The organism is Amycolatopsis sp. cmx-11-12, assembly GCF_046269425.1.
Classification (GTDB): domain Bacteria; phylum Actinomycetota; class Actinomycetes; order Mycobacteriales; family Pseudonocardiaceae; genus Amycolatopsis.
Genome location: NZ_JADNQM010000048.1, coordinates 1 through 55,228, shown reverse-complemented (window position 1 = coordinate 55,228; position 55,228 = coordinate 1). Strand labels below are relative to the sequence as shown.

General features: G+C 67.9%; 57 protein-coding genes and 2 tRNA genes (1 of these 59 cut by a window edge). 23 read left to right on the top strand and 36 right to left on the bottom strand.

Annotation, left to right across the window (positions count from 1 at the left end; all coding sequences use genetic code 11):
* The 8 genes from ACLARN_RS39695 to ACLARN_RS39660 form a co-directional block, all read right to left on the bottom strand.
* Positions 1-183: the 5' end (the start) of a biotin-dependent carboxyltransferase family protein gene (locus ACLARN_RS39695; protein ID WP_409496632.1), read on the bottom strand. Its footprint begins 693 nt before the window's first position; 183 of the gene's 876 nt are visible here — the first part of the coding sequence; its start codon is at positions 181-183; its stop codon lies off the left edge, out of view.
* On the bottom strand, positions 180-791 hold the full coding sequence (pxpB, locus tag ACLARN_RS39690; protein WP_409496631.1) for a 5-oxoprolinase subunit PxpB: 612 nt from the start codon (positions 789-791) through the stop codon (positions 180-182). The genes ACLARN_RS39695 and pxpB overlap by 4 nt, the downstream gene beginning before the upstream one ends.
* Positions 792-800: 9 nt before the next feature.
* Positions 801-1,424 (bottom strand): FABP family protein, encoded by a 624-nt coding sequence (locus ACLARN_RS39685; protein WP_076156192.1) that lies wholly within the window; start codon positions 1,422-1,424, stop codon positions 801-803.
* Between the two features lie 227 nt (positions 1,425-1,651).
* The gene (locus ACLARN_RS39680; RefSeq protein ID WP_409496630.1) at positions 1,652-1,963 is read right to left on the bottom strand and encodes a DUF1416 domain-containing protein; all 312 of its coding nucleotides are present in this window, start codon (positions 1,961-1,963) and stop codon (positions 1,652-1,654) included.
* Positions 1,963-2,799 carry a sulfurtransferase gene (locus ACLARN_RS39675; protein WP_409496629.1) on the bottom strand — a complete coding sequence of 279 codons (837 nt, stop codon included), beginning with the start codon at positions 2,797-2,799 and terminating at the stop codon, positions 1,963-1,965. Before ACLARN_RS39675 ends, ACLARN_RS39680 begins: the two co-directional genes overlap by 1 nt.
* Before the next feature lie 23 nt (positions 2,800-2,822).
* Positions 2,823-3,257: a DUF4395 domain-containing protein gene (locus ACLARN_RS39670; protein WP_409496628.1), complete on the bottom strand. Its 435-nt coding sequence runs from the start codon at positions 3,255-3,257 to the stop codon at positions 2,823-2,825.
* Positions 3,258-3,478: 221 nt separating this feature from the next.
* A complete protein-coding gene (locus ACLARN_RS39665) occupies positions 3,479-3,898 on the bottom strand; it encodes a TlpA family protein disulfide reductase (protein ID WP_409496627.1) in 420 nt (139 codons plus the stop codon).
* Between the two features lie 22 nt (positions 3,899-3,920).
* The gene (locus ACLARN_RS39660) at positions 3,921-4,814 is read right to left on the bottom strand and encodes a DUF2993 domain-containing protein (protein WP_409496626.1); all 894 of its coding nucleotides are present in this window, start codon (positions 4,812-4,814) and stop codon (positions 3,921-3,923) included.
* A gap of 131 nt (positions 4,815-4,945) precedes the next feature.
* Between ACLARN_RS39660 and ACLARN_RS39655 the strand changes: the two genes are divergently transcribed.
* From ACLARN_RS39655 to pstB, 6 genes are all read left to right on the top strand, one after another.
* On the top strand, positions 4,946-5,704 hold the full coding sequence (locus ACLARN_RS39655; RefSeq protein WP_409496625.1) for a DNA-binding response regulator: 759 nt from the start codon (positions 4,946-4,948) through the stop codon (positions 5,702-5,704).
* A 66-nt stretch (positions 5,705-5,770) separates the two neighbouring features.
* Positions 5,771-6,652, top strand: coding sequence for a mycothiol synthase (gene mshD, locus ACLARN_RS39650; RefSeq protein ID WP_409496624.1), 882 nt, complete (start codon positions 5,771-5,773; stop codon positions 6,650-6,652).
* Between the two features lie 229 nt (positions 6,653-6,881).
* The gene (pstS, locus tag ACLARN_RS39645; RefSeq protein WP_409496623.1) at positions 6,882-8,009 is read left to right on the top strand and encodes a phosphate ABC transporter substrate-binding protein PstS; all 1,128 of its coding nucleotides are present in this window, start codon (positions 6,882-6,884) and stop codon (positions 8,007-8,009) included.
* A gap of 211 nt (positions 8,010-8,220) precedes the next feature.
* Positions 8,221-9,138: a phosphate ABC transporter permease subunit PstC gene (pstC, locus tag ACLARN_RS39640; protein ID WP_409496639.1), complete on the top strand. Its 918-nt coding sequence runs from the start codon at positions 8,221-8,223 to the stop codon at positions 9,136-9,138.
* A 2-nt stretch (positions 9,139-9,140) separates the two neighbouring features.
* Entirely contained in the window at positions 9,141-10,058 is a 918-nt protein-coding gene (pstA, locus tag ACLARN_RS39635; protein ID WP_409496622.1) for a phosphate ABC transporter permease PstA, read from the top strand.
* Between the two features lie 10 nt (positions 10,059-10,068).
* On the top strand, positions 10,069-10,845 hold the full coding sequence (gene pstB / locus ACLARN_RS39630) for a phosphate ABC transporter ATP-binding protein PstB (protein ID WP_409496621.1): 777 nt from the start codon (positions 10,069-10,071) through the stop codon (positions 10,843-10,845).
* A gap of 289 nt (positions 10,846-11,134) precedes the next feature.
* Here pstB and phoU read toward each other — a convergent pair whose 3' ends face one another.
* The 8 genes from phoU to ACLARN_RS39590 form a co-directional block, all read right to left on the bottom strand.
* Positions 11,135-11,800: a phosphate signaling complex protein PhoU gene (gene phoU, locus ACLARN_RS39625; protein ID WP_409496620.1), complete on the bottom strand. Its 666-nt coding sequence runs from the start codon at positions 11,798-11,800 to the stop codon at positions 11,135-11,137.
* Positions 11,801-11,892: 92 nt separating this feature from the next.
* On the bottom strand, positions 11,893-13,302 hold the full coding sequence (locus ACLARN_RS39620; RefSeq protein ID WP_409496638.1) for an LCP family protein: 1,410 nt from the start codon (positions 13,300-13,302) through the stop codon (positions 11,893-11,895).
* A gap of 804 nt (positions 13,303-14,106) precedes the next feature.
* On the bottom strand, positions 14,107-14,835 hold the full coding sequence (locus ACLARN_RS39615; RefSeq protein ID WP_409496619.1) for a GGDEF domain-containing protein: 729 nt from the start codon (positions 14,833-14,835) through the stop codon (positions 14,107-14,109).
* Between the two features lie 80 nt (positions 14,836-14,915).
* The gene (gene idi, locus ACLARN_RS39610) at positions 14,916-15,512 is read right to left on the bottom strand and encodes an isopentenyl-diphosphate Delta-isomerase (protein WP_409496618.1); all 597 of its coding nucleotides are present in this window, start codon (positions 15,510-15,512) and stop codon (positions 14,916-14,918) included.
* A 58-nt stretch (positions 15,513-15,570) separates the two neighbouring features.
* Positions 15,571-16,404, bottom strand: a complete 834-nt coding sequence (locus ACLARN_RS39605; protein WP_409496617.1) for an alpha/beta fold hydrolase — start codon at positions 16,402-16,404, stop codon at positions 15,571-15,573.
* Between the two features lie 31 nt (positions 16,405-16,435).
* Positions 16,436-17,371 (bottom strand): hypothetical protein, encoded by a 936-nt coding sequence (locus tag ACLARN_RS39600; protein ID WP_409496616.1) that lies wholly within the window; start codon positions 17,369-17,371, stop codon positions 16,436-16,438.
* A gap of 43 nt (positions 17,372-17,414) precedes the next feature.
* Positions 17,415-18,560, bottom strand: coding sequence for a tRNA dihydrouridine synthase DusB (dusB, locus tag ACLARN_RS39595; protein WP_409496615.1), 1,146 nt, complete (start codon positions 18,558-18,560; stop codon positions 17,415-17,417).
* Positions 18,561-18,578: 18 nt separating this feature from the next.
* Positions 18,579-18,701 (bottom strand): hypothetical protein, encoded by a 123-nt coding sequence (locus ACLARN_RS39590; RefSeq protein ID WP_409496614.1) that lies wholly within the window; start codon positions 18,699-18,701, stop codon positions 18,579-18,581.
* A 480-nt stretch (positions 18,702-19,181) separates the two neighbouring features.
* Between ACLARN_RS39590 and uppS the strand changes: the two genes are divergently transcribed.
* The 3 genes from uppS (at position 19,182) to ACLARN_RS39575 (ending at position 22,479) form a co-directional block, all read left to right on the top strand.
* Positions 19,182-19,961 (top strand): polyprenyl diphosphate synthase, encoded by a 780-nt coding sequence (gene uppS / locus ACLARN_RS39585; RefSeq protein WP_409496613.1) that lies wholly within the window; start codon positions 19,182-19,184, stop codon positions 19,959-19,961.
* Between the two features lie 90 nt (positions 19,962-20,051).
* Complete coding sequence (locus ACLARN_RS39580) at positions 20,052-22,034, top strand: DUF2339 domain-containing protein (RefSeq protein ID WP_409496612.1); 1,983 nt, start codon at positions 20,052-20,054, stop codon at positions 22,032-22,034.
* A 43-nt stretch (positions 22,035-22,077) separates the two neighbouring features.
* The gene (locus ACLARN_RS39575) at positions 22,078-22,479 is read left to right on the top strand and encodes a TIGR03667 family PPOX class F420-dependent oxidoreductase (protein WP_409496611.1); all 402 of its coding nucleotides are present in this window, start codon (positions 22,078-22,080) and stop codon (positions 22,477-22,479) included.
* On the opposite strand, the gene ACLARN_RS39570 is transcribed toward ACLARN_RS39575, so the two are convergent.
* Positions 22,476-23,027: a superoxide dismutase gene (locus ACLARN_RS39570; RefSeq protein WP_409496610.1), complete on the bottom strand. Its 552-nt coding sequence runs from the start codon at positions 23,025-23,027 to the stop codon at positions 22,476-22,478. The genes ACLARN_RS39575 and ACLARN_RS39570 overlap by 4 nt on opposite strands.
* Positions 23,028-23,165: 138 nt before the next feature.
* Between ACLARN_RS39570 and ACLARN_RS39565 the strand changes: the two genes are divergently transcribed.
* Both ACLARN_RS39565 and ACLARN_RS39560 read left to right on the top strand, forming a co-directional pair.
* Positions 23,166-24,128 (top strand): DMT family transporter, encoded by a 963-nt coding sequence (locus ACLARN_RS39565; RefSeq protein ID WP_409496609.1) that lies wholly within the window; start codon positions 23,166-23,168, stop codon positions 24,126-24,128.
* Positions 24,073-24,540, top strand: coding sequence for a DUF6328 family protein (locus ACLARN_RS39560; protein WP_409496608.1), 468 nt, complete (start codon positions 24,073-24,075; stop codon positions 24,538-24,540). The genes ACLARN_RS39565 and ACLARN_RS39560 overlap by 56 nt, the downstream gene beginning before the upstream one ends.
* On the opposite strand, the gene ACLARN_RS39555 is transcribed toward ACLARN_RS39560, so the two are convergent.
* On the bottom strand, positions 24,537-25,082 hold the full coding sequence (locus tag ACLARN_RS39555) for a hypothetical protein (RefSeq protein ID WP_409496607.1): 546 nt from the start codon (positions 25,080-25,082) through the stop codon (positions 24,537-24,539). The two genes, ACLARN_RS39560 and ACLARN_RS39555, sit on opposite strands and share 4 nt — an antisense overlap.
* 77 nt (positions 25,083-25,159) lie before the next feature.
* Here ACLARN_RS39555 and ACLARN_RS39550 point away from each other — a divergent pair, with 77 nt between their 5' ends.
* The gene (locus ACLARN_RS39550) at positions 25,160-26,974 is read left to right on the top strand and encodes a LamG-like jellyroll fold domain-containing protein (protein WP_409496606.1); all 1,815 of its coding nucleotides are present in this window, start codon (positions 25,160-25,162) and stop codon (positions 26,972-26,974) included.
* Positions 26,975-27,149: 175 nt separating this feature from the next.
* Positions 27,150-29,354, top strand: coding sequence for an RNA polymerase recycling motor ATPase HelR (helR, locus tag ACLARN_RS39545; protein ID WP_409496605.1), 2,205 nt, complete (start codon positions 27,150-27,152; stop codon positions 29,352-29,354).
* A gap of 156 nt (positions 29,355-29,510) precedes the next feature.
* Here the strand turns inward: helR and ACLARN_RS39540 are convergent, their stop codons facing one another.
* The 6 genes from ACLARN_RS39540 to ACLARN_RS39515 form a co-directional block, all read right to left on the bottom strand.
* The gene (locus ACLARN_RS39540) at positions 29,511-30,005 is read right to left on the bottom strand and encodes an Lrp/AsnC family transcriptional regulator (protein ID WP_409496604.1); all 495 of its coding nucleotides are present in this window, start codon (positions 30,003-30,005) and stop codon (positions 29,511-29,513) included.
* A gap of 168 nt (positions 30,006-30,173) precedes the next feature.
* Positions 30,174-31,517, bottom strand: a complete 1,344-nt coding sequence (lysA, locus tag ACLARN_RS39535) for a diaminopimelate decarboxylase (RefSeq protein WP_409496603.1) — start codon at positions 31,515-31,517, stop codon at positions 30,174-30,176.
* Between the two features lie 142 nt (positions 31,518-31,659).
* Positions 31,660-31,818 carry a DUF6307 family protein gene (locus ACLARN_RS39530; protein ID WP_409496602.1) on the bottom strand — a complete coding sequence of 53 codons (159 nt, stop codon included), beginning with the start codon at positions 31,816-31,818 and terminating at the stop codon, positions 31,660-31,662.
* A gap of 9 nt (positions 31,819-31,827) precedes the next feature.
* Positions 31,828-32,007 carry an RGCVC family protein gene (locus tag ACLARN_RS39525; RefSeq protein ID WP_409496601.1) on the bottom strand — a complete coding sequence of 60 codons (180 nt, stop codon included), beginning with the start codon at positions 32,005-32,007 and terminating at the stop codon, positions 31,828-31,830.
* A complete protein-coding gene (locus ACLARN_RS39520) occupies positions 32,004-33,032 on the bottom strand; it encodes a fatty acid desaturase family protein (RefSeq protein ID WP_409496600.1) in 1,029 nt (342 codons plus the stop codon). The genes ACLARN_RS39525 and ACLARN_RS39520 overlap by 4 nt, the downstream gene beginning before the upstream one ends.
* Before the next feature lie 453 nt (positions 33,033-33,485).
* On the bottom strand, positions 33,486-34,409 hold the full coding sequence (locus ACLARN_RS39515; protein WP_409496599.1) for a dihydrodipicolinate synthase family protein: 924 nt from the start codon (positions 34,407-34,409) through the stop codon (positions 33,486-33,488).
* Between the two features lie 309 nt (positions 34,410-34,718).
* On the opposite strand from ACLARN_RS39515, the gene ACLARN_RS39510 reads away from it, so the two are divergent.
* The gene (locus ACLARN_RS39510) at positions 34,719-35,117 is read left to right on the top strand and encodes a hypothetical protein (protein WP_409496598.1); all 399 of its coding nucleotides are present in this window, start codon (positions 34,719-34,721) and stop codon (positions 35,115-35,117) included.
* Here ACLARN_RS39510 and ACLARN_RS39505 read toward each other — a convergent pair.
* Complete coding sequence (locus tag ACLARN_RS39505) at positions 35,114-35,584, bottom strand: heme-degrading domain-containing protein (RefSeq protein WP_409496597.1); 471 nt, start codon at positions 35,582-35,584, stop codon at positions 35,114-35,116. The genes ACLARN_RS39510 and ACLARN_RS39505 overlap by 4 nt on opposite strands.
* A 33-nt stretch (positions 35,585-35,617) precedes the next feature.
* Complete coding sequence (locus tag ACLARN_RS39500) at positions 35,618-36,847, bottom strand: M20 family metallopeptidase (RefSeq protein ID WP_409496596.1); 1,230 nt, start codon at positions 36,845-36,847, stop codon at positions 35,618-35,620.
* Positions 36,848-36,923: 76 nt separating this feature from the next.
* On the opposite strand from ACLARN_RS39500, the gene ACLARN_RS39495 reads away from it, so the two are divergent.
* The 3 genes from ACLARN_RS39495 (at position 36,924) to ACLARN_RS39485 (ending at position 38,174) form a co-directional block, all read left to right on the top strand.
* Positions 36,924-37,406: a tRNA adenosine deaminase-associated protein gene (locus tag ACLARN_RS39495; protein ID WP_207898780.1), complete on the top strand. Its 483-nt coding sequence runs from the start codon at positions 36,924-36,926 to the stop codon at positions 37,404-37,406.
* A gap of 23 nt (positions 37,407-37,429) precedes the next feature.
* The gene (locus ACLARN_RS39490; RefSeq protein ID WP_409496637.1) at positions 37,430-37,882 is read left to right on the top strand and encodes a nucleoside deaminase; all 453 of its coding nucleotides are present in this window, start codon (positions 37,430-37,432) and stop codon (positions 37,880-37,882) included.
* An 85-nt stretch (positions 37,883-37,967) separates the two neighbouring features.
* Complete coding sequence (locus ACLARN_RS39485) at positions 37,968-38,174, top strand: CsbD family protein (protein ID WP_409496595.1); 207 nt, start codon at positions 37,968-37,970, stop codon at positions 38,172-38,174.
* 46 nt (positions 38,175-38,220) lie between these two features.
* Here ACLARN_RS39485 and ACLARN_RS39480 read toward each other — a convergent pair.
* Positions 38,221-38,308, bottom strand: a tRNA-Ser gene (locus tag ACLARN_RS39480).
* Between the two features lie 42 nt (positions 38,309-38,350).
* Positions 38,351-38,905 (bottom strand): DUF305 domain-containing protein, encoded by a 555-nt coding sequence (locus tag ACLARN_RS39475; protein WP_409496594.1) that lies wholly within the window; start codon positions 38,903-38,905, stop codon positions 38,351-38,353.
* Positions 38,906-38,998: 93 nt separating this feature from the next.
* Between ACLARN_RS39475 and ACLARN_RS39470 the strand changes: the two genes are divergently transcribed.
* The gene (locus ACLARN_RS39470; RefSeq protein WP_409496593.1) at positions 38,999-39,445 is read left to right on the top strand and encodes a limonene-1,2-epoxide hydrolase family protein; all 447 of its coding nucleotides are present in this window, start codon (positions 38,999-39,001) and stop codon (positions 39,443-39,445) included.
* 213 nt (positions 39,446-39,658) lie between these two features.
* Here ACLARN_RS39470 and ACLARN_RS39465 read toward each other — a convergent pair whose 3' ends face one another.
* Together ACLARN_RS39465 and ACLARN_RS39460 are read right to left on the bottom strand one after the other, a co-directional pair.
* The gene (locus ACLARN_RS39465; protein ID WP_409496592.1) at positions 39,659-39,829 is read right to left on the bottom strand and encodes a hypothetical protein; all 171 of its coding nucleotides are present in this window, start codon (positions 39,827-39,829) and stop codon (positions 39,659-39,661) included.
* Between the two features lie 125 nt (positions 39,830-39,954).
* Complete coding sequence (locus ACLARN_RS39460) at positions 39,955-41,283, bottom strand: BNR-4 repeat-containing protein (protein WP_409496591.1); 1,329 nt, start codon at positions 41,281-41,283, stop codon at positions 39,955-39,957.
* A 146-nt stretch (positions 41,284-41,429) separates the two neighbouring features.
* Between ACLARN_RS39460 and ACLARN_RS39455 the strand changes: the two genes are divergently transcribed.
* Positions 41,430-43,913, top strand: a complete 2,484-nt coding sequence (locus ACLARN_RS39455) for an endonuclease/exonuclease/phosphatase family protein (RefSeq protein ID WP_409496590.1) — start codon at positions 41,430-41,432, stop codon at positions 43,911-43,913.
* Positions 43,914-43,976: 63 nt separating this feature from the next.
* On the opposite strand, the gene ACLARN_RS39450 is transcribed toward ACLARN_RS39455, so the two are convergent.
* The 6 genes from ACLARN_RS39450 to ACLARN_RS39425 all read right to left on the bottom strand — a co-directional run bounded on the left by ACLARN_RS39450 (position 43,977) and on the right by ACLARN_RS39425 (position 48,660).
* Complete coding sequence (locus ACLARN_RS39450; RefSeq protein ID WP_409496589.1) at positions 43,977-44,348, bottom strand: hypothetical protein; 372 nt, start codon at positions 44,346-44,348, stop codon at positions 43,977-43,979.
* Positions 44,341-47,082: an FtsK/SpoIIIE domain-containing protein gene (locus tag ACLARN_RS39445; protein ID WP_409496588.1), complete on the bottom strand. Its 2,742-nt coding sequence runs from the start codon at positions 47,080-47,082 to the stop codon at positions 44,341-44,343. Before ACLARN_RS39445 ends, ACLARN_RS39450 begins: the two co-directional genes overlap by 8 nt.
* Before the next feature lie 15 nt (positions 47,083-47,097).
* Positions 47,098-47,343, bottom strand: coding sequence for a hypothetical protein (locus ACLARN_RS39440; RefSeq protein WP_409496587.1), 246 nt, complete (start codon positions 47,341-47,343; stop codon positions 47,098-47,100).
* 3 nt (positions 47,344-47,346) lie between these two features.
* A complete protein-coding gene (locus ACLARN_RS39435) occupies positions 47,347-47,607 on the bottom strand; it encodes a hypothetical protein (RefSeq protein ID WP_076156138.1) in 261 nt (86 codons plus the stop codon).
* A 137-nt stretch (positions 47,608-47,744) separates the two neighbouring features.
* Positions 47,745-47,832, bottom strand: a tRNA-Ser gene (locus ACLARN_RS39430).
* A gap of 72 nt (positions 47,833-47,904) precedes the next feature.
* A complete protein-coding gene (locus ACLARN_RS39425) occupies positions 47,905-48,660 on the bottom strand; it encodes a PP2C family protein-serine/threonine phosphatase (RefSeq protein WP_409496586.1) in 756 nt (251 codons plus the stop codon).
* Between the two features lie 77 nt (positions 48,661-48,737).
* On the opposite strand from ACLARN_RS39425, the gene ACLARN_RS39420 reads away from it, so the two are divergent.
* The 4 genes from ACLARN_RS39420 to ACLARN_RS39405 all read left to right on the top strand — a co-directional run bounded on the left by ACLARN_RS39420 (position 48,738) and on the right by ACLARN_RS39405 (position 55,086).
* Complete coding sequence (locus tag ACLARN_RS39420) at positions 48,738-50,399, top strand: N-6 DNA methylase (RefSeq protein WP_409496585.1); 1,662 nt, start codon at positions 48,738-48,740, stop codon at positions 50,397-50,399.
* Positions 50,400-51,284, top strand: a complete 885-nt coding sequence (locus ACLARN_RS39415) for a serine/threonine-protein kinase (RefSeq protein ID WP_409496584.1) — start codon at positions 50,400-50,402, stop codon at positions 51,282-51,284. It abuts the gene before it with no gap.
* A gap of 93 nt (positions 51,285-51,377) precedes the next feature.
* Positions 51,378-52,037 (top strand): L,D-transpeptidase, encoded by a 660-nt coding sequence (locus tag ACLARN_RS39410; RefSeq protein ID WP_409496583.1) that lies wholly within the window; start codon positions 51,378-51,380, stop codon positions 52,035-52,037.
* Positions 52,038-52,263: 226 nt separating this feature from the next.
* Positions 52,264-55,086, top strand: a complete 2,823-nt coding sequence (locus tag ACLARN_RS39405; protein WP_409496582.1) for a PQQ-dependent sugar dehydrogenase — start codon at positions 52,264-52,266, stop codon at positions 55,084-55,086.
* Positions 55,087-55,228 lie beyond the last annotated feature (142 nt).

Here is a 55,228-nt window from a genome sequence, read left to right as displayed (position 1 = left end):
CCCGCCGAACAGGCACTCGACGCCCGCGGCGGCTTCGTCGTTGCCGACGAGCCGGTTGGCCAGCTTCAGCGCGGGGACGTCCAGCGCGCCGGACGGCGGGACGCCGAGATGCGCGTACCCAGGCCTGCCGAGGTCCTGGACCAGTGCGAGCGGGCCGGTCTCGACCACTTCGAGAGTCCTCATCCGGCGCTCCGGAACCGCACCCGGTCGCCGGGCGCCAGCAACGCGGGCGGGTCGGCGCGCGGGTCGAACAGGACGGTCCGGGTGTGGCCGATCAGCCGCCAGCCACCGGGTGAGACGCGCGGGTACACCCCGGTGAACTCGCCCGCGATCCCGACCGAACCCGGCGGCACGCGAGTGCGCGGAGTCGACAACCGCGGCTGCCGGAGTGGCTCGGGAAGTCCTGTCAGATAGCCGAAACCGGGCGCGAACCCGGTGAACGCCACGGTGTAGACGGCATCGGTGTGCAGCCGCACGACGTCCTCTGTGGACACTCCGGCGTCCTGGGCGACGAGTTCGAGATCTTCGCCGTCGTAGGTGACGTCCAGGGTGATCTCGCGGGGTTCACCGTCGGGCGGATGTTCGAGATCGGCGCCGGACAGGAGGTCACGGACAGCGGCGAGGGCACCCGAGCCCGGGGTTTCCACCACGAGCAGGCTCCGGGCGCCGGGGACGAGTTCGGCGATCCCGGACGGCCGCGCGGACGAAACCGTGGCATGCGCCGCGATCGTCTGGGTCAGGGAATCACAGTCGAGCAGGGCGGCGTGCTCGCCGTAGGCACGCCACCGCACGGGAGAAGGTCAGCCCACCACGCGACGCAGCAGCGCCGACGTGTGCGGCTGGAGTTCCTGGCCCATCATGGCGCGCTCCTCGACGTAGCCGAGTTCGCCGTTAACGATGCCGTAAAGCCGCTGAGACGCCGTGACGTCCTTGGCCGTCGAAGAGCGGACGACGGCGTCGGTGCCCAGTTCCCATGCCGGGACCGAGGCCTTGCCGCGCGGCTTGCCGTAGAAGAGCTCGATGATGCCGGTGTTGTGGGCCAGCAGCAGTTCGATCGTGTCGTCGGCCTGCGGGCGCCAGAACCCGGACTCGCGGGCCGCGGGACGGATGACGTTGCCGTCCTCGTCGAGCAGCCAGGCGCGAGCCTCGTGCGTGAGGAAGGGACGGCCGTCGTGCGCGATGGTCAGCTGCATGCCGAACCGGCGCGGGCCCTCGATGGTCGGGTAGTCGACCTCGCCTTCGCCACGCCAGACACCGACCAGCGGCAAGAGTGCCAGGCAGGCGTCATTGAGGTTCGGGCCCTCGCGCAGGTTCGCCGTGTCGCCCGGGACGGGCATGTCGTCGAACTGCGGAAGGTTACGTTCGCGCGTGCTTTCCGCGCGCTTCTCCGCGGCCTGGATGGCCTCGTCGCCACTCGCCGTCATGGGTCAGCGTTCGTCCGCGTAAAGCCGGTAGACGACGTACACGGCGAACCAGGTGATCGCGACGCCGGCGAGCACCAGCAGGGTCGTAAACAGGATCTCCACGACACGCACTTTAGTCGCTACCTGCCCGGACAGGCCTGCTGAGGGTCCGTGGCCATGCCCACATGCGCGTGAAGGCCCCCTTCACGCGGCTGAGCCGAGGGAAGGGGGCCTTCACGCGCGAAACGTCAGGCGACCGAAATGGCGAGCTGGTGCACGCCGGGTCCCTGAGCGGTGACGGAGGCTTCGCCGTTGCCGGAGCGGTGCAGCGCGCGCACCGTCCAGTCGCCGGGAGCCGCGTAGAAGCGGAAGTCGCCGTCGGCCGACGAGACGACCTCGCCGGTGAAGTCGCCGCCGCCGTCCAGCAACCGCACGAAGGCGCCGCCGACGGGCCCTTCCGCGCCGGTCACCTTGCCGGCCAGCACGACCTGGCCGCGGGTGTCGTAATCGGCGGGCGTGGCCTCCTGGACCGGTGCGCCGCAGCTGTCGTCTACCGCCATCACTTGGCTCCCAACTCGACCGGCACGCCGACGAGCGAGCCGTATTCCGTCCATGAACCGTCGTAGTTCTTCACAGCGTCGTAGCCGAGGAGCTCGTGCAGCGCGAACCACGCGATGGACGAGCGCTCACCGATCCGGCAGTACGCGATCGTGGACTTCGACTCGTCGAGGCCCTCATCGGAGTACAGCTCCTTGATCTCGCCCTCGGTCTTGAAGGTGCCGTCCTCGTTGGCGACCTTCGCCCACGGGACGTTCAGCGCGCCGGGGATGTGGCCCGGGACCTGCGACTGCTCCTGCGGAAGGTGCGCCGGGGCGAGCAGCTTGCCGGAGAACTCGTCGGGCGAACGCACGTCGACGAAGTTGCTGCCGCCGATGGCCTGGACGACCTCGTCGCGGAACGCGCGGATCGAGAGGTCCTGCTCCTTGGCCTTGTACGTGGTGGTCTCGCGCTTGACCTCTTCCGAGTTCAGCTCGCGTCCGTCGAGCTCCCACTTCTTGCGGCCGCCGTCGAGCAGCTGCACGTTCTCGTGGCCGTAGAGCTTGAAGTACCAGTACGCGTACGCGGCGAACCAGTTGTTGTTGCCGCCGTAGAGGACGACGCGGTCGTCGTTCGAGACGCCCTTCTCCGACAGGAGCTTCTCGAAGCCCGCCTTGTCGACGAAGTCGCGGCGCACCCCGTCCTGGAGGTCCTTGCGCCAGTCGAACTTCACCGCACCGCGGATGTGTCCGTTGTCGTACGCGGTCGTGTCCTCGTCGACCTCGATGAACACGACACCCGGGGTGTCCAGGTTCTCCTCGGCCCACTGGGTGGTGACCAGGACGTCTTCACGGCTCATGGAGCTGACTCTCTTTCTGGTGGTTAGGACGCGCGCGGGCTGGGGCTGAAACGCTTGATGAGCAGGTACATCTCGCAACCGAGACAGAAGTTGAACGCCGCGTTGAGGAAGGCCGCGAACAGCGCGAACGCCGTCGCGACGAAGCCGAGCGCGGTCAGATCGGCGGCGAAGCCGACGGTGCCGACGACGGCGAACACGAAACCGACGGCCTGCGCGAACCGCAGTGGCGCGGCGTCTTCCCGTTCGGTCGTCGGGCCGAGGCGCGGCGCGACCAGGTAGCGGTAGACCAGGGAGTACGGCGCCGGCTTGAGACCGATGAAGGCGCCGATCGCGAACACCACCGCCTGCGCCGCGAGCAGTGGCCACCACTGGGTGATGAGCACGACCGCGAGCACGATCGTCGTCAGGATGGCGGCGAAACGTGGACCGCGGGGGTCGACGGCCGGTCCTGCGGACATGGATCCTCCTGCGAACGAGAGGGAAGAGGTGCGTGCCGGACGGCTTTGAAAGCGCGCGTTCAGCGAGCCGGACACAGGCTGCTGCGAACGCGGCACAGATCCACTGCGCGGCGCTGAGTCAGCAACGTTCGGGGCAGCCTGTTCACGGGCACGAGGGTACGCAGAGCTCCCTCAGGTTGGGAACCGTGTTCATACCTTGGGACGCTTCCCAAAACTCGGGATCAGGCGTTCGTCAGGTGGGGTTTCAGGGCTTCGAGAAGCTCCTGACCTCGGGGAACGCCGCCGACGCGGAAAACCTCGCGGCCGTCCGGTGTCAAGGCGAGCGTCGTCGGAGTCCGCAAGACGGAAAGTGCTTGCGCGACTTCCGGGGTGTCGGTGACGTCCAGATCGACGTGGGTGAGCCCGTCGGTCTTCTCCGCGAGCGCCGACAGGATGGCGCGCGTGTGGCGGCACGGCGCGCAGAACGTGGTGGAGATCTGGATCAGGGTGACGCCGTCGGGGGCGAGCGCGTCCGAGACGCGACCGGGCAGGGTGGACGCGCTGAACTTCGCCGCGCGCACGCGGCCGTTACGCGCCTGCAAAAGCGCACCCGCCGCTCCGCCGAGCACCAGAACGCCCAGCAGCACCCACACCCCGGTCATCCGAGATCACTCCCGCGTCGAATCAGCCTTGCGGCTTCGCTCCGCTGAAGGCGACGTTCTTGCCTTCGCCCTTGATGGTCACCGAGCCACTGCCCACGCGCACCGACGTCGGGGTCACCGAAAACGGCATGGCACCGGTGTCGATGGTCGCGTTGAAGTTCGGCAGCAGCGCGTCCTGCACAGCTTGGGGAACGATGGTGGTCTCCTTGTCATTCCCGAACTGGAGGCGCTTCGGCTCGATGCTGATCTTCTGGCCGTTCAGTTCGATCATCGCGAAACAGAAGATCTCCACCTTCTGACCGGCGATCTGCACATTGCCGGACAGCCGGATGCCCGCGCTGGAGCTCTCGATCGGTTCACCTTGGGCGTTGGTGGTGGGCGGCGTCGTCTCGCCCTGGCCACTTTCGCCGTTGCGGACGTAGTCCTCGGTGACCGGTTCGATCTTCAGGTTCTCGATCTTGTCGAGCGGGGCCTGCTTCGCGATGTCGGCGGCCTTGATGGTCACCTCGCCCTTGAGCGTCGCGATGGTGATCGCCTTCGTGTTGCCGTTCATCAGGTCCGAAAGCGGCGCCGTGACGTCGCTCATGTCCGCGTTGAAGTCCACGTCGCTCAACCTCGGCGGGACGGCGACGCCCTGGGCGTTGATGGTGATGTGACTGTAGTCACCGGACAGGGCCTGCGTCAGGAACGGGAAACCGTGCACCGTGACCGCCGGATCGTTCTTCAGGCCCAGCTGTTCGCGGGCCTTCTGGGAGATCGTGTGCTCGGCGTACGCCGCCGCCCCGAAATCGGCTCCGACCAGCAGTACCAGCAGTACCGCGAGGGCGATGAGCCAGCCTCGGCCACGCCGCTTCGGTCGCTTGGCGGACCGGCCGGGGGACGGTCGTCCGTCGTGCGCCACGGGCCTGCTCACCATCGCGTCAAATCTCCTTCGTATCCCTCTTTGGCCAGGTGTGATCGATCCAGCACGGGGTAGGTGTCCGGCTGTTCACCCGCTATTCTCACTAAGCACCGGCTGTAGCCACTACGAGTGAAGGCGGTGCGGCGATGAGCCTGGACCTTCTGGTACTGACCGCGGAAGCAGATGCCACCACGGTGTTGCCCGCCCTGGATCTGCTGCCCCACACCGTACGCGTCCGTGCTCCGGAAGTGACCGCGCTGCTCGACGCCGGCCACCGCGACGTCATCGTCCTCGACGCCCGCAGCGATCTCGCCTCCGCGAAGAGCCTCTGCCGCCTGCTCAAGGGCGCCGGTGAGGACGAGGCCTCCACGCCGATCATCGCCGTCGTCGGCGAAGGCGGTCTGGTCGCGGTCAGCGCGGAATGGCGCACCGACGACATCCTGCTCCCGACGGCCGGTCCCGCCGAGGTCGACGCCCGGTTGCGGCTGGTCACCACCCGCGACGGCGCTACCTCGCAGGTGGACGCCGAGCTCCGCGTCGGCGAGCTGGTGATCGACGAAGCGACGTACACCGCGAAGCTCCGCAAGCGCACTCTCGAGCTCACCTACAAGGAGTTCGAACTCCTCAAGTACCTCGCGCAGCACGCCGGCCGGGTGTTCACCCGCGCCCAGCTGTTGCAGGAGGTCTGGGGTTACGACTTCTTCGGTGGCACGCGCACGGTCGACGTCCACGTGCGGCGGCTGCGCGCGAAGCTGGGGCCGGAGCACGAGCAGATGATCGGGACCGTGCGCAACGTCGGCTACAAGTTCGAGCGGCCCGCCAAGGGTGCCGCGGCGAAGCAGCAGCAACAGGCCATCGCCCCGGACGCGAGCGTCTACGAGCCGAGCGAGCTTTCCGCGCACTGAATCCCTTCCTCTTCTGCCTGACAAGACGTCCGGGCGGGAACAGGGTTCCCTAGTACTGTCGGTTTCATGCTCGATCTGCTGTGGACCGGTGAACCGGAAACGGAAGAGATCCGCGACTTCCTCCTCGCCGTGCGCGAGGCCGACGGCCGCCCCGAGGACACCGGCTTCACCGGTGGGCAACACCTCCTGGGTCACGTTGACGGCGAATTGGTGGCGTACGCGCACCTGGACACCGAAGGCGACTCGCACGGCAATCAGGTCGCCGAACTGTTCGTCCACCCCGCGCACCGCCGCTCCGGTCACGGCAGGGCGCTCACCAAGGCGCTCGTCGACCACGTCGCGGGGAAGCCGCTGCGGGTCTGGGCGCACGGCGATCACCCCGCCGCCGTCCACATCGCCGGGACGGAAGGCTTCGAGCGCGCTCGCGAACTGCTGATCCTCCACGCCGATATCGGCACTGCCGAGACGAGCTGGCCGGAACCCGTGACGCGCGAAGGGATCACGCTGCGCACCTTCGTTCCCGGTCAGGACGAGGAAGCGATGGTCCGTGTCAACGCGCGTGCCTTCGACTGGCATCCCGAGCAGGGCGCCCTGACCGCCGATGAGGTCCGCGCCACCGAGAAGGAAGCCTGGTTCGACCCCGAAGGCTTCTTCCTCGCCGAGCGGGATGGCGAGGTCGTCGGCTTCCACTGGACGAAGGTCCACGAGGCGGTTCCCGGCCGGTTCGGCGGCGAGCCGACGGGCGAGGTCTACGTCGTCGGCATCGATCCGGACGCGCAAGGCGGCGGCCTCGGGAAGGCGCTCACGCTCGCCGGACTGCGGTATCTCCGCGACCGCGGGCTCGGCCAGGTGATCTTGTACGTCGAGGGCGACAACGCCCCGGCACTCGCGGTTTATTCGAAGCTCGGCTTCACCCGATACGAGGTCGATGTTCAATACGCTCGGTAATCGGGTTCACACTTCTGGCTCTTGACCGGTCACGGAGAGCAAACGTGCAGGTCACGGGCTGGACACGGTCCACTTTCGGAGTAGTCGCGCTGCTCACATCGGGCGCCTTGTTCACCTTTCGTTCACCCTTTGACGGCCACCTGTCCACTGTCAGTGCCTAGTGTCCGGATCCGGCAGGAACGTTCCCGTTCCACCGATCCGGCGAAAGTCTCCCAGTGGAGGAAATGCAGTGAAGATCATGCGGCCCGCGGGCGCGATCGGCATCGTGGCTAGCGCCGCCCTCGTGCTCGGCGCCTGTGGATCCGACCCGGCGGCGACGAAGACCGAGGGCTCGGGTGCAGCTTCCGCGCCCAGCGGGACGGCCGGCGTCGAATGCGGCGGCAAGAACCCGCTTTCGGCAGAGGGCTCGTCCGCGCAGAAGACCGCGATCGACATCTTCGTGCAGCAGTACGCCGCCAAGTGCGCCGGTCAGAAGGTGAACTACAACCCCAGCGGTTCCGGTGCCGGCATCAAGCAGTTCAACGCGAACCAGGTCGACTTCGCCGGTTCGGACTCGCCCCTCAAGAGCGGCGAGGAGGCCGACAAGGCCAAGGCCCGTTGCGCCTCCGACGCGTGGAACCTGCCGCTCGTCATCGGCCCGGTGGCCGTCGCCTACAAGGTCTCCGGCGTCGACAAGCTGACCCTGACCCCCGAGGTCACCGCCAAGATCTTCAACGGCGGCATCACCAAGTGGAACGACCCGGCCATCAAGGCGGTCAAGGGCAACGAGAGCGTCAACCTGCCGGACAAGCCGATCCAGGTCATCTCCCGTACCGACGAGTCGGGCACCACCGACAACTTCCAGAAGTACCTGAAGATCGCCTCCAAGGGCGCTTGGACCCAGGGCGACGGCAAGAAGTTCAACGGTGGCGTCGGTAACGGTGCCGAGAAGTCCAACGGTGTGGCCAGCGCGGTCAAGGCCACCGATGGCGCCATCACCTACGTCGAGTCCGCGTTCGCGAAGGACGGCCTCAACGCCGCCCTGATCGACAGCGGCTCCGGCGGTGTCGAGCTCACCGCCGCGAACGTCGCCAAGTCCCTCGACTCGGCGAAGTTCAAGAAGGAAGGCACCAACGACCTCGCGCTGGACCTGGACGCGATCTACGGCAGCAACGTCGCGGGCGCCTACCCGGTCATCCTCGCCACCTACGAGATCGTCTGCTCCAAGTACGCCGACGCCGAGGTCGCCAAGGCCGTCAAGGCGTTCCTGAACGTCGCCGCCACCGACGGTCAGAAGCCGCTTTCGGACAAGGGCTACGTGCCGATCCCGCAGAGCCTGCAGGACAAGGTCCTGACCGCTGTCAAGGCCATCGCCTGACCCTGTTGCCAACCCTCAGGTTGATCAGTAAAGACAGGCTGGACAGAAGTAGTCGATGAGCGATTCATCTTCGCCCAGAACGCCCACCGGCGACCCCGGTGGGCGTTCTGGCGTCCGCGAGACCTTCACGGAGGACCCGATTTCGGAGCAACCTGCCGCGTCACCGCCCGAGAAGTCCTCGGTGCAACTCGCGAGCCCCAATTCCAGGACGGTGCGACCCGGTGACCGCATCTTCCAGTTCCTGACCACCGGAGCCGGCGTCTTCGTCGTCTCGCTGATCGGCCTCATCGGGCTGTTCCTGCTGGTGCAGGCCATCCCGGCGCTCCAGGCCGACAACGTGAACTTCCTGACCAGCCAGACCTGGCAGACCGAACCGAACGACATGAAGTTCGGCATCATGGGCCTGCTGCTGGTCACGGTCTACTCCGCGCTGCTGGCGCTGATCATCGCGATGCCGATCTCGCTCGGAATCGCCCTCTTCCTGACGCAGTACGCGCCGAAGCGGCTGGCGCGGTCGTTCGCCTACGTGATCGACCTGCTCGCCGCGGTCCCCTCGATCATCTACGGTCTGTGGGGCCTGATGGTCTTCGCGCCGACGATCGAGCCCTTTTCCCAGTGGGTCAACGACACCTTCTCGTGGATCCCCATCTTCGCGGCGGGCAACGTCTCGCCGGACATGCGCGGCACCATCTTCACCGCGGGCATCGTGCTCGCCGTGATGATCCTGCCGATCATCACCTCGCTGTCGCGTGAGGTGTTCGAGCGGACCCCGACCCCGCATATCGAAGGCGCGCTGGCGCTGGGCGCCACCCGGTGGGAGGTCATCCGCACCACGGTCCTGCCGTTCGGCAAGGCGGGCTACATCGGCGCTTCGATGCTCGGTCTCGGCCGCGCGCTCGGCGAGACGATCGCGCTCGCGATCATCCTGACCGGCGCGGTCGGCCGCGAGTTCACCTTCAGCCTCTTCGACGGCGGCGCCACGTTCGCCTCGAAGATCGCGGCGGACTACGCGGAACTCAACAACGAGATCTCGGCGGGCGCGTACATCGCGGCGGGCCTGGTGCTGTTCCTGCTGACGTTCATCGTCAACTTCGCCGCGCGGTCCATCATCGCCAAGAAGGGGGACTGAGCATGTCCACCACGCTCGAGAAGACCCCCGCCACCACCCCGGCCTTCCAGCAGGTCAGCCTCGCGAGGAAGACCAAGAACGGTCTCGCGACGGTCCTGATCTGGCTGTCGTTCCTGATCGCCGTCGTGCCGCTGGTCTGGCTGCTGGCCACGGTGGTCATCAACGGCGTCAAGCGGATCCCGTACAGCAACTGGTGGACCGAGGACTTCGGCTCGGTGCTGTCGGACGAGGTCGGCGGCGGCGTGGCGCACGCGGTCATCGGCTCGGTGCTGCAAGGCCTGGTCTGCGCGATCATCGCGGTCCCGATCGGCATGCTGGTCGCGATCTACCTGGTCGAGTACGGCCGCGGCAAACTCGCGAAGGTCACGACGTTCATGGTCGACATCCTCTCCGGTGTCCCTTCGATCGTCGCGGCGCTGTTCATCTACGCGCTGTGGATCACGACCTTCGGCCTGCCGCGCAGCGGTTTCGCCGTGTCGCTCGCCCTGGTGTTGCTGATGATCCCGGTGGTCGTGCGCTCCTCTGAGGAGATGCTGCGGATCGTCCCGGACGACCTGCGTGAGGCCTCCTACGCGCTCGGCGTGCCGAAGTGGAAGACGATCATGAAGATCGTCCTGCCGACCGCGCTGTCCGGCATCATCGGCGGCATCATGATGGCGCTCGCCCGGGTCATGGGCGAGACCGCGCCACTGCTGGTCCTCGTCGGTTACTCCGCTTACGTGAACTGGGACATCTTCGGTGGCGAGCAGGCCGCCTTGCCGCTGCTGATGAACAACGAACGGGTCAGCAACCCGTTCGACGAGGGCACCGTCGCGTTCGACCGGATCTGGGGTGCCGCGCTCACCCTGGTGCTGATCATCGCGGTCGTGAACCTCCTCGCCATGCTCTTTGCCCGTCTTGTCGCCCCGAAGAAGAAGTGAGCTGTTTGAGATGGCCAAACGAATCGACGTCAAAGACGTGGACATCTACTACGGCAAATTCCACGCCGTGGACGGCGTCACCCTCTCGGTGCCGCCGCGGAACGTCACCGCGTTCATCGGCCCTTCGGGCTGCGGCAAGTCGACGGTACTGCGCACGCTGAACCGCATGCACGAGGTCATCCCCGGCGCCCGCGTCGAGGGTGAAGTGCTGCTCGACGGCGAGGACATCTACGGCGCCGGTGTCGACCCGGTGCAGGTCCGCCGCACGATCGGCATGGTCTTCCAGCGGCCAAACCCGTTCCCGACGATGTCCATCCGCGACAACGTCGTGGCGGGCCTGCGCCTCGGCGGCACCAAGGGCCGGAAAGAACTCGACGAGGTCGCCGAGCGCGCGCTGCGCGGCGCGAACCTGTGGAACGAGGTCAAGGACCGGCTGAACAAGCCCGGCGGCGGCCTCTCCGGTGGTCAGCAGCAGCGGCTCTGCATCGCGCGGGCGATCGCCGTGCGACCGGACGTGCTGCTGATGGACGAACCGTGCTCCGCGCTCGACCCGATCTCGACCCTCGCCATCGAGGACCTGATCGGTGAGCTCAAGAAGGAGTACACGATCGTCATCGTGACGCACAACATGCAGCAGGCGGCGCGGGTCTCGGACCAGACCGCGTTCTTCAACCTGGCGGGCGTCGGCCAGCCGGGTCGCCTGGTGGAGCTGAACGACACCGAGAAGATCTTCTCGAACCCGGACGAGAAGGCGACCGAGGACTACATCTCGGGCAGGTTTGGCTGAGTCTTTTTGCGCGTGAAGGCCCCCTTCCCTCGGCTGGTCATCTAGAACCAGGGCCGAGGGAAGGGGGCCTTCACGCGCTTGGGGTCTGAGTCCTGACCCAACGGGCGCCGAGACATGTCGCGAAAGCCACTTTCGCGATGTTGGGTGTCCCGAAAGTGGCTTTCGCGACCTGCGCGCAGGCCGGTCGTGAGCGTTTGGGCCGCTGGCATGACGAAGAGGCCCTTCACCGCGTGACATGCGGTGAAGGGCCCCTTCGCTGCGTCTTATGCGGGGAAAGTCCCCTTCAGCTCTAGGAAAGCTCGTCCGGGCCGTAGCCGGGCATCTTGCCGGTCACCACGAAGATCATCCGGCGCGCGACCGAGACGGCGTGGTCGGCGAAGCGCTCGTAGAAGCGGCCCAGCAGGGTGACGTCCACGGCCGCGGCGACGCCGTGGTCCCAGTTCCGGTCCATGATGACCGTGAACAGGTGCTTGTGGATCTCGTCGACCTCGTCGTCGTCCGACTCGATCGTGCGGGCGGCCTCGACGTCCTTGGACTTGATGACCTGCTCGGCCTGCCGGGCCAGCTTGACGGCCACCTCGCCCATCTTGGCGAAGTCGCCGCGCACGGCGTCGGGGAGGACCGGTTCGGGGTGACGGCGCCGCGCGGCCTTCGCCACGTGCAGGGCCAGATCGCCCATCCGTTCCAGACTCTCCGCCGCGTGGATCGCGGCGAGGACGGTCCGAAGGTCGGTCGCGACGGGTGCCTGGAGTGCCAGCAGCGCGTACGCCTGCTCCTCGCATTCGGCGCGCGCGTCGTCGACCTTCGCGTCGTCGCTGATCACCTGCTCGGCGAGTCCGAGATCGACCTCGAGCAACGCCCGGGTCGCCCGCTCCATCGCGTCGGCGACCTGGAGCGACATGCTCGCTAGGTTCTCGGCGAGCTGTTCGAGTTCGACATGGTAAGCCTCACGCATGGCCCAACCCTACGGGCAAGAGGGACCAAAAGCCGCATCCCAGGGTGAACCTGACGTGAACCCGGACTAACGAATGATCCTTCCACGGATCTTCAGCCTGAGCTGCTGCTCTTCTTGGGGCTGCCGGACTTGGCGGAACTCGTCGGAGTAGACCCCTCGCTGTTCGGAGGGGGTACCGGGGCCTTCTCCTCCAGCGGCGTGTTGTTGATCAGCGCGTCGAAGACGGCCTTCGACTTGCTCTGCAACAGCACCTCGTTGCCGCGGTTGTTCGCCTCTTCGGTGGTGGGCACGGTGAGGAACTTGACCTTGCTCGAGTCCATCCCGCGCATCGACTTCGCCAGCGTCATCATCTGCTTGATGCCGAGGTTCTCGCCGAAGGTGGCCTTGGCGAACGCGTCGATGAAGCCGCTCAGCTTGCCGGTGTCCAGGATGACGTCCTTGGACATCACCGTCTTCAGCAGCGCGCCGAGGAAAGCTTGCTGCCGCTTGATCCGGCCGTAGTCCGACGTCGGGTCGCCCTTGACGTGCCGTGCCCGGACGTAGTTCAGCGCCTGGTCGCCGGAGATCCGGACCTCGCCCGCCTGCGGGATGACCATGCCGAGCGTGGTGTCGTCGACGGGTTTCTCGTTGTACACGGTGACGCCCTGCACGGCGTCGACCATGGACTTGAAGCCGTTGAAGTCGATGCCGACGAAGTGGTTCATCTTCATGCCGGTGATCTGCTGGATGACCTTCGTGACGCACTGCGGGCCACCGACCGCGTAGGCGGTGTTCAGCTTCGCGATCTTCTTCGCAGGCGAAGTCTCTTCCGTGTACGACGACGTCGCCGGGTCCCAGCGCTTGCATTCGGGGCGGTTGATCTCGAGGTCGCGCGGGAAGGACACCATCACGACGCGCTGCCGGTCGGCCGGGACGTGCGCGATCATGACCGTGTCCGAGCGGGCGCCCGGAGTGCCCTCTGTGTCACCGACGCCGTCTTCGGCGGCAGCGCCGTCACGGCTGTCGGAACCGACCATCAGGAAGTTCTCGTCGCCGGTCTGGCCCGCGGCGTCCTGGATGTCGGCCGAGTCTTCGTCGAGCGAGGCGACGTTGTTGAACTTCGCGTCGAACCAGGTCTGCGCGCCCCACGCGGAGCCGATGGAGAGGAACACGAGCGCGGCGACCACGGCCGCCGCGATCCGGCCAGCCTTGGCTGTCTGCCGGGTCTTACGTTCCTTCTTCTCCTGTAGCCGGGTCTGCGGCGACGACTGCTCGGCGGCCGCGGCCTCGGCGGGCTCGGCGTCGTTCGTCGTGACCACCCGTTGCAAGGCCGTGCGGGTCTGCTCCAGCAGCGCGGCGGGACGGGAGGCGAGCCGTTCGCGGCGCTCGCGCTTCTTGGCCTCTTCGGCTTCGAGTTCGTCGTGCGCGGCGGAGAACCGGGCGAGCGTGTGGTCGATCTTGCGCTTGATGATCGTCGCGTCGTCGATCGCCTCGAGCTCGTCGGTCATCGTGAGCCGGTCCATCTCGGACCGAGGCGGAACACCTGGTGACAGCTGCGGGGACACCGGTGGCTGCTGGGCCGGTCGCTGCACGGGGCGGCGAGGACGCCGCGGCGGTGCCGGCACCGCGGGCTGCTGCTGCGCGCCCGGGTTCACCACCGGCGGGCGGCGCTGCGTCGGCGCTTCAGGGCTGGGCGCGGCCTGCGCGGCACGGCGCGGCTGGCGCGCACGAGGCGGACGCGGGGGTTCGGTGGGCTGCGGCGGCGCCTGCGGTGTGGCGGGCTTGGCCGCACGGGGCGCAAGCGGCAGGTTTTCGGCCGGGGCAGCAGGGGCGGCCGGACGGGGACGACGGGGTGCGGGCGGTTCCGCCCGTGCCGCGTGCGACCCGGGTCTCGGAGGCTCCGGTGCCGGCTCGTCCTGCCGGAGGCGGCGCGGCGCGGGTGCCTCGCCGGCGGGGTCGAAGATCGGGCGTTCACCCGTGTGACGTGCGACGACGTCGGAAACGCTGATCCCGCCCTGGGTGTCCATCGAACGGCGACGGCTCCTGCGGCCGCGCTCGCCGGCGCTGGTGTCCGCGTGGCTGTGGCGACCGGTCCCCGGGTTGTGGTGCTCGTCGGGCACTCGGTCTCCTTTCACACTGGCGTCGAAGCTCTTTCGTTATCGTACGGACACCTCGGGTTGGTGACGACAACCATCCCGGAATTTTCTTCACCCAAGGTACCGATAAGCGCCGAACGGTCCATGCGATCGGGTGAGCGGTCCTGGTTAAAGCTCCGTTAAAACGGTTGAAACCGTTACGCAGAGTGCGAGCCTTAACCGAGTGAGTGCCTAGGCCTCCGCGGCGTCCGCGGAGTTCATCGAACGAGGAATCGTCCGCGACGATTCCTTATCCCGATAGGCCACTTTGTTCCGGCCTGCCCGTTTCGCCATATACAACAAAGCGTCGGCGCGGCGCAACTGCCGTTCCGGTTCCGCCGCGCGCTCCGGTTCCGCGCGGCTCTCGTGCGCGAGTCCCACGCTGATCGTCACCGAGAGTCCCTGCCTGATCCGCCGCCACGGGTGGCGGGCCACCCGGATGCGGGCGGTGTCGGCGATGCGCACCGCGCGGGCGGCGTCGACGTCCGGGATGACGAGCGCGAACTCCTCGCCGCCGTAGCGGGCGCAGAACGCCTCGGGCGGAAGTCCTTGCTGTAGCAGGTCGGCCACCTCGCGCAGCACCCGATCGCCGACCAGATGCCCGAAGGTGTCGTTGACTTTTTTGAACAGATCGAGGTCGACCAGCGCGATCGCGATCCCCGGCGGGCCGCGGTGTTCGACGGCCGGGCCGTGCAGCCACTGGTCGAGGTAGCGGCGGTTGTAGCTCGACGTCAGGGTGTCCCGCAAGCTGCCGGCGCGGGCGAGGTCGAAGGCGGATTTGAGGTGGTGGTAGGCGCGTCGCCAGTCACCCTGGGTGGCGAGCACCCCGGCGATCGATTCGTGCAGGCTGAGCAGATCGGTACCCGGCACGCCCGGTGGGAGCGCGGCCTCGTCGTCGGCTGCCACGCTCACCTCCGCCACGAATTGGTTTTCGTCGTATAGGAGGCAGGTCTTGAGGTATCGGTACGGTCCGAAGTGAATATCGCTCAAGTGGACGACGACTAGACGTCATTGTCACGCACCGAAGTGCCGTTCTGTAGGGCCGAAAACGGCTCAAGGTCTTTGAGCTGGGAAAACTGATCCTTCGCCCAGTAACTCACGTTGGCCACATCGTCATTCAGCAACAGTGCGTAATCATTCCAGCTCAACCAGCGCCAGTCGCCGACCTCGTCCGGATGCGGATGCGGGTCGTCGTCGACCCAGGCGACGAAGACCGGGCAGAACTCGTTCTCGACCACGCCTTCGAACGGGGGCGTCCGGTAGCGGTACGCCGGGAGGACGCAACGGAGCCCGTCCAGCCGGGGCAGTCCGAGCTCGAAGGCGGCACGGCGCCGGACGGCCTCCTCGATCGGTTCACCCGGTGCGGGGTGCCCGCAGACACTGTTGGTCCAGACCCGGGGCCACACCTTTTTCGTCGCGGCGCGGCTGCTGATCAGCAGGGCCTGATCACTGCGGCGCAACAGGTAACAGGAGAACGCCAGGTGTAGCCGGGTGTTCTCGTGGTGGGCGGCCAGTTTGGGCGCGGTTTCGCCGGTCGGCACGCCGTCCTCGGTCACGTAGACGATGCGTTCGGTGTCCAGTTCGGTCGTGTTGTTCACCGGACCCACTGAACCAGCAGGCTCGCTGTAACCGGTACCGCGACCAGAGTTACCCCTGTTAGTGGGATGAAAGGTGCTCCACTAGCAAAGAAGTGACGGCTTCGGGTGCCTCTTCGACCACCCAGTGGGAGGCGTCCTCGATCATCTCGAAGCGGTACGGGCCGGTGACCCGGTTCGCGGTGTCGAGCGCGGCCGTCGACCCGAAGGCGGCGTCCTCGGTGCTCCAGATGTAGAGCGTCGGCACCTCGATCGGCCCGATCTTCCCGCCGGGACGGCCGGCGCGATACCAGTTGAGCGCCGCGGTCAGCGCACCCGGTTCGGACAGTCGACGGATGTATTCGTCGACCTTGCTCGGCGACACCTTCCAATCGAAGATGCGGCGCAACGCGTCGGCGTTGTTCTCGAGCATCCGCCGTTCGGTGACGCGGGTCTGCCGCCATTCGGTCATGTACCCCGACCGGAGATGCTGGTCCTCGTCGGTCTTCATGGCCTCCGCGAGCGCCGCCGGATGCGGCGTCGAAACCACGGCGAGACTGCGGAGCCTGCCGGGATGCGCGTCGGCCGTCCACCACGCCACCGCGCCGCCCCAGTCATGTCCGACGAGGTCGAATTCGTTCCACCCCAAGCGATCCGCGATCGCGATGACGTCGCCGACGAGATAGTCGATGGTGTACTCGGACGCCTGTTCCGGCCGGACGTCCGGCGAGTAGCCACGCTGATCCGGTGCCACCGCGCGATAGCCGAGCACGCCGAGCGTCGCGACCTGGTGCTCCCATTCCACCGCGGCCTCGGGAAACCCGTGCAGCAGCAGGACGGGGCGGCCGTCTTCGGGGCCCGCGGCGATGGCGTCGAAGGTACCGGCGTCGGTGGGGATGGTCAGCTGCTCGATCACGCCGCCGAGACTACCGACCCCGGCGGCCGCCTCAGCGGCGCAGGCTGATGATCAGAGCCGCTCCGGCGATGGCCAAACTGAGCCAGGACGACAGCGGATAGTAGAAGTCCTTGACGACCGCCCAGCGGTGGTGGTTCCGCATCGGGTCGAGGAAGAGAAGGTCTCGTTCGGGGATCTCGGCATCGTCGTCTTCGGTGCGCATCGGTACACCGCCGTGCGCCGCCGTCAGCCGACGGAGGCGGGGGATCAGATCCTCTCGGCCGAGTGCGACCAGGCAAGCGGTGAGTTTGAGGAACTCGGCGTGCCTCTTGAACGACTGCACCGCTCGTGGTGACAAGGGAGCGCCGTCCAAGACGACGTTGATCAAGGGGTACGTGAACTCCAGCGCGCGGTCCGCCACGGTCGGCGGTGCCGCCCAGGTCCGCCGCCCTCCCTGAATATGCAGAAAGAGTAATCTGGCCGCTCTTCCGGAGTGGTTCATGCAGCGGACAGGGTAAGTGTTGAGCGCGGCGTGAAGAGGGACGTTGGCGGCCTTTTCCGCCTTCGTCACGAAGCGATAGAAGCGGCGCTCCGGCCGCATCTTCATCGCCCAGAGAGCCAGCAGGCCACAAAGGAACATCGAGTATGCGGGTAGTCCGCCGAGCCAGTTCGGACGTGCGGCACCCAGGAGGGCCAGTGCCATCGCGCCGAGCCAGATCACCGTGCCGTACTGGTAACCGTGAGCGCGCCATCGGGAAATCGCGTCCCGATGCGTGCGCAGTCCCCTTTTCTTCTTCCAGGTCGCCGCGAACTCTCCGGAATCGTCCAAGAGCGGGTTCTTCTCGCCGAGGACGAGATGGCTGACGGCCAGCTCCGCCGCGGTGAACCGAGGATATCGATGCCACCATTTCGGTGGCCGGTATGAATACTCGGCAAGGAACAGGTCGTTGATTTCCTTCGCGGCTCCGGTGAACTGCGTGCGCGGCATAGGGCAGCTTATCCGGACGCGGTCGGGAAAGCGCGCCGTCGCCTCAGCCTCCGGAGTGCATGTCCTCGGCTTCGGGGACGCAGTCGTCGTCCGGGTCGTCGAGCCAGCCGTGCGGCAACGTGACCTTGCCCGGCGAACCCTGCCGCCCGCGCGGGCCGGTTGCCGCGCTGGGGAACGGGGCTTCGTGGTCGAGCTGAGCGATGAGGTCGTCCAGCTGATCCATACTGGAGAGCATCGCGAAACCGCGACGCAGCTCGGAGCCGACCGGGAAACCCATGAAATACCAAGCCATATGCTTGCGGATGTCGCGCATGGCCTTGTCGTGACCGTCGTGTTCGACAAGCAGTTCCGTGTGACGGCGCAAGACCTTCGCGACCTCGCCGAGATTCGGCGGAGTGGGCTGGGGACGCCCGGCGAAGGCGGCTTCCAGCTCGCCGAACAGCCACGGCCTGCCCAAGCAGCCTCGTCCGACCACGACGCCGTCGCAGCCGGTCTCGTCGACCATGCGGAGCGCGTCCTCGGCGGAGAAGATGTCGCCGTTGCCGAGCACCGGGATGCTGGTGACGGCCTCTTTGAGCGCCGCGATCTTCGTCCAGTCGGCCTGGCCGGAGTAACGCTGCGCTGCCGTGCGCGCGTGCAGGCTGACCGCCGCCGCGCCCTCCGCCTCGGCGATGCGCCCGGCGTCGAGGTAGGTCAGGTGGTCGTCGTCGATGCCCACGCGGAACTTGACCGTGAACGGCGCCCCCGCCTCGGCCGCCGCCTTCGCCGACTCGCGCACGATGTCGGCAAACAGTTTGCGCTTGAACGGCAACGCCGCGCCGCCACCCTTGCGCGTCACCTTCGCCACCGGGCAGCCGAAGTTGCTGTCGATGTGGTCGGCGAGGCCTTCGCCGGTGATGATGCGGACGGCTTCGGCCATCGTCTTGGGGTCGACCCCATAAAGCTGCATGGACCTGGGCTTTTCGTTCTCGCCGAAGGTCATCATGTGCATGGTGCCGGGGTGGCGCTCGACCACCGCGCGGGCCGTGATCATTTCGCAGACGTAGATGCCCGCGCCGTACTCCTGGCACAGCTGCCGGAAGGCGACGTTGGTGATGCCCGCCATGGGAGCGAGCACGACCGGGGGATCGACCTCGTAGGGGCCGATCTTCAGGCTGGGCTTGCTCAGGGTGGCTGTCACGTCCTCCATTGTCGCCTGTGGTGTCTGTCACTCGCAGGTGGGATCGAAGTCGAGGGTCAGGTTGATCTCCTCGCCCGAAACCCCGTGCATGATCTCGATCAGTTCCACGGCCATGTCCCGGGCTTCGGAGGTGGACCTGCCTTGAGTCACGCCGACTCCCTCGACTTTGACGACCCAGAACCGCCCGTCTTGTACCGCCGTTCCTTGATAGGTCTTCATCCGGTCCAATCGGTGAGGCTCGGCTGTGACTGTGTGGATTTTGGGACATCTGACGTCCCAAAATCCACACAGTCGGCGAGCGCGCTCGCCAATGTCACCCGACAAGGTTTGGGGGAGAGACCTGTTGCGCAGGGGCAAGAACTGGAACGTGCCGACCGACGGCCATGCCGCCGGTGCCCTTGGCATGCGTAAGGCCAGGGTCCCGGTATTCCCCGGGTGCACCTGACCTCGCGACACAGAGTGCGACGCCCACGGCATCGCACTCTGTGTCGCCCGAAACCTGCTCAGGTGACATATCGACGGTAGCTCAAACCGCCTCTCCGTCCCAGCGTCACCACGGATCACAGCGGCAGGTAGTGAAAGAGTCCTTCACGGCCAGGTGCGAACACCGATTTCGGTAGCTTCGGTCCCATGAGCGTCCGCACCAGGATCGACGACCTCTACGCGCGAAGACTCCGCGCCCGGCTCCTCCGCGGCCCGCTGCCCCGGCATGTCGGCGTGATCATCGACGGCAACCGCCGCTGGGCTCGCCAGATGGGCTTCGAGGACGTCCGCGAAGGCCACCGGCACGGCGCCCAGCACATCGCCCGGCTGATGACGTGGTGCGAAGGCCTCGGCATCGGGCACGTGACGGTGTACCTCGCCTCGGTCGACAACCTGACGAAGCGCGCGTCGCCGGAGATGACCTTCCTGATGCAGGTGATCGAGGACGTCGTCCGCGAGCGGCTGACCGCGCCGGGCGCGAACTGGCGGATCGCTCCGGTGGGGCGCCTGGACCTGCTGCCGTCGTCCACGGCCGAAGTGCTGAAGCAGGCCGAAGAGGACACTCGCGGCGCGACGGGGCCCGAACTGACCCTCGCCATCGGGTACGGAAGCCGCGAGGAGATCGTCGACGCCGTCCGGGACCTCGTGCTCGAAGGGGCGGCGGACGGTAAGTCCCTTGTGGAGATCGCGGAGACCGTTTCCGTGGAGTCCCTTTCCGCCCATCTCTACACGGCGGGCAGCCCGGAGCCGGACCTGATCATCCGGACCAGCGGAGAGGTCCGCCTGTCCGGATTCCTCCTCTGGCAGGCGAAGGGGGCACAGCTGTACTTCTGCGACGTCAACTGGCCTGGGTTCCGATACCTGGATCTTCTGCGGGCGCTCCGCGTCTGGGCAGCCAAGGGCGCGGAAACGATCTCTAGGGACTGACGCCATCGCGACCGATGATCTTGCAGGTCGCGACCACATCGTCATCACGATTGAGTAGTGCTACGGATCCACGGACGGCCTCCAGGAGCCATGCTGTTCGCCATGACCACCGATGGGGATGTGCTCCTCAGGCTCGCCGGGGAGATCGACGACCTTGGGGCCCGCCTCGCGCGGGTCGGTACGGAGCTCCGGACCGTCCAGTCCGGAGTGGAGCCGACGCGCGAAGAGGCGCCTGAGCAGGCACCTCAAGAGCAGCCTGCCGCCCCGCAACAGCCGCAGGCCGAGCAGCCACAGCAGCCCCAGGCTCAGCCGCAACAGCAGCAGCCCCAGGCCCAGCAGCCTCAGCCGCAGGTCCCGCAGCAGCCGTACCCCCACCACTTCCCCCACCCTCAGCACGCCCAGTACCAACAGCAGTACCAGCAGGCCCAGTACGCGCAGTGGCAACAGCAGCAGTACCGCCAGCAGGCGGCACAGCAGGCAGCCCAGCACCCCCGCCCGCCGCAGCAGCCGTACCAGCCCTACCGCCCGTACCAGCCCGTCCCGAAGGTGACGCTGGCCGAGAAGCTGAGCAAGGAAGGCGCCGGCAGCAGGCTGCTGGCCTGGGTCGGCGGCGCGGTCACGCTCCTCGGCATCGTGCTGTTCCTCGTGCTCGCCATCCAGCGTGGCTGGTTCGGCCCGTTGCCGCGGGTGATCGGCGGCGCCGTCCTCGGCCTGACGCTGGCCGGGATCGGTCTGCGCCTGCACCGCACTCCGGCGGGCCGCACTGGCGCGTTCGCGCTCGCCGCGACGGGCATCGGGACGCTGTACCTCGACGCCATCGCCGCGACGACGATGTACGAGTACCTCCCGGCCTACGCCGGTCTCGCGATCGGGCTCGTGATCGCGGTCGGCGGGTTGCTGCTGGCCGTGCGGTGGAAGTCGTCGCTGCTCGCGACGGCCGTCGTGCTCGGTTGCGTGGTCTGCGCGCCGCTGATCACGCAGGGCTTCACCCCCGAGCTGGTCGCGTTCCTGCTGATGGTCCAGGTCGCCTCGACGCCGGTGCAGTTGCGCCAGTCGTGGCCGTCGGTCGCGGTCGCCGCGGGGATTCCGCCGCTGGTCGCGTCGGTCTTCAGCACGGCGTTCACCGGTTTCGGCGGCAGCACCGCCAACACCGCCGCCGCGTTGGCCGCGGGCGCTGTCGGACTCACGCTCGCCCTGGTCGTCACCACCAAGCGGCCCGGTGACGCAGCCGCGCTCGCGCTGCTCGCCGTCGCACCGGCGCCGTCGTTGCTCGCCGCGCTGTTCCTGCCGAAGACGCAGGCCGTACTCGTCACCGCGGCGGTCGCGCTGGTGCTGCTCGGTGTGTGGGCGGCCGGTCAGTGGCTCAACGGCTGGACGGGTGACCTCGCGGGTGCCGCCGGTCTCCTCGCGGCCCTTCAGACGACGATGACCCTCTTCGACGGCAGCGCCCGCTCGGCGATCCTGATCGGCGAAGGAGTCCTGCTGGCACTGGTCGCGTTGTGGACGAAGAAGCACGTGGCGCTCTTCGGCGGGCTGGGCTTCGCCGTCATCGGCGGGTTCATCGCGCTGGCCTTCGACGTTCCGCCGACGCTCTTCTTCCTGATCAGGAACCGCCCGGACGCCGACCTCGCCGCCGCTTTGCTGGTGGCCGTCGCGATCCTGGCCGTCTCGATCACGCTTCCGTGGGTCGCGCACCGGCTCGGGCTGTTCAAGGCGGCGTCGGAGAACGTGGTGCCGTGGCTGTTCGCCGGCGTCTGCGCGCTCTACGGCGCGGGTGCGCTGGTGCTGTGCGCGTCGCTGCTGGCCGTCCCCGGCCGCTCGGGCTTCCTGGTCGGCCACGTGGTGATCACGGTGTCCTGGACGGTCGCCGCCCTCGTGCTGCTCATCCGCGGCATCTCGGTGGTCGGCCTGCGGGTGATCGGCCTCGTGCTGGTCGGCGCGGCGGTTTTGAAGCTGGTCCTGTTCGACCTCTCCGCGCTCGACGGCCTGGCCAGGGTCGCCGCCTTCCTCCTCGCCGGGCTGGTCCTGCTCGGCGCGGGGACGCGCTACGCCAAGCTCGTCGCGTCTCGCTGACCAAGACCGGAAGAAAAGCCCGCGGGTCGTGGTTGGTCGGTTCATGAGCTATCAACCCGACCCGCGGCTGGCCGGACGCGCGAAGGACAAGGTCGCCTGGCTGACCACGATCAGCCCGAAGGGCAGGCCTTCTCCCCGCCCGGTGTGGTTCGTGCTCGACGGTGAAGACCTCATCGTCTTCAGCCGCCCGGACACCGCCAAGACCCGGCACCTCGAAGCGAACCCCGAAGTCAGCGTTCACTTCAACAGCGACGAGTACGGTGGCTCGGTCCTGGTGATCGGCGGCAAGGCCGAGATCCTGCCGGACGGTCTCGCCTCGGAGCAGCCGGGTTTCCTCGCCAAGTACGAAGAGCACTACCCGGCGATCGACTACGACGTCCCGAAGTTCGACAAGGAGTACCACGTCCGGATCAGGATCCGGCCAGAACGTACTTGGGGCTTCTAGAAACCGACGGTCACACAGGCGAGCCTGGCACCCGCGGTCCCGGCGTGGCCGGGTTCGGTGTGGGTGTGGTGTTCGTGGATCACGATCGAACCTGCCCGCCGCGTGGTGAACGTCCAGTCCACTTTGGACACGGAGGCGCCGCGGCCGGTGGCGTCGGTGGTGAGGTCCAGCCAGATCTCGTTGCGGGGGTTGGCATAGGCCGGATCCACCGACGGCTTCACCGGGTCTTCGATGTTCTGGTAGTGCGGTCCGGCGAGATCTCCGGTGGCACCACACGGTTTCGTGTGCGCGTGGGCGCCGTATCCACGGTTGGGCAGCAGGCCGGTCACGAGGACGGCGGTCGAGGTGCCGAAAGCCTTCGACGTCAGCCCGAAGACGTGCGCGCGGGCACCGGGCGGGACCAGTTCGGGTTTGTAGATCGTGAGACCGCTCTTGGCGGTGATGACGTGAACTCGGGACTCGGGGGAGGCGGTGGCCGGCCCGGCGCCGGAAGTGAGGGCCAAGGCGGCGGCGGACAGGACGAGGGCGAGTACGGGGACGGGGCGCATGTCCTCTGCCTAGCCTGATCGAAGTCGGACCCGCCAGCACCACCACTCGAACGGGTGTAGCAATTTCAAACCAATGGAACTATAAGTGCCGGCCATAACGTCCATGCGGGCGCTGGCGGGGCATGGATGGCAGGTCAAGTGAACAGCACCCCTCCGGATCGCACCTGGCTTGTCGCGGTCGCCGCGGCGCTCTGGGGCACCGACGGCCTTCTGCGGCTCCCGCTCGCCGAGGCACTCCCGGCGGCGACGGTCGTCTTCTGGGAACACCTGCTCGTGGTGCTCGTGCTGAGCCCCCTCATCCCCGGCGCCTTCCGCGCGCTGCGGCGGTGCGGTCCTCGGGAATGGCTGGCCGTGCTCGCCATCGGCGGTGGCTCGTCCGCGCTGGCGACGGCGATGTTCACCGCCGCCTTCAAACTGGGTGATCCGGTGACACCGTTGGTGCTCCAGAAGCTTCAGCCGGTGTTCGCCGTCCTCGCGGCGTACTTCGTCCTCAAGGAGCGAGTCCGCCCGGGATACGCGTTCTTCGCGATCCCCGCCCTGCTGGGCGCCTGGCTGCTGGCGTTCAAGGATCCGCTGAACATCCAGCTCGCCGCGGCGAAGGCGGCGCTGCTGGCGATCGGCGCGGCCGCGTTGTGGGCGGCGGGCACGGTGCTCGGCCGGTTGCTCTCCACCGAACTGGCGCCGAAAGAGGTCACCACGCTGCGTTTCACGGTCGGGCTCCCGGTCGCGGCGGGCATCGTGGCGGTACAGGGCGGCGGATTCGCGGTCGGCTGGGACAACGCGCTCGGACTCGGACTTCTCGCGCTGGTACCGGGTTTGCTGGCGTTGAGCCTGTACTACCTGGGACTCCGGTCGACCCCGGCCGCCAGGGCGACGTTGGCGGAGCTGGCTTTTCCTGTCACCGCCGCCGTTATCGGCGTATCGTTCCTGAACGCGCATTTGTCCGGTACGCAGTGGCTGGGCCTCGCAGTCGTGGTCGTCGCGGTGACTTCGCTCGGCTGGCATGAAAAGGTCAGGCGTCAACCGATGGTCTTGGAGCCGCCGCATGGTCGAGCACACCGGAGAGACGAAGAACGAACGCCTGACCCGCAACGTCAGTGAGCTCCTCCAGGAACTCCGGGTCGCGCAGGCCGGTGTCCAGATCCTCTTCGGATTCCTGCTGACGGTGGTGTTCACCGACGAGTTCCACGAGGCGAGCGGGTTCGAGAAAGCCGTGCACCTGACGGCGGTTCTGCTCACGGTGTGCTCGACGGTGCTGCTGACGGCGCCCGCCGCGTGGCACAGGTTGTTGTTCCGTACCGGAAACCGTGAGCGGATCCTCACCGTCGGCAACCGGTCCGTCCTCATCGGACTCGGCTGCCTCGCGGCCGCGATCACCACGACGGTCGCGCTCATCGCCAAGGTCGTCTTCGGTCCGATCGCGATGACGCTACTCGGCGTGGTGACGGCGGTGCTGTTCGTGGTCATGTGGTTCGTCGTGCCCCGGCAGATCAGCCGCGAAGACAGCGACTAGCGCCAGGCGCGGACGGGCGTGCCTCCCGGCAGGCCGAACGCGGCGGGTGACACCGTTTCCGGGCTGTCCGGGCTCGCACCGTGGAGCACCCGGCGGGCGCCGACCCACGAGAACATCGCCTTGACCGAAGGCGAGTAGCCCGCGCCGTCCTTCGCGAGTTCCCGGTCGAGCACGCGGTATCCGTCCGGCGTGCGTTCGACGCGGTAGACCATCGGCCGTCGCCGGAAGCCGCTGCCCGTGACGAGTCCACCGCCTTCTTTCGCGACCTCGTCGCAGCTCGCGACCAGGCCGACCTTGACCCGGTCGCCGTCCGGCCGGGTCTCGATCACCTTCTGCGTGCACACCCACCGGACGTCGGGGAGCCCGGAGTCGGCGAGCGTGCCCGTCCACCCGTTCGCCCGCAGATGCTCGTCGATCGGCGGCAGCGCCTCCCGTGCGACGGCGTCGTCCACGGTCGGCATCTCGTCCACGATCCACCAGGTGGCCGCGGCCACCACCACACCGACCCCGGCGAGCACGGGCCAGCGTTTGACGTTCCCCATGTGACGAAGCTACCGAGCGGAGCAAGTGTTCATCCGCGGTTCGGGACACGTTGCCTCCGCGAACGTAGGTTGCGGCCGTGAACGACTCTTCCAGACGGAACTTCCTGCGCGGTGCCGGGCTGCTCGGCGCCGGTGCGGCGGTCTCCGCATTGCCAACGCTCGGCGCCCCGGCCGCGTCGGCGACCTTCGGCCACCACGGCCCGGACGCCGAAGACGGCCGCTTCACCCTCGCGGTCCTGCCCGACACCCAGTACCTCTTCGACGCCGACCGCGGCGATCCCGCGCCACTGGACGCCACGCTGCGGTACGTCACCGGCGGCGACGAGAACATCGTCTTCCTGGCACATCTCGGCGACCTCACCGAGAACGGGCAGCCGGGCGAGTTCGACCAGATCAGCCGGTCGTTCCAGCACCTGGACCGGCGCCGGTTCCCGTACAGCACGCTGGCGGGCAACCACGACATCAAGTCCTCGACCGACGACCAGCGCGGCCGCACGCCGTACCTCGACGCGTTCGGCCCGCAGCGGCAGCGGGGTTCACGGACCTTCCGCGGCGCGAGCGCGGACGGTTACAACAGCCACCACGTGTTCCGCGCGGGCGGGCGCGAGTGGCTGCTGCTGGCGCTCGACTGGCGGCCGTCGGCGGGCGGGCTGGAGTGGGCGCGGTCGGTGCTCGCGCGGAATCCGCGGCTCCCCGCGATCCTGACCATTCACGAACTGGTCTGGTCCGACGAAGCCGGGCAGGCGCGGCTTTCCGAGTTCGGGCAGAAGGTGTGGGACGAACTGATCGCCGGGAACGACCAGATCTTCCTGACCCTCAACGGGCACTACTGGCCGCCGGGCCGCGCGGTGAAGCAGAACAAGGCGGGCAACGACGTCCACCTGCACATCACCAACTACCAGGACCGCTACTACGGTGGCAGCGCGATGATCCGGCTCTACCGGTTCGACCTCGCGCGGAACGTGATCGACGTCCGCACGGTCTCGCCGTGGCTGGCCGAGCGGGCACCGCGGCTGAACGAGTTGCAGCGGCAGGAGATCGAACGGACCGGCCCGGCGGACTACTTCAGCATGGAGATCGACTTCGAGCGCCGGTTCGCCGGCTTCGCGCCGGTCCCGGTCCCGCCCGCACGGCCCGCCGAACGGCAGTTGATCCGCGGGACCGTGGCGTATTGGCGGTTCGAAGGGCGGGACGGCGCACCGGTCTCCGGTGTCCGTGACCTGTCCGGCCGGGGCAACGACCTGGTCCGGGTGACCCTGCCCGGCAGCCCCGCCGAAGCGCTGCGCTACTCCGGGGAGTTCTCCGGGCGGCAGCCGTCGAGGTCGAGCCTCCGGTTCGACGGCGGCAAGAAACCGGCTCGCGGGGCGTATCTGCGCACGGCGGACTCCGCGCCGATGAACGCGGAGACGTTCTCACGCGGCTACACCGTCGAGGCGTTCGTGAAGCTGCCTGAGGATTTCAAGGACGGCAAGCATTCCTGGGCCGCGCTCTTCGGCAGGCAGGGCTCCGGCGGCAAGGCCGGCAAGACCGGTGACGATCCCGGCGAGCCCGCCGCCACACTGTCCCTTTCGGACGGTGCGGCGTTCCAGTGGGCGGTGTTCCCGGTGAACCAGAACGGGATCTCCACCTGCTGGGGACACGAACTGGCGTTGCGGGAATGGATCCACGTCGCCGCGGTCAACGACGGCAGGCGGACGACGCTCTACGTCGACGGCTGCCCGGTGCTGCGTAATCCGAAGACGGCCGCGGCGGGGATCGCGAATCCCGGTGGTTCTTGGCTGATCGGCGCCTACGCCTACGACTCGCTCGTCGAGCAGGCGTTCCACGGCTGGCTCGGCGACGTCCGGGTGGTGGGGAGGGCACTGGAGCCCCGCGAGTTCATGCTCGGCTGAGTTTCAAGCAGTGCGCGGTAATGGTGGATCTTCGTCCCCATTATCGCGCATTGTCGTTTCCGGCTAAAACCGGGGTTCCTCTTGACAAGGGGTGGACAATAGAAAATCGGCGCCAAATCAGATTCACTGATTTGCACGCCGAACTTGTCCGTAGTCTAAACGCTGTGAGGGACACTTGTCAAATCAGGGGTACGACGAGGAATTGCGAACCGAACGGGACTACATCGCGTCGCTCTACGGGCGGCTGGACGACGAACGTACGCGGGTGGGCGAGGCGTACGCCGGTGCGCTGCGGGGAGAAGGGTTCGCGCTTTCGGACCGCGAAGTCTCCGTCGGCACGAAAGCCCGCGAGATGGCGCGGCTGAGGATCGCCGACGAGGGCCTTTGTTTCGGGCGTTTGGACGCCCTTTCGGGAGAGCGGGCGTACGTCGGCAGGGTCGGCCTTTTCGACGACGAGAACGACTACGAGCCCTTGCTGCTGGATTGGCGGGCGCCGGCGTCGCGCGCGTTCTACTGCGCGACGGGCGCGTCCCCCGAGGGAATGTCGCGGCGCCGCCAGTTCCGCACCCTCGGCCGCCGGGTCGTCGATTTCACCGACGAGGTCTTCGGCCGTCCGGAATCGGCGGGGGAACGGGGCGACGTCGCGCTGCTGGCCGCGGTCAACGCGCCGCGCGGCGAGGGGATGCGGGACATCGTCGCGACGATCCAGGCCGAGCAGGACGAGATCATCCGGCTGGATCACGCCGGTGTCGTGGTCGTGGAGGGCGGCCCCGGCACCGGCAAGACGGCGGTGGCGCTGCACCGGGTGGCGTACCTGCTGTACACGAAACGGGAGCGCATGGAACGCCGCGGCGTGCTCGTGGTCGGGCCGAGCAGTGGCTTCCTCGACCACATCGACCGCGTCCTGCCGTCGCTCGGCGAGGCCAGTGCCGTCTTCGCGACGCCGGGGAGCCTTGTCGCGGGCCTGCGCACCGAACGCGAGGATCCGCCGCCGGTCCAGCGGCTCAAGGGCTCGCTGGAGATCCTGGACGTGCTCGCGGCGGCGGTGACGGACCGGCAGGAACTGCCGGCCGAACCGGAGCCGATCGAACTCGGCGACGTCACCGTGCCGTTCGACGCCGAGGTCGCGGCGGCCGCGCGCGAGGTGGCTCGTGACAGCGGCCTGCTGCACAACGAGGCGAAGGCCGTCTTCGAACGTGAGGTGATCGCCGCGCTCACCGAGCGCGCGGTCGACCGGATCGGCGACGGCTGGCTGCCGAAGGACGACAACCACGCCCGCCCGGAGATGCTGAAGAACGTCCGGCGTGACCTGGAAGGCAGTGTGGGACTCGGTGCGGTGCTGGATCGCCTGTGGCCGGTCCTGACGCCGCAGCGGTTGCTCGCCGACCTCTACGACTCGCCGGAGCGGCTGCGGGCGGCCGGGGCCGATCCGGCGCTGTACCGCGAGGACGCGGCCGCTTGGACCGTGTCCGACGTGCCGTTGCTGGACGAAGCCGTCGAACTGCTCGGCTGGGACCACACCGCCGAACGGCGGGCGGAGGAGCGGCGGCAGCTGGAACAGAAGGAATACGCCGAGCGCGTGCTGGAACTCATCGAGGTCGAAGAGGACCACGACGACTACGAGTTCGCGCTCCGGCCGACGGACGTGCTGAAGGCGGAGGACCTGGCGGAGCGGTTCGCCAAACGCGACGACCGGGACTTGGCCGAACGCGCGGCCGCCGACCGGGAATGGACCTATGGCCACGTCGTGGTCGACGAGGCGCAAGAATTGTCCGAAATGGACTGGCGAGTGCTGATGCGGCGGTGCCCCAGCCGATCCTTCACCGTGGTCGGGGATCTCGCGCAGCGCCGGTCGCCGTCCGGTGCGCGGTCGTGGGACGCGATGCTCTCCCGGTACGTCGCCGACCGGTGGGTGTACCGGAAGCTGACCGTCAACTACCGGACGCCGTCGGAGATCATGGCGGTGGCGGCTTCGCTGCTGGCGAGTTTCGCACCGGACGTCGTGCCGCCGGAGTCGGTGCGTTCCTGCGGTGTGCGGCCGTGGGCCCGTCGACTGTCCGAAGTGGACATCGAGGACGCCGTCGCGGAGTTCGTCCGCGAGGAATCGTCGCGTGAGGGGACTTCGGTCGTCATCGGGCCGCCGGGGGTGCCGGGCGCGATCGCGCCGTCCGCGGCCAAAGGGCTGGAGTACGACGCCGTCCTGGTGGTGGAACCGCAGCGAATCCTGGCGGAAGGCCCGAGTGGTGCGGCGGAACTGTATGTCGCGCTGACCCGGGCGACGCAGCGGCTCGGGGTCTTGTACAGCGAGCCACTGCCGAAGGTGCTTCGCGGGCTCGACACCCGGCGGCGGACTCCGGACGCGTATCTGCGCTGTGTCTAGTGTCGCGTGATCTCCGTCCAGTCACGCGAGATCTCCGTCTGATCACGGGTAAGACCCGCAGGATCACGCGACACTAGCCTCCCCTGAGTGCAATGAACGGCCCGTTACTGGCAAATTTCGCAAGTAACGGGCCGTTCATTGCACTGGGCCGCGGGTTCACCGCGTCAGGTTGCCCCAGGCATATGTCTGTTTTGCGAGTTTCAGATACACCAAGGTTTCTGTGCTGATGACACCCGGGATGGGCCGGATGTCATCGTTCAGCACACTCAAGAGGTGTTCGTCGTCCCGGCAGGCGACCTCGGCCAGAAGGTCGTAGGTGCCCGCGGTGAGTACGACGTAATGGACGTCCGGCAGCCCTGAAAGCTGATCCGAGACCGAACGCGGATCGCCCTGGACCTTGACTCCGACCATCGCCTGACGGCCGAGGCCGACGTTGGTCGGATCCGTGACCGCGACGATCTGCATCGTCTCGTCCCGCAGCAGCCGCTGGACGCGTTGCCGCACGGCCCCTTCCGACAGGCCGACGGCCTTGGCCAGCGCCGTGAACGAAGCCCGCCCGTCGACTTGTAGCAGGGCGATCAGAGTGCGATCGGTGTTGTCCAGACCTCTAGGTGTGCGCTGCTCCATCTGCGCGCGTGGTTCGTCACCCATGCCGTCCCTCCCTTTGTTTCGGCATGCGATTCTTGTCGCGCAGCGTATCGATCAATGTCCAGAATGCTACCGCCGTTAAGTTGTTTGTCGCGATTCTCTTTCCCGGCGTCCTCGTGCACAGGATTCTGTCGTGCGACAGGGGGACTGCCGGGTTTTTCGGACAGCGCGTCAGCCGAGATCGCGTTTCAGCAGGTCTTCCTCGGTTTCACGCCGGACGAGCAAGGTCGCGGTACCGCCTGAGATGCCGACGATCGGCGGCCTGCCGACGAGGTTGTAATTCGAGGCGAGTGAGTGGTGGTAGGCGCCGGTGCAGGGGACGGCGAGCAGATCGCCGGGGTGGACGTCGTCGGGGAGCGCGAGCCCGTCGGCGAGGACGTCACCCGATTCGCAGTGCCGTCCGACCACCGTCACCGGCCGCCGGGCCGCGCGGCTGCGCCTGCCGACCAGGCGCGCGGTGTACGCCGCCCCGTAGAGCGCGGGCCGCGCGTTGTCGCTCATCCCGCCGTCGACCGCGACGAAGGTACGCGAGCCGCGTTTCACCGCGCAGACCCGGTACACGGTGATCCCCGCCGGTCCGACGATCGCCCGGCCCGGCTCGATCGTCAGTTTCGGCAGGGGGAAGGCGTGCGACGTGCATTCGTAGGCGAGCGCGACCCGCAGGCGGCGCACGTAGCCGTCGATGTCGAAACCGGTGTCGCCCGGCAGATAGCGGACGGCGTGCCCGCCGCCGAGGTCCAGTTCCCGCAGGGTGACGCCGTGGGTGTCCCGGAGCCGGACGAGTTCCCCGACCATCTTGCGGGCGGCCAGTTCGTAGAAGTCCACACGGGACACCTGCGAGCCGATGTGGCAGTGCAGTCCGGCGAGGCGGAGCCCCGGTTGCGCGAGCACGGCGGAGACCGCCCGGTCGAGGTTGTCGCGGACCTCTTCACGTAGTGAGAACCCGAATTTCTGGCCTTCGGTGCCGGTGGTGATGGCCGCGTGCGTGCCGGCGGCGACGTCCGGCGTCACCCGGATCAGCACCTGCTGCGCGCCGGTGGCGAGCGCGCCGAGCTGCTCGATCTCGTCGAGTGAGTCCACCACGATCCGGCGGACGCCGTAGGACAGCGCGGCCTTGAGGTCTTCGGGGGTCTTCGCGTTGCCGTGCAGCAGGATCCGCTCGGCGGGGAAACCGACCGAGCGGGCAACGGCGATCTCGCCGGCCGAGCAGGTGTCGAGGGAAAGCCCTTCCTCGGCGACCCAGCGCAGGACCGCGCGGGTGCACAGCGCCTTGCTCGCGTAGGCCACTTCGGCGTCGGGCAGGGCCCGGCGGTATGCGCGGGCGTTCTGCCGGACTTCGTCCTCGTCAAGCAGATACGCCGGTGTCCCGAACCTCGCGGCGAGGTGGGACACCGGCGCACCGGCGAACAGCAGCTCCCCGCCGGGACCGAGCCGGGTGCTCCGCGGCCAGACCCCCGGCTCGAGGTGGTCGGCGGCCTCGCAGCCGAGGCTGGGCAGGAGCTCGCTGAGCGTCACGGTTACCTCCGCGTCGATCGGTCAGTGCTCTCCTCAGCACAACGCCGATCGGTCCGGCCCGGCCGCTCCGCCAACATCTCCCTGACGCCTTCAGCGGTCTCGCTGACGTGTTGTTAACGCACGGGTAACCCCGGTCACGCTCCTAGCGGACGGACTCCGGGACGGTGTCGAGCGCCCGCACCATGTGCACGGCGAGGGAGAACGCCGCCTCGTTGGTGAGGTCGGTGTGCTCGTTGACGATCTTCTTCACGGTGTCGACCCGGATCTCGTAGCGGGAGACGGGGACGGTATCGGCGTTCATGGCGATCCTCTATTCGGTTGTTTCGGGTTTCGTGGCGCAGGTGCAACCGCGGCTGAACCCGCCGGCCGCGGTCGCGGTGCAGAACCGCCGGGCGATCGCGTCGTGCGCCGACAGCGGATGCGGGCAGTTCGGGCAGCGGTCGTCGGCGGCGGGCTCGGCGACGTCGCCGAGGGAGCGGGAGGCGGTCATCGCGCACCCACCGTCGCTTGGGCGCGCAAGGGGGCGCCGACTTCGTGCAGATGCCTGAGGACGTAGCCGTAGGACGCCGCCCAGCCGCACTGCGCGTAGTCGATGCCGTGCTTCGCGCAGAACTCCCGCACGATCACCTGCGCGTGCTTGAGGTTCGGCCGCGCCATGCTCGGGAACAGGTGGTGCTCGATCTGGTAGTTGAGCCCGCCGAGGGCGAAGTCCACGACCGGCCCGCCGCGCACGTTGCGCGAGGTGAGGACCTGCTTGCGCAGGAAGTCGAGCTTGTGCCCGGCCGACAGCGTGGGCATGCCCTTGTGGTTCGGGGCGAACGAGCAGCCCATGTACACACCCCAAAGGCATTGGTGCACGGCGATGAAGACGAAGCCGACACCGGGCGAAAGCACCACGAACACCGCGGTCAGGTACGCGGCGATGTGGGCGAGCATCAGCGCGGATTCGAGTTTCCGCCGCTTGAAACCGCGCTGGAAGATCGCCGTCACGCTCGACGCGTGCAGGTTCAGGCCTTCCAGCAACAGCAGCGGGAAGAACAGGAACGCCTGGTACTTCGCCATCCAGCGCAGGAAGCCGCGCCGTTCGGTGCCCTGTGCCTTGGTGAAGATCAGGGCGGCGAGGTTGACGTCCGGGTCTTCGTCCTCGTGGTTGGGGTTGGCGTGGTGGCGGTTGTGCGTCCCGATCCACCAGCCGTAGCTGAGCCCGGTCAGTCCACCGTGGACGAATCCGGTGACGTCGTTCGCCTTGCGGCCGCGGAAGATCTGCTTGTGCCCGGCGTCGTGGCCGATGAAGGAGAGCTGGGTGAACATCATCGCGAAGAAGGCGGCGAGGAACAGCTGCCACCAGGAGTCCCCGAGGTGCACGAACGCCACCCAGCCGCCCGCGAAGGCGAGCAGGTTCAAGGAGATCTTCACCGCGTAGTACGCGCGCCTGCGTTTGAGCAGGCCGGCATCAATGACCAATTTGGACAGTTCGGCGAAGTCGCTGCCCTGCCTCGTCTGTGTGGAGGTCATGGGAGATCACACCGTTCTGGTTCTCGTGAAAGTGGGCAATCCAGCAACGGGTTCAAAAACACCGAAGGGGTCTGGTTCGGCCAAGAAGGGGCACTGGTACCACAACACGCCACGGACGCTCCGTGGTCTTCTTTCAGCGTCCCACGTCCGCCGGGCGGAAGCAATTCACCGAAACAGCACGATATGGCGTACAGTCAAGGACATCGAGGGAAACTTCCCCCGGTTCCGTCCGGTCGCGAGGTTCGACCGGGGACAGGAGCACCGGCCAGACATCGTTTCCCTCGCGTTCATGGTCCCGCCGGCTCTGACCGGTGAGCAGCCGCCCGCCGCGCCGCATGGCGCGCCCCGAGGCGCCCATAAGGGCCAAGCCGCGATCGTCGATGGCCACGACCTCTGACCTGTCGCCGTATGCGCGCCCACCCTTGGCGGGCGCGCATACGGCCAGAAAATTCTTTAACGCAGGCCCCAATTCCTGAGAATTCCGGCGACTTTTTCGCGTTCTTCGCCGGTCAGCGGGTGACTCGGCGGCCGGACGTCCGGACGACACAAACCCAGCTGTGCCAACGCTTCCTTCACCACGCTCACATTGTTGGCGTTGCCGTCCGCGGCCCGAGCCTCTTCGAAGGGCCGGACGCGCTCCCAGATCGTCATCGCCGCACGGAAGTCTCCGTCCCGCAACGAACGGAACATCTTCAGCGAGATCGACGGGTCGACGTTCACCAGTCCCGACGTGAACCCGGTCGCGCCCACGGCGAAGTAGCCCGGCGCGGACAGCTCCGCCAGCCCGGCGATCCACGCGAACCGATCGAACACCGCGTCCCGCGCCACCGAGGCGAACCGCACCGGATCCGGCACCGCGTACTTCACGCCGATGACGTTCGGGGCGGCGTCGGCGAGCCGGGTCAGCCGCCCGCCGTCGATCAGCGGGTCGCGCACGTACAGCACGACACCCAGCTCCGGGACCGCGGCCGCGATGGCACGGTGGTACTCGACCCAGCCCGCCGCCGAGACGTACGGGTGCACCGGCTGGTGGATCATGATCAGATCCGCGCCCGTCTCCCGAGCGTGCCGCGCCGCGCGGATCGCCGTGGCGACGTCGTGCCCGACGCCGGCGATCACCCTCGCCCGCCCGGCCGCGGTCTTGACCGTCACTTCGAGGCACTGTCGCGCCTCGGCCTCGTCCAGCGCGTAGAACTCGCCGGTGTTCCCGTTCGGTGTCACGAGGTCGATGCCGCCGGTGAGCAACCGGTCCACCAGTTTCGCGTACGTCTCCGTATCGACGGCGCCGTCGGCGTCGAACGGGGTCACCGGGATGGCCACGACCCCGGACAGTCGCCGTTTCAGCTCGTCGAACGGGGAAAGGTTGGCCACTGGCATGTCCGATCTGATATATGATGTGACGTCTCACGTTAGCATGGCGAGGGTGATGGGTCGTGCGTCCTGAAGGTTGGGGCAGTGGTCCGGTGGGTCGTGAGTGGCGATTCGGGTTCGGGCCAACCGTGTCTTAGGTGCCTACGGCGGGCGCGATTGATCGCAGGTTCGGTCCGTGATGTCCAGCGGCCGTGTCGCGAAAGCCACTTTCAGGACATCAGACGTCCCGGAAGTGGCTTTCGCGACACGGGGGCGGGCTGGTGTGGGCCTTGCGGCGGGTGCAACCCGCCGTCACGTTCCGCACGTCTTCCCCACATGCGAAGACGATGGCTCTGGGGCACCCCGGCGAAACTGTTCCTCTTCGGCTTGGTGATCGTGTTCCTGAACGCCTCGTGCGGCCCGCCGGCGCTGGGCGACTCGTTCACGGTCCGCCTCGGCGCCTGGATCGTGCTCCCGGACGAAGACCTCTACCTCGGCTACCTCGCGGTGCGGGACGAACGATGCGCGCCGGATGCCCTGTGCGTGTCCGCCGGGCGCGCGATCGTGACGATCTCCTGCGCCAAACCGTCGATCGGCCCGAGGGTGTCGTTCACGATGGACGCGGTCGACCCACGGCGGAAAACGCTCGGCAAGTATCAGGTCGACTACGTGACCCTCTCGCCCAACGCCGCCTTCCTCACTTTGCGCCTCGGTCGAAGCCCGACGTCCACTTAGGACAGTGTGGCGAGGAAGGCTTCCAGTTGCTCGACGACGAACGCGTGGTCGTCGGCCTGGGGTAGTCCCGACACGCCCACCGTGCCCACGGGACCCACGCCGTCGACGATCACCGGGAACACGCCGCCGTGCGCGGCGTACAGATCCGGATCAAGGCGGGAATCGGCCTCGAACGTCGTGCCCTTGGCGCGGAATCGCTCGCCGACGAGGAACGAGCTGTGCCCGTAGCGGTCGACGACGCGGCTCTTGCGGTCGATCCACGCGTCGTTGTCGGCCGAAGTGCCCGGCAGCGCCGCGTGGAACAGCCGCTGCCCGCCGCGGCGCACGGAGATCGTCACCGGAAGGGCGCGGTCCCGTGCCGCCGCGAGCAGGTGGGCGCCCAGCTCCAGCGCGGTTTCGTTGTCGAACCGGCGGAAGACCAGGCGCTCCTCCTGTGCGGCCAGGGCGGCCAGGGTGTCATCGTTCATGGCACCCATTAAATCAACACTGTTGTGTAATGGCTACCGCAGTGCGTCCAAGGCGAAGGCGGCGTACATCGCGACGCCGTTCGCCATCGCGTCCTCGTCGAAGACCACCCGGTTCGAGTGGTTCGCCTCCACCGTGGCCAGGTCGGCGTCGGGCGGGCAGGCGCCGAGGAACGCGAAAGCACCCGGAACGCGTTGCAGGACATAGGAGAAGTCCTCCGCGCCCATCACCGGGTTCTCCATCGTCTCGGCGTTGCCCGCGCCGAGGACCTCGGCCGCCAGCTCCAGTACCCGGGCCGCGACCCGCGGGTCGTTGACCGTGACCGGGTAGCCGGCGACGACTTCGGCGCTCACCCGGACGCCGTGCGCGGCACCGACCGCCTCGCACACCTTCGGCAGTTCCTCGCGCACGAACGCCAGCGTCCGCTCGGACAGCGTGCGGATCGTGCCCTCCAGGAACGCCGTCTCCGGGATGATGTTCGTCGTCGTCCCCGTCTCGATGCGGGTGACCGAGACCACCGCGGGCTCGAACACGCTGACCTTGCGGGTCACCATCGTCTGCAACGCGGTGACGATCGCCGCCGCCGCGGGCACCGGGTCGATCGCCTGATGCGGCGCCGAACCGTGGCCGCCCCGGCCGGTGACCTTCACGTGGAAGCTGTTCGCCGACGCCATGATCGGCCCCGGCCGCGTCTGCACGATGCCGGACGCGACCTGGGTGAAGATGTGCAGGCCGAACGCCTTTTCGACGCGTTCACCCGCAGCGTCGAGCACGCCCTCGTGGATCATGTGGCGCGCGCCGTGCTCGCCTTCCTCGCCGGGCTGGAACATGAACACGATCGACCCGGCCAGCTCGTCGGCGTGCTCGCTGAGCAGCCGCGCCGCCGACGCCAGCATCGCGACGTGGGTGTCGTGCCCGCAGGCGTGCATCGCGCCGTCGTCGTCGGAGGAGAAGTCGAGGCCGGTGTCCTCATGGAGCGGCAGCGCGTCCATGTCGCCGCGGAGCAGGATCGCCGGGCCCGGCTTCCCGCCCCTGAGGACGGCGGTCAGCGACGTGGTCGTTTTGCCCTCGGTGATCTCCAGTGGGAGGTCTTCGAGGGCCGCTTTGATCGAGGCCTGGGTTTTCGGCAGGTGGAGGCCGATCTCCGGATTCCGATGGATCTCTCGGCGGAGCTTTACGGTTTTCGTTTGGAGCGCGCGGGCTTCGGCCAGCAAACCGGCGAAGCGCGCATCGGGGAGGGTGGGCAGGTCGGTGGGTCCGGTCATGTCTCGATAGTGGCGCATGCGGCGCTTCGGGCGCACCGTGCGTGCGTTCCGAATGCGGGCGGAATACGGTGTGCGCATGGCGGTGCAAGAGCCGATCACGGGGTTCGCGGTGGCCGTGGTGCGGGAGGACGGTCGGTGGCGGTGCAGCTCTCTTGATCCAGGGGCGCTCGCCGAACTCGACGCTGCGATCACCGAGCTGGGGAAACTGCGTTCGACGGGTGCCGCGTTCGGCCTGCTGGCGATCGACGACGAGTTCTTCGTGATCGTCCGGCCGAGTCCCAGAGGTCCCTCGCTGCTGCTGTCCGACGCCGCCGCGGCACTCGACTACGACATCGCCGCCGACGTCCTCGACGTGCTGAGAGTCGACCCGCCGGACGAGGACGACGACGCGGTCTGGCCAGAAGGCGACCTGGAGATCCTCACCGATCTCGGACTGCCGGGTGCCGAACTCGAGGTGATCGTCGGCGAGGTCGACCTCTATCCGGACGAACAACTCCAGATGGTCGCGCAGCGGTGCGGATTCGCCGCCGAGTTCGCCAAGATCCTGGACGAGATCTGAGCCCCTCCGCCTCCGCCGCCGACATCGCCGCCGTCCTGGCGGCGATCGAAGCGGCGCGGGGCGCGGGCGACGACGTGCCGATCGGCGCCGTCGTCCTGGCACCGGACGGGGCCCTGCTCGCCTCCGCGCGCAACGCCCGCGAAGAACTCGGGGACCCGACGGCGCACGCGGAGATCCTCGCGCTGCGGGCCGCGTCCGAGATCTACGGCGACGGCTGGCGGCTCGAAGGCTGCACGCTCGCGGTGACGCTGGAGCCGTGCACGATGTGCGCGGGGGCGCTGGTGATGGCCAGGGTCGCGAAGCTCGTCTTCGGCGCCTGGGAGCCCAAGACCGGTGCCGTGGGGTCGCTGTGGGACGTCGTCCGCGACCGGCGGCTCAGTCACCGCGCGGAGGTCGTCGGCGGCGTGCTGGAGGCCGAGTGCGCGGCCCTGCTCGAAGACTTCTTCCACGGGCAACGGGGTAACCGCACCGGGTGACATATGTGTCACGCCGTGTTCCCCGGGTATTCCCAGGGCAGGCGGCCGCAGACGGTGGCCGCCAGGCTAAGGAGGAACGTCCGCCATGAGCGTTTTCGACAAGGCGAAGGACAAAGCCGAACAGGCCATCGGCGCCGCCAAGGAGAAGCTCGGCGAGAAGACCGGCAACGAAGACATGGCGAACTCGGGCCGGGCCGACCAGACCGAGGGCGAGGCCAAGGAGGCCGGACACGACCTGCGCGACCGCGCCGAGGGTTCCGTGCAGGGCCTCAAGGACAAGTTCAACAAGTAGGCATCACGCAGAAGAGCCGGTCTCCGTGGAGACCGGCTCTTCGCTGCGGTGGCGGTGGGATTTGAACCCACGGACGGTTATTAGCCGTCACACGATTTCGAGTCGTGCTCCTTCGGCCGCTCGGACACGCCACCGCCGAGAACAATACCGGAGGGCGTCGGAGGGTCTTCAGGGGGTCAAGGAAGCTGCGCGGTGATCTCGTCGATCGCCGCCGTCTGGTTCTCGACGATCTCCTGTGCCAGCGCCTTGGTCTCGGCGTGTTCGCCCGACGACAGCACGGTTTTGGCCATCGCGACGCCGTTGCGCAGGTGCTCGGCCATCAGCGGGAGCCACGTCTTGTCGAACTCGGCGCCGGTCAGGTTCTGCAGCGAGGCGACCTGCCCCGAGGTGATCATCCCCGGCATCGAGTGCCCGGCGTGGCCCGCCGCGGGGAGCACGGCCGCGTTCCATGACTGGAGCCAGCCGGTCATCGTCTGGACCTCGGCCGACTCGGCCTTGATGATCTTGGCCGCGGTGGCCTTCACGAATTCGGACGCCGACCGTTCCGAAGCCAGGTTCGCGACCTGGATCGACTGCTGGTGATGCGGGACCATCTGCTGGGAGAACGTGATGTCGGCCTGGCTGGCGCCCGGGGCGCCCTGGGCCGCCGGCGCGGCGCTCGTCGCTGTCGAGCAGCCCGCGAGCACCCAGGCGAGCAGCCCGAGCAATGCCATCGGCAGTCGCCGTCGCATCGATACCTCCGTAGTCGTGGGGAACCGGCCCCTCCGCCTTGTGATACGGCTGTGACCTTCCGCCGGTTCAAAAACGGATTAGCCTCGGTGGGCATGACGGATCCGAAGACCGTGGTGACCGGTTTCCTTCAGGCTCTCGAAGAGCTCGACATCGACCGCGCGCTGAGCTTCGTGGCGATCGACATCGTCTACCAGAACGTCCCGCTTCCCCCGGCTCGCGGCCTCTCGGCGGTGGAGAAGCAGTTGCGCACCCTGGCTCGCTACGGCAGCGGGTTCGAGGCACGCACCCACCACATCGCCGCCGACGGGCCGATCGTGCTCACTGAACGCACCGACGTCCTGCGGCGCGGTTCGTGGGAGGCCGAGTTCTGGGTGTGCGGCACGTTCGAAGTACGCGACGGCCGGATCGTGTTGTGGCGCGACTACTTCGACTGGACGACGTTCCTGGCCGCGAGTGCGAAGGGGGCGGGCAAGGCCGCCGTCGCCGGGGCGAAGTCGCTCATCGGCAAGTACCGGGCGCGGCAAGAGCTGGAGCGCTGAGCACGGGCCGTGTCGCGAAAGCCACTTTCGGGACATCAGACGTCGCGAAAGTGGCTTTCGCGACACCCGTGCCCGCCCGCGAGTAGAGGACTACTTGCGGCACGGGCCCCGGAAATGACGCACCGCCGGTGTACGGGCTCCGTCCTCCCCCGACGGGTCCCGTGCACCGGCGGTGCGCCCCCAGTTCCCCCCGCTCACCCTCCCCGGTGAGCGTCAGAAGGTCATGTGCCGATCGCCGAGGTCGGCCTCCCGCAGCACGGTGTCGAGCCGCGCTCCGCTGAAGTGGGCCATCGGACGGCCGCCGCGTTTCCGGTCGCGCAGATCGACCGCCAGTGCGATCCCCAGCAGCAGGACCAGTGCCGTACCCGCGATGAGCCAGCCCATGGGACACCTCCTCCGGCGACGTGAGGGAGGATTTGTGTCCTCGCTCACGTCGCCAAAGGTAACTCCGGAAATGCCGGGTTGTACCCGGACTTGAGGTTCATTTAAGGCAGGGAAACTCGAATGGTCTATTTGCGCGGCGTCCCCGCGACATAAATGTCACCGTCGGCCACGGAGACGTCACGCGCACTGGACGCGCCGGTCGCCAAAATGCGGGCGGGGTCCCGGAAACCGGTGATCACTTCGACGCGCTGGACCGGTTTCGGTGTGGTGATCAAGGTTTCCGGCTTCCAGACGCGTCCGTTCTCGAGCAAGAACGTTTCGATGTTCGGTTGCCCGTCCCGGGTTCCGTAAACGCGCCAAGTACCGCCATTGAGCGGTTCGATCTCGCGCAATCGGAGTCCATTCGCGACTTCGCGCACTTCCCAGTTCCGGCCGTTCCACGCACCCGCGAAATCGCGCGGCGAGCCCGCGGCGTCGAACTGGAACCAGGTGACGAACGGCTTTCCGTCGCGTTGTGTGCCGACCTGGAGGATGTAGTCCGGCGACTTGAGCCCGCCGGGGAGTTCGAGCGGGGTTTCGACGACCTTGAGGTACCGCTCCTGCTCGGCGTCGTCGACCTGGGTGCCGAGGTCGTGGCCCGCCGCGGAGAAGAAACGCAGGGTACGGACGTCGAACGACAGGTAGTAGACGTTCCGGTGGTAGACGTCGTGTTTGTGCTGCGCCGGCCCGCCGCCCGCGAGCGTGTAGACGAACTGGATCCGCCCGGACGACGGCAGGTAACGGAGCTGGCCGACGTAGATCTCGTCCATGTGGTCGGCCCGGCCCAGCGAGCCGAACGCCCACTGCTTCCCGGTCAGCCGCACGGAGTTCTTCCACGTCTTCCCGTCGTCACGGGACACGATGTACTTCATCGGGCGGAAGTCGGAGTTCGCCGTGGGATCGAGTTCGTTGGTCGTCTCGCGGTAGAACATGAACAACGTGCCGTCGACGGTCTTGACGGGCATCGGGTAGCTCGCCGAGTCACCCGCGGGGACCTCGGTGTCGGTCCAGGTGCCCTCCAGCGAGTGAGCGAGCGGCGCGCGGCTGATCACGGTGCGCGTGTTGTGCATGCCGCGGAAGATCAGCAGGTGGCCGTCACCGGCGAGCAGCAGCGTCGGGTAGTTGTGCGGATCGGACTCGCCGTCGGCGATCTTCTTCGGCGCGGTCCAGGCACCGGTGCGATGGTCGTAGGCCTGGACGTAGGTGTCCGCGGCCTTGCCGGACCACGAGATGAAGGTCTTGCGCGCGACCGGGTCGTAGGTGCCGCCCGCGTTCGGCCGCCGGTCGGTGCGGGACGCGACCGTGCTCGCCGGGGTCATCACCTCGAACGCGGCCTTGTCCGGCGGCTTGGCGGCCGCGGGGGTCACGAGACTCGCCGTGATGAGGGGGATGAGCGCGTAGAGAAGTCCGCGCATGGAGACGCCTCCTGGGGTGTGCAGGCGGCGGATCTTGATCCTCTCACGGGAGACACGGTCGTCACGAATCGTTGTCTGGTCGTCTTCCTCATTTCACTTGTTCGGGGGAGTATTCCTCGACCGATTTTGCGAAGAGGGGACTCAGCGTGACCACATCCCGCCGTGCAGCCAGGAGACGGGCCCTGACCGTGGCCGTCACCTCCGGCCTGGTCGTGAGCGGTGCTGCCATCACAGCCGCTCCGGCCGCGCTCGCCGCGCCCAGCGCCGACGCCGTGATCGCCGAGGTCTACGGCGGTGGCGGCAACTCGGGCGCCACGCTGACCGGCGACTTCGTCGAACTCGCCAACCGCGGCGCGGCCGCTGTGAGCCTCGACGGTTTCAGCGTCCAGTACGCGCCCGCGTCGGGGAACAGCTGGCAGGTCACGCCGCTGACCGGCGGCGTCGCGCCGGGCGCGCGATACCTCGTCGCGCAGGCGAAGGGCGCGGGCGGCACCGTCGCGCTGCCGACGCCGGACGCCACCGGCGCGATCCCGCTGTCCGCGACGGCCGGCACCGTCGCGCTCGTCCAGGGCACTTCGGCGCTGACCTGCAAGACCGCCGCCGACTGCGCGGCCGACGGGCGGATCAAGGACCTGGTCGGCTTCGGCGGCGCCACCATCCGCGAGGGTGCCGCTGCCGCCGCGCCGTCCAACACCGCCTCCGTCGCCAGGGGGACGGCGCTGGCGGACACCGACGACAACGCGGCCGACTTCACCTCCGGCGCGCCCACGCCGACCAACAGCAAGGGTGAGACGCCGGGTGAGACCGGCCCGCCGCCGGTGAACGCGAAGATCCACGACATTCAGGGCAGCACCCGGATCTCGCCGTTCAAGGACAAGAAGGTCGCCGGGGTCACGGGCGTCGTGACCGCGATCCGCGGCTTCGGTTCGGCGCGCGGGTTCTGGATCACCGACACCGCTCCCGACGCGGACCCGCGCACGAGCGAGGGCCTGTTCGTCTTCACCGGCTCGACCACGCCCGCCGTGGCCGCCGGTGACGCGGTGACCGCCTCCGGCACCGTCCGCGAGTTCTACCCGGACGCGCCCGCGACCTCGCCGTACCAGTCGCTCACCGAGCTGACGAGTGCACAGTGGACGGTCGATTCGAGCGGGAACGCCCTGCCCGCCGCGACCGTCGTCACGCCGGAGTCGGTCCCGGACACCGTCGCCCCCGCGCCGGGCGGCAGCATCGAACCGCTGCCGCTGGAGCCCGCGAAGTACTCGCTGGACTTCTGGGAGACGCACGAAAGTGAGATCGTCAGCGTCTCCGACGCACGCGTCGTCGGCCCGACGTCGTCGTTCAACGAGCTTTACGTGACCACCAAACCGAAGCAGAACCCGAGCGTGCGCGGCGGCGCGGTGTACCTCGACTACGACCGGCTCAACACCGGCGTGCTCAAGGTCGCGTCGCTGATCCCGTTCGCCGAGGTGCCGTTCCCGAAGGTCAACACCGGCGACGTGCTCACCGGCGTGACCTCCGGCCCGGTCGAGTACAGCAACTTCGGCGGCTACACGCTGTTCGCGACGAAGCTGGGCGCGACCAAGGACAACGGACTGAAGCGCGAGAGCACCCGTGCCCAGCGCAGCGGTGAGCTTTCGGTGGCGACCTACAACGTCGAGAACCTGTCCGCTTTGGACAGTGCGGAGAAGTTCGGCGAGCTGGCCAAGGCCATCGCCGTCAACCTGGCGAAGCCGGACATCCTGAACCTGGAAGAGATCCAGGACAACAACGGGCCGACCAACGACGGCACCGTCGCCGCGGAGCAGACGCTCCAGAAGTTCGTCGACGCGATCGTCGCCGCCGGTGGCCCGCGCTACGAGTGGCGTCAGATCGACCCGGAGAACGGCAAGGACGGCGGCCAGCCGGGTGGCAACATCCGTGTCGGCTTCCTGTTCAACCCGGCTCGGGTGTCCTTTGTGGATCGACCGGGTGGCACCGCGACCACTCCCGTCGGCGTCGTCAAGGAACGCGGCAAGACTCACCTGACCGTCTCGCCCGGCCGGGTCGAGCCGGCGAACGAGGCGTGGGCGGCCAGCCGCAAGCCGCTGGTCGGCGAGTTCGTCTTCCAGGGCCGCACCGTGTTCGTCATCGCGAACCACTTCAACTCCAAGGGCGGCGACCAGCCGACCCACGGCCGCAACCAGCCGCCGGTCCGGAGTTCCGAAGTGCAGCGGGTCAAGCAGGCGACCGTGCTGCGCGGCTTCATCGACAAGGTGCTCGCGTCGGACAAGAACGCGAACATCGTCGTCGCCGGTGACATCAACGACTACCCGTTCTCGCCCGCGGTGCAGACGCTGACCGCGGGTGGCGCGCTGAAGGACCTCATCGCGTCGCTGCCGGAAAACGAGCGGTACAGCTACGTTTTCGAGGGCCAGTCGCAGGTGCTGGACCACATCCTGGCGTCGAAGGCGCCGCGCGGGACCGACTACGACGTAGTGCACCTGAACGCCGAGTTCGCGCAGCAGGCGAGCGACCACGATCCGCAGGTGCTGCGGTTCCGGCCGAGCGCGGGCAACCCGGTCCAGGACGCGTTCTACGACCTGGCGGACTACCTGGAGAAGATCCTCGGCCCCTACTTCCCGAAGCCCTGATGCGCCGCAATTAGTCACCTACTTGCGTAGGTATCTATCGCAAGTAGGTGACTAATTGCGTGGTCAGGAGCGTTTCGCGCGCCAGCCGAGGGAGAGGACGGCCTGCACGAGTTCCTGGTAGCTCGGCTTGACCTCTTCCAGGTACCGCTCCAGATACCCGGGCCGCGCGGTCGGGACCGGTTGCGGGGCTTCGTCGTCCGGCAGCCAGGTGAGACCTTCGACGTTGTGCTGAGCCATCTTCCACCATCGAGAGGCCCGGTCGACCGCGCGCTGCTCGCGTTCGGCGGCGTCCGCGACGGCCTGGTGTGCCTCGGCGAGCCGGGCCTCCAGTTCGTCCGCGCGGCCGATCTCCCAGTTGCGGAGATTCTCCGCCGAGGCGCGCGCGAGGCCGACGATCTCCTTGTACCGCATGGCCGCGGTCATGCCGTCATCCATCGAGAAGCCCTTCCGGACGCTGGAACGGGATGATCACCTCGGGGGCGCCGTGGGTGGTGCGGTCGAAGAACAGCGCGCGACCCGGCCGCGGCGACCAGTGCACGACCTGACCGGCGGCGAACGGTGACAGTTCGTTGCCCTGGACGTCCAGGGCCGCCCAGGAGCCGATGTCGTCGGTGCCCGCGAAACCGAGCGTGTCCTTCAAACGCGCGATGCTGCGCCACCAGCCGATGGTGTGGACGCCGTGTGCCGGACCCTGCTTCAGCAGTACCCGAAGCTGGTCCAAGCCGCTCTTCAGCTGCCCGGGTGCCTTGGCCTCCAGCGCGGGGATCGAGGCGTCGACGCCGTACAGCAGCAGTATCTTCGGAGTGTCCAAAGAGGACAGCTTTTCCGCGATATCGATTACCCGGCCGGGCAAATCGGCCTCCAGTGAGACGCGCTGTCCCTCCGCGTGCAGCCGCTCGGCCAAGTCGGTCACCGCCGAGAGGGACGCTTCGATGGGACACGAGAGCACGAACTCGACCGAATCGTCGTGGTACTGGCGAGCCAGTGAGCGTGCGGCGGAGTCCATGATGGACAGTGCCTCCGCCGTGGCGGCGCCCAAGACCGCGACATTCCGTCCCGGCGCCTTCGGCAGGTCGACCCCGCAGGCCGCCTCGTCGACGTCGATGGACTGACCCAGCAGCGCCCGCGGTTTCTTCGTCGGCTTCAGATCGTTGAACGCCGGGAACTGTTCCAGCACCGGGGAATGCGCCCCGTCGAACAGCCGGGGCCGCTTGAACGACTCCGAGTACCGCTCCCACAGCCGGTGCTGCAGCTTGACGAAGACGTCCTTGCTGCTCGCGTCCGGTACGTGGGCGAGCTGGTTCCCGTGCGCCACACCGGAATCGTGGTTGATCACCGCATGCCATTTCGGCGCCGACACCGCCGCGTTGTTGGTCTCGGAAAGCACGCGCCGCGCCTTCGGCATCGCGATCCGCAGCGTGCACTGCTCGAACACCGCCGGTTTGCCCCAGAAGGCCTCGATCCCGGCGACGTCCTGGCTCGCCAGCACCAGGTGGATGCCCTGCGACCGCCCTCGCCGCGCGATGTCCTCCAGCAGCTGGGTCGCGGTCGCCGTCACGCCGTCGCGGCCGGCGAACAGGTACTGGAATTCGTCGATCACCGCGACGATCCGGGGCCAGTGCCCGCCGGGGTCCTGCTCGCGCAGGTCCGCGAGGTTGGTGACCTCGTGCTGTTTCGCCGCGGCGGACCGGCGCCGCAGCTCGTCGGCGAGGTACCGCAGCAGCGCCAGGCCGAACTCGCGGTCGGTGTTGACGTTGACCCCGATGAGTTTGGCGTGCGGCAGCCAGCTCGCGTCCCGCCGCCCCGGCGCGAGGCCGGCGAACGACACGCCTTCCTTGAAATCCAGCAGGTACAGCGCGAGTTCGTCCGGCGAGTACCGCGCCGCGAAGCTGCCGAGCAGCGAGTACAGGAAGTTCGTCTTCCCCGAACCGCTGGGCCCGCCGATGAGCACGTGCGGGCTGGCGTCGCCGATGACGACCTCCACCGCCTCGCCCTCGAAGAACCCGACCGGCGCCCGCAGTTCCCGCGCCGAACTCTCCTTGCCCAGTTCGGTGGGCAGGAGGTCGGCGAACGAGCGTGGCCCGCCCTGTTTGGCGATCAGCGCCTCGGCGATCCGCCCGGCGGCCCGGATGACCTGCCCGGACGGCATCGGCGGATCGAGATCGACGACCAGGTCCGTGCCGGTCATACTGCTGATCGCGCGGCGGTCGTCGAGCAGGCTCAAGGTTTCCACCGACGTCGACAGCGTGGTCGGCACGTCGATCATGATCAGGCAGATCCCGGCCGCGAGCGCCCCGGTGGCGACGCGTTTCAGTTCGCGGGCACGTTCCGGTTCGAGGGTTTCCCCGTTGCCGTAGAGCACCGCGATCCGGAACGGTTCGACGCGCTGGCCGCTCGCCTGCCGGATCTCCCGCAGCGACGTGTGCCCCGCCTGCATGCCGGTCGCGTGGATGCGGCGGATGTGCCCGGCGAGTTCGTCGAGGAGGTCTTCGAGCCGCCCTGGGTCGTACAGCTTGAGCGCGCTGGTGCGGCTCAGCGGGTAGAGGTCGGGCAGGATCGCGGTCAGCTGCCCGACGTCCCACAGGTGGACGCGCACCGCGCCGGGTTCGAACGTGCTCAGCACCCGCATCAGCAGGTTCTGCACGATGTCGTCCACCGCGGTCCTGGTCTTCGGCGCCGACGTGATGGACAGGTGTGACTCGTCGAGCAGGGGCATCGCGACGTCGAAAGTGCGAGGAATGTCCTTGCCCGGCACGGTCGCCGAGCCGACGCGCCACAGCCCCGGCGCGGTGATGCCGGGATTCCCGCCGACGCGGCCGAGCCAGTTGCCCGGCTGCTGACCCGCCGGTCCCGGCGCGTTGTTCGTGACCAGGTCGCGCAGCGCGTTCGGCCCCGCCTCCCAGTCCGAGTAGAACTGGCCGCGCACGTTGCCGAGCAGGTTGAAGACCTCGGCGGCGGCGGGATGGCGCGACCATTCCGCGTGCTGCTCCGAGGTGGAGTTGTTCATCCCCACCCGGACGATGTGCTGTTCCAGTTCCAGTTTGGCCAGTTCCGCCTCGGCGGCTTGGCGGGCACCGGCGGCGGATCCGAGGACGAGCCCGATCTGGTGCCGGACCCGTTCCAGCGCCGTGACGACGCGATTGCGCTGTTCGCTCGCTTTGCTGCCCATGCCGGCTCGCCGATCTCAGAGGCGGGATTGGTAACCGCTGACCAGGTCGTCAGCGGCGGAAAGGCGCGTCATGAGGTTCTCGATTCCCTCGTCGGCCTGCGCCAGCTGCGACGGCACCCATGGCACGGCCTGGGCCTGTGGTTCCACAATGGCACGCCTGGACTCTTCGAGCAGGCTTCTGGCCCGCTCGGCATGAGCACGTCCGTCGGCGAGGCCGGTTTGGACGGCCGTCAGCAGCTGGTGCAGTTCCTCGAGGTACATGTTCTAGAGGCGGGTCGAGTACGACTCGGCCGACGAAATGCCCGCCTGGATGGTGCTCACCAAACCGTTGATGCCCTGCAGAGCCTCGGCGAGAAGCCCGTGTGCCTGGCTCACCTCGTGCTGACTGCTGCCCTGGGTGGCTTGTGAAAGCGAAAGCTGGGCTTCTTCGAGAGACTGCGCTGCCTGCTGAAGTGCGGCGATGCTCGCGGACGACTTCTCGTTCGCGAGCGCGATACCAGCGCGGATCTCTTCGACTCCGGCCATTTTGGCGGACTCCTTGGGACGTCGGGGGCTGGAACGACCACTCTTAAACTTAGCGTGATCAACTGACTCTGTTAAGTGAAGGTCCTGCTAAGTAATCAACAAGGCCCCGGACGTCGGAACGTCCGGGGCCTTGCCGATGGCGGAGGATACAGGATTCGAACCTGCGAGGGCGTGAACCCAACACGCTTTCCAAGCGTGCGCCTTAGGCCGCTCGGCCAATCCTCCGTGGGGAACTTTAGCGTATGGGGTTCATACGCCAAGAAGGCGGGTCTGACCTGCGTTTGCGGCTTCGCGGGCTCAGGTGGCCGCGGGGGCGGCGGTGTCGACGACGTCGGCCACGACGCAGGTGATGTTGTCCGGTCCGCCGCCTTCGTTGGCCAGGTCGATCAGCCTCGGGACGGTCTCGGAGGGATCTTGGAAGGCGCCGAGGACGTCCTTGATAACGGTTTCGACAACCGTTGCCGTTAACCCATCTGAGCACAGGAGAAGACGGTCTCCGGGCGTCGCGTCGAAGGTCCAGATGTCCGCTTCGCCGCTGCCGGTGCTCAGGAGTGCCTTCATGAGCAGCGAGCCGCGAGGGTGTCCTTCGACCTCTGACGGGTCGATGCGCCCGTCGTCCGCGAGCGCCTGCGCGAGGGTGTGGTCGCGCGTGAAGCGCCGAAGCGTGCCGTCGCGGAGGAGGTAACCCTTGGAGTCGCCGATGTGGGCGGCCGTGAAGTGCGCGCCGTCGAACAGCAGCGCGGTCAGGGTGGTGCCCATGCCGCGCGTCTCCGGTTCGCGCTCGGCGGTCGCGGCCAGCCGGTCGTCGATGGTGCGAAGGCCTCCGGTGAGCACCTCGACCAGGTCGACCTCCGCGAGGTCGAAGCCGCGAAGGTCCGTGTCGAGTCTGGAGAGGACGCCGACCGCTTCGGCGCTCGCCACCTCGCCGTGCGGCTGGCCGCCGATGCCGTCGGCGACCGCGAGCAGTCTGGCGCTGGCGTAGACCGAGTCCTGGTTGACCTGACGGCGCCGCCCGACGTCCGAGCCGGCCGCGTACCGAAGGGTGTACGTCATGGACCCCAGTAAAGCAGTTGTGTACTGAGTTCACAAACATAGAGCTGGAAGGGTCAGCTGTCAGTTACGATACGCCGATGGAGGAGCAAGCCACCGTCAGCGCGGCGGACATCGCGCATATCGCCGGCGTCGGCCGCGCCGCGGTGAGCAACTGGCGTCGACGTTACGGAGATTTTCCGCCGCCCGTCGCCGGGACGGCTTCGAGCCCCCTCTTTTCGCTGCTCGACGTCGAAAACTGGCTGCGCGAGCGCGGGAAGCCGTTCGAGATCTCGCTCGGGGACCGGATCTGGCAGCGACTGCGGAACCTCGGCGACGACCTGTGGCTGAGCTCGCGGGTCGGCAGGGCGGGCACGTACCTGTCGCATCGGGGCTCCGAGGACCAGTGGGACTTCTCGCCCCGCTACGACGATCCCGAACTGCTCGAACTCTTGGACCGCTTCGCCGAGGAAGTGGGAGCGCGCGAGGCCTTCGAGTTCTTGTGTGAACGCTACGTCGAGGCGCACTCCCGTCAGCTGTCCGTCACGGCGGAACCGGTGGCCGCGTTGATGTCCCGGCTCATCGGCCCCGAACCCGGCGTCGTGCTCGATCCGGCGTGCGGGCTCGGGACGCTGTTGCTCGCCTCCGGTGGCACCCGGCTGCTCGGCCAGACCGACGACCCGGCGATCTCGTGCATCGCCGCGCACCGGCTGCTGCTCGCGGGCGCGGACATGGAGATGTACGGCGCGGACGCCTTGCCGATGGACTCCTACAAAGGAGTTCTCGCGGACGCCGTCGTCTGCGACCCGCCGTTCAACGACCGGGAATGGGGTTACGACGAACTCGTCGGCGACCCGCGCTGGGAGTACGGCCAGCCGCCGCGCGGCGAACCGGAACTGGCGTGGGTGCAGCATTGTCTCGCGCACGTGAAACCCGGTGGGCTGGTCGTGATCCGCATGCCGCCCGCCGCCGCCGCGCGCCGGACCGGGCGCCGGATCCGCGGGAACCTGTTGCGCGCCGGGGCTTTGCGCGCGATCGTGACGGTCGGCGGCGCGGATCTCTGGCTGCTGCGGCGCCCGGAATCCGGCGAGCGGCCGCCGTCCCGGTTGCTCCTGCTGGCCGATCCGTCCACTGTGGAGGATCAGTGGCGGGAGCATCTGCGCGGCGCCGAGGTGCCGGGCGCGGTCCGGATCATCGACCTCCTGGACGACGAGATCGACCTTTCCCCTGCCCGGCATCAGGCGCGGGACGAACACACGGGCGAGGCCTTCCTCGAAGTCCGGCGGCATTTCGAGGGGATCCGACCGGATCTGCCGACGCTGGTGGTGTCCGACGAGAAGCCCGCGTTCACCACGATCGGCGAGTTGCTGAAATCCGGGGTGCTCACGGTGCCGGAGTCGGTGGAAGAGGGTGATGTCGTCGCGTCGCCCGCCGTGCCCGCGTATGTCCACAGTGGAGCGTCGGCCGTGGTGGAGCCGCCGATGTCGAAGTACCGCACCGATCCTGAACGGCTGGACGCCGCGTTCCTCGCGGGCTGCCTGCGCGCGGCCGGGCAGATCGCGCCGACCTCGTCGACCAGGATCGATCTCAAACGCACCCGGATCCCGCGTCTGCCGATCGAGACACAGCGGGCCCACGGGGAGGCGTTCACTCGGCTCGCCGCCTTCGAGGACGCCCTGCGTGAGGCGGCGGAATCGGGCCTTGAGCTGGTGAGGCTAGGCTTGGCCGGGCTCACCGAAGGACAGTTGATCCCGGAGAATTAGGTGCTGATCGCCGATCGCTACGAACTCGACGAGCTGCCGCTCGGCCGGGGTGGTATGGGCGCGGTCTACGCGGGCCACGACCGGCATCTCGGCCGCCGGGTGGCGGTGAAGTTCCTCGGGCTCCCCGGCGGTCCGGACGCCGAACTCGAACAGCGCTTCATCCGCGAGGCGCGGATCCTCGCCACGCTGGACCACGCGGGCGCGCCGACGTTGTACGACTTCGGGACCTACGACGAGCGGTTGTACCAGGTCATGCAGTTCATCGAGGGCGTGACCGTCGCCGATCTCGCCGCCGAACACGGGCCGCTGCCGGTGCCGTGGGCGGCCGCGATCGCGGCCCAGGCCTGCGCCGTGCTGTCCGCCGCGCACGCGCTTTCCATCTGCCACCGCGATCTCAAGCCCACCAACCTGATGCTGTGTCCCGACGGGAGTGTGAAGGTGCTCGACTTTGGGCTCGCGATGCTGCGCGAGACCGACGTCGCCCAGTTCACCCGCGCCGGGCAGATCCTGGGCACGCCCGCGTACATGGCGCCCGAACAGATCCAGCGCGGGATCGCCGGGCCACGCAGTGATCTGTACGCGCTGGGTTGTGTCCTGCACGAAATGCTGACCGGCGGGCAGTTGTTCACCGGTCCGACGGCGTACGCGGTGTTCGAGAAGCAGGTCAAGGAGAGTCCGGCCGAAGTGGACGGTGTCCCGGGTGGACTGAACGTCCTGCTCGCGGATCTGCTGGAGAAGGACCCGGAACGGCGTCCTGCCGACGCGAACGAACTTTTCGGGCGGCTGGCCGTGTTCGCGCGGGATCTGCCGCCGCTGCCCGGCTATCTGGACGAAGGCGCCAATCCGGGCAGGATGTACGCGCGGGTCGTCGGCCGCGTGCCCTGAGATGCGATCGTGACCTTCCGATCAACAACCCCGGACGGGTGAGTCCCGTCTTTACCCATGTCGGACGCACTACGGACAATCGGGGTAAGGGGCGTGAAGAAGTTCCTGGTGGGGGTGACCGCACTGGCCACGGCGCTGGTGCTGACCGCGTGTTCCGGCAACGCCGGTGGTGGCGCGCCCGGTGGCGGCGCCGTCGCGCAAGGAGATCCGGCCGACGGGACCACGACCACGTCGGCGCCGTCTTCCACGTCCGCCGCGCCGACCACGCCGTCCCAGACGCCGAGCAGCAGCAGTTCCAAGCCGAAGCCGACACCGTCTTCGTCTTCGAAGCCCAAGCCGACGCCGAAGCCCACGCCGAAACCGGCGGCCAAACCCGCCGCGAACGCCGCCGACGTCCCGTGCAAGGCCGCGCTGGCCTCGCCGGGCGTGAGCGCCTGCGTGGACCTCTCCGCGCTGAAGACGTGGCTGCTCCAGGACGGCAAGGTCATCTACGGCCCGGTCAAGCAGCTGCCCGGCAAGAAGGGCCACGCGACGCCGACCGGTGTCTTCCACGTTTCGGCCAAGGTCAAGAACTACCACTCGAAGCAGTTCGACGCGCCGATGCCGAACTCGGTGTTCTTCCTGCCGGGTATCGCGTTCCACACCGGCAGCCTCTCGGTGTACTCGCACGGCTGCATCCACCTGTCCGCGGCTGCCTCGCAGAAGTACTTCACGACACTGCAAAGCGGCGACGTGGTGCAGGTCGTGGCCTGACGACTCAAGTACATGAAGGCCCCCTTCCTTGCGCCTAGGTACAGGAAGGGGGCCTTCATGTACTTGGGCGTTGCCGGACGCGGACTTTGATCAGGCTCGGCGACGGACGAGTTCACAGGTGGTCGACCGACGCTGATGATCACAGTTCGATAAAGGCACCCGAAAGTGTGAAATGCCCACCTTGACCCCGTCGATGAGACGTTCGACTGGGGAAAGGGGCTTCTGCATGCCTTCGAGATTCCGTGCGCTCTGTCACGCCCTCGTGACACTCCTGATGGTGACCTTGCTGGTGCCGTTGACGTCCACAGTGGCGTCGGCGGCTCCCGTGCTGCCGCCCGGCTTCGTCCTTCGTGACCAGCCGAGCGGGCAGGCCGCATACGAGCTGACCGACTTCGCCTACCTGCCCGACGGCTCGATCCTGAGCACCGGAAAGGGTGGCAACGTCGCCTGGGTGTCGACCACCGGACAGGTCCAGAACATCGCCAACCTGCCCGTCCGCAGCACCGGGGACCTCGGGCTGGTCGGGATCGCGATCGCGCCCGACTACGTCACCTCCCGCACGATCTACACCGCCCGCGCGGTCGACGTCGCCGGCGGCGGCATCGTCCTGCGCGCCTCGCGCTGGACGGTGTCCGGCACCACGAACCCGACCGGGCTGACCGCGGAGAAGGTGCTCATCGAGGGCGCTGCCAACACCGACATCCACGGCATCACCGGTGTGGTGGCCGCCCCCGACGGCACGGTGTGGGTCTCGACCGGCGACAGCTCCCGGTTCCAGGGGCAGGCCGACCCGTTCGCGCTGAACGTGCGCGACCTCGACAAGATCTTCGGCAAGATCTTCCACATCACCTCCGACGGGGCCGGCGTGCCGGACAACCCGTACTACACCGCCGCGAACTCGAACTCGTTGCGCTCTAAGGTGTTCGCGAGCGGCTTCCGCAGCCCGTTCCGGTTCAGCCTCGACGCCAGCACCGGTCTTCCGGTGGTCGGTGACGTCGGCTGGGGCACCTGGGAAGAGGTCAACTTCGTCCAGAAGGGCGCGAACCACGGCTGGCCGTGCTTCGAAGGCAACCAGCCCGCCGACGGCTTCTCCGCGATGCCGCAGTGCGCGTCGGCCGTGAACACCCCGCCCATGCTGGCGATCCCCCATGGCCAGGGCGTCGACAACGGTAACAGCGTCACCGGCGGCATTGTCTACAATGGAGAGTCGTACCCGGAGGAATACCGTGGCGCGTACTTCTTCGGCGACTACGCCACGCAGAAGCTGTGGACGGCCAAGTACGACACGCAGGGCAGGGTCGTCCGCCAGCTGGAGACGCCGCCGAAGTTCACCGGCATCGGCGGTCCGGTCAAGTTCCTGGCCGCGGCCAACGGTGACATCGTCTACGCCGACATCTACAGCGGCAAGCTGCGACGGCTGAGCTACACCACCGGGAACAAGGCGCCGGTCGCGGTGGCCACCTCCGAGACGAACCCCGAAACCCGCACGGTTTCGTTCGACGGCAGCGGTTCCTACGACTTCGACAACGACCCGCTGACCTACGAGTGGGACTTCGGCGACGGAACCACCGGCACCGGGGCCAAGGTCAGCCACGCCTACCCGGCGGGCACCGAGAAGTTCACCGCCAAGCTGACGGTGAAGGACAGCCTCCAGGCGTCCGGCAGCACGGATATCGCCGTGGCGCCCGGAAACCACTCGCCGAAGCTCACCATGACCGACCCCGGCGACCGCCTGTTCGCGGTCGGCGAGGAGGTCAAGGTCGGCGCGACCATCACCGACACCGAGGACGGCGCCCTCCCGGTCACCTGGACCACGCTGGTCCGGCACTGCCCGGAGAACGCGGTCTGCCACGCGCATCCGGACCGCGGCGGCACCGGCCCCGAGTTCACCATGCCGTTCACCGACCACACGGACTCGAACCTGGAGTTCACCGCGTCGGCGACCGACAGCGCCGGTGTCACGGTTTCGAAGACCTATGCCGCGAAGCCGAAGGAACACCGGCTCACCCTGACCAGTAACGTCGCCGCCGCTCTCGGCATCACGCCGGAAGGCGGGGCGGCTTCGGCGATGGTGGTCGAAGGCGCGACCGTGGAGATCCAGGCGGCCGAGGTCGCTTCGGACGGTTCGTCGACCTTCACCGGCTGGTCCAACGGGGCCACCGGGCGGCTGACCAACGTCACCATGGGTACCACCGACCTGACGATCACGGTGAACTACAGCACGCCGATCGACAAGCGCTACCGCGACGAACCCGCGCTGGCGCAACGACTCGGCGCACCGACCGCACCCGAGGCCGTCGACGGCACGGTCCGCTTTCGCACCTACGAGCGCGGACGGCTGTACTGGTCGAAGGACACCGGTGTGAAGCAGATCGAGGGCGAGATCCTCAAGAAGTACCTCGCCGCGGGTGGTCACGCGGAGTTCGGCCCGCCCGCGACCGACGAGATGATCACGCCGGACACCACCGGTCGCTACAACGACTTCCCGGTGTGGCCCGGCAAGATGCAGTCGTCGATCTACTACACGGTGAAGACGGGCGCGCATCCGGTGTTCGGCCGGATCCGGGTGAAGTGGAAGGCGCTGGGCGCGGAGGCCGGTGAACTCGGTTACCCGACCACGGACGAGAACGTCACGCCCGACCGGGTCGGCCGCTACAACCACTTCAGCAAGAACGCCTCGATCTACTACACGGCGCAGACCGACGCCAGGGCGATCTGGGGCCGGATCCGCGCGAAGTGGGAGCAGTTCGGCTGGGAGGGGGGTCCCCTCGGGTACCCGTCGACCGACGAGTCGACGACCCCCGACGGGGTCGGCCGGTACAACCACTTCACCAAGGGCGGCTCGGTCTACTGGACGATGGCGACCGACGCGCACGCGATCTACGGCGCCATCCGGCAGCGCTGGGAAGCGCTCGGCTGGGAGGCCTCGTACCTGAGGTACCCGACGAGCGACGAGATGGCCGTCACCGGCGGGCGGCAGAACAACTTCCAGGGCGGTTACGTGTTCTGGAACGCCTCCAACGGCTCGGTGACCGACCGCCGCTGGTAGCTACGTCCTGGAATAGCGCGTGAAGGCCCCCTTCCCTCGGGGCGGGTTCTAGCGATCCCCGCAACACCCTGGATTTCAGGGAGTTGTGGGGATCGTGGTTTCTGAGGGGTTGAAGGCGAGGTTTTTCGATGCTCTGGACCGG

Coding starts and splice junctions, on each gene's coding strand:
- ACLARN_RS39470 (WP_409496593.1), top strand. CDS start 38,999: ATGACGGATCCGAAGACCGTGGTGACCGGTTTCCTTCAGGCTCTCGAA.
- ACLARN_RS39665 (WP_409496627.1), bottom strand. CDS start 3,898: ATGACCGGGGTGTGGGTGCTGCTGGGCGTTCTGGTGCTCGGCGGAGCG.
- ACLARN_RS39435 (WP_076156138.1), bottom strand. CDS start 47,607: ATGGCCGGAGTCGAAGAGATCCGCGCTGGTATCGCGCTCGCGAACGAG.
- ACLARN_RS39660 (WP_409496626.1), bottom strand. CDS start 4,814: ATGGTGAGCAGGCCCGTGGCGCACGACGGACGACCGTCCCCCGGCCGG.
- ACLARN_RS39500 (WP_409496596.1), bottom strand. CDS start 36,847: ATGACCGGACCCACCGACCTGCCCACCCTCCCCGATGCGCGCTTCGCC.
- ACLARN_RS39580 (WP_409496612.1), top strand. CDS start 20,052: ATGCTGTTCGCCATGACCACCGATGGGGATGTGCTCCTCAGGCTCGCC.
- ACLARN_RS39420 (WP_409496585.1), top strand. CDS start 48,738: ATGGAGGAGCAAGCCACCGTCAGCGCGGCGGACATCGCGCATATCGCC.
- ACLARN_RS39570 (WP_409496610.1), bottom strand. CDS start 23,027: ATGCGCCCCGTCCCCGTACTCGCCCTCGTCCTGTCCGCCGCCGCCTTG.
- ACLARN_RS39680 (WP_409496630.1), bottom strand. CDS start 1,963: ATGGCGGTAGACGACAGCTGCGGCGCACCGGTCCAGGAGGCCACGCCC.
- ACLARN_RS39405 (WP_409496582.1), top strand. CDS start 52,264: ATGCCTTCGAGATTCCGTGCGCTCTGTCACGCCCTCGTGACACTCCTG.
- ACLARN_RS39555 (WP_409496607.1), bottom strand. CDS start 25,082: ATGGGGAACGTCAAACGCTGGCCCGTGCTCGCCGGGGTCGGTGTGGTG.
- ACLARN_RS39575 (WP_409496611.1), top strand. CDS start 22,078: ATGAGCTATCAACCCGACCCGCGGCTGGCCGGACGCGCGAAGGACAAG.
- ACLARN_RS39495 (WP_207898780.1), top strand. CDS start 36,924: ATGGCGGTGCAAGAGCCGATCACGGGGTTCGCGGTGGCCGTGGTGCGG.
- ACLARN_RS39475 (WP_409496594.1), bottom strand. CDS start 38,905: ATGCGACGGCGACTGCCGATGGCATTGCTCGGGCTGCTCGCCTGGGTG.
- pstB (WP_409496621.1), top strand. CDS start 10,069: ATGGCCAAACGAATCGACGTCAAAGACGTGGACATCTACTACGGCAAA.
- dusB (WP_409496615.1), bottom strand. CDS start 18,560: ATGGAGGACGTGACAGCCACCCTGAGCAAGCCCAGCCTGAAGATCGGC.
- ACLARN_RS39600 (WP_409496616.1), bottom strand. CDS start 17,371: ATGCCGCGCACGCAGTTCACCGGAGCCGCGAAGGAAATCAACGACCTG.
- ACLARN_RS39655 (WP_409496625.1), top strand. CDS start 4,946: ATGAGCCTGGACCTTCTGGTACTGACCGCGGAAGCAGATGCCACCACG.
- ACLARN_RS39540 (WP_409496604.1), bottom strand. CDS start 30,005: ATGGGTGACGAACCACGCGCGCAGATGGAGCAGCGCACACCTAGAGGT.
- ACLARN_RS39685 (WP_076156192.1), bottom strand. CDS start 1,424: ATGACGGCGAGTGGCGACGAGGCCATCCAGGCCGCGGAGAAGCGCGCG.
- ACLARN_RS39440 (WP_409496587.1), bottom strand. CDS start 47,343: ATGTACCTCGAGGAACTGCACCAGCTGCTGACGGCCGTCCAAACCGGC.
- ACLARN_RS39515 (WP_409496599.1), bottom strand. CDS start 34,409: ATGCCAGTGGCCAACCTTTCCCCGTTCGACGAGCTGAAACGGCGACTG.
- uppS (WP_409496613.1), top strand. CDS start 19,182: ATGAGCGTCCGCACCAGGATCGACGACCTCTACGCGCGAAGACTCCGC.
- ACLARN_RS39485 (WP_409496595.1), top strand. CDS start 37,968: ATGAGCGTTTTCGACAAGGCGAAGGACAAAGCCGAACAGGCCATCGGC.
- mshD (WP_409496624.1), top strand. CDS start 5,771: ATGCTCGATCTGCTGTGGACCGGTGAACCGGAAACGGAAGAGATCCGC.
- ACLARN_RS39525 (WP_409496601.1), bottom strand. CDS start 32,007: ATGACCGCCTCCCGCTCCCTCGGCGACGTCGCCGAGCCCGCCGCCGAC.
- ACLARN_RS39505 (WP_409496597.1), bottom strand. CDS start 35,584: ATGAACGATGACACCCTGGCCGCCCTGGCCGCACAGGAGGAGCGCCTG.
- ACLARN_RS39530 (WP_409496602.1), bottom strand. CDS start 31,818: ATGAACGCCGATACCGTCCCCGTCTCCCGCTACGAGATCCGGGTCGAC.
- ACLARN_RS39620 (WP_409496638.1), bottom strand. CDS start 13,302: ATGGACCGGCTCACGATGACCGACGAGCTCGAGGCGATCGACGACGCG.
- ACLARN_RS39670 (WP_409496628.1), bottom strand. CDS start 3,257: ATGTCCGCAGGACCGGCCGTCGACCCCCGCGGTCCACGTTTCGCCGCC.
- ACLARN_RS39520 (WP_409496600.1), bottom strand. CDS start 33,032: ATGACCTCCACACAGACGAGGCAGGGCAGCGACTTCGCCGAACTGTCC.
- phoU (WP_409496620.1), bottom strand. CDS start 11,800: ATGCGTGAGGCTTACCATGTCGAACTCGAACAGCTCGCCGAGAACCTA.
- ACLARN_RS39425 (WP_409496586.1), bottom strand. CDS start 48,660: ATGACGTACACCCTTCGGTACGCGGCCGGCTCGGACGTCGGGCGGCGC.
- ACLARN_RS39450 (WP_409496589.1), bottom strand. CDS start 44,348: ATGGATGACGGCATGACCGCGGCCATGCGGTACAAGGAGATCGTCGGC.
- pstA (WP_409496622.1), top strand. CDS start 9,141: ATGTCCACCACGCTCGAGAAGACCCCCGCCACCACCCCGGCCTTCCAG.
- ACLARN_RS39460 (WP_409496591.1), bottom strand. CDS start 41,283: ATGCGCGGACTTCTCTACGCGCTCATCCCCCTCATCACGGCGAGTCTC.
- ACLARN_RS39445 (WP_409496588.1), bottom strand. CDS start 47,082: ATGGGCAGCAAAGCGAGCGAACAGCGCAATCGCGTCGTCACGGCGCTG.
- ACLARN_RS39560 (WP_409496608.1), top strand. CDS start 24,073: ATGGTCGAGCACACCGGAGAGACGAAGAACGAACGCCTGACCCGCAAC.
- ACLARN_RS39510 (WP_409496598.1), top strand. CDS start 34,719: ATGCGAAGACGATGGCTCTGGGGCACCCCGGCGAAACTGTTCCTCTTC.
- ACLARN_RS39465 (WP_409496592.1), bottom strand. CDS start 39,829: ATGGGCTGGCTCATCGCGGGTACGGCACTGGTCCTGCTGCTGGGGATC.
- ACLARN_RS39675 (WP_409496629.1), bottom strand. CDS start 2,799: ATGAGCCGTGAAGACGTCCTGGTCACCACCCAGTGGGCCGAGGAGAAC.